This is a genomic window from Rhodocyclus gracilis (assembly GCF_009617575.1).
Classification (GTDB): Bacteria; Pseudomonadota; Gammaproteobacteria; order Burkholderiales; family Rhodocyclaceae; genus Rhodocyclus; species Rhodocyclus gracilis.
The window spans coordinates 1-56,155 of sequence record NZ_WIXJ01000009.1 but is presented as its reverse complement, the minus strand read 5'-3'; the positions used below and the strand labels follow the sequence as shown (position 1 = coordinate 56,155).

The window sequence follows — 56,155 nt, the reverse complement described above, 5'->3', positions numbered from 1 at the left end:
GATGTCGCCGGTGGCGTAGCGGAAGGCCGGCGCCGCCTGATAGTCAAGCGCGGTATGCAAGGCCTCGCCGACGGCGCCGTCGGTGAGCGGGATCGGCTCCTTGCTTACCGGATCGACCAGGTCGTAGCGGAAGCAGCTGTCGTCGGTCAGATAGTGCATGCCGTGGTAGTCGGTGCTGGTGCAGGAGACCAGCGCGTTGTGCCAGGCACCGCCCATCATGTCGAAAACCTCGGCGCCGAAATGCTCACGTACCCGTTGGCGGAAGGCCGGTAGGCCGGCGCCCGGTTCGCCAGCGCAGAGAATGCGGCGGATACCGAGCGCCCCGACCGGCTTGCCGATCTCGCCGGGTGCCCGGTCGATCAACTGGTTGATCATCGATGGCGTGGCGAACAGCGTCGTCGGCCTGGTGAAATCGATGTAGTTCAGAATCTTCGGTACGCCGGCTTCGGCACCCAGCGCCACCGGGCGGGCGCCGTAGGCTTCCAGCGCCTGCACGTAGGTGACGCCAGCCAGCCACAGCGACAGGCCGAAAGCGTGGAAAGTGGTTTCTCCCGGCCGGATGCCGGCTTCCTTGAACAGGCGGCCCAAGGTCTGATGGGAAATCTCCAGATCGCGCTTGGTGAAGGCGTAGAAGGTCGGCCTGCCGGTCGTCCCGGAAGTCCCGGCCAGATGCACGACGCTTTCCAGCGGTGCCGTCAGGTGCAGGCCGAAGGGGTGGTTGTAGCGGGCCAGCGAATCTTCCTGCGATTGCCGATGGCTGGCCTTGTCCATGAAGGCGGGCAGCCGGCGGAAATCGTCAATGCTGCGGATGTCGTCCGGCGAGTTGACGCCGGCGGCGAGGAAGCGCGGGCGGAAGTAGTCTTCGTTGGACCACAGGTAGCGGATCTGTTCCTTCAGTTTTCGGAACCGGTGTTCGCCAAGCTGTGCCTGGTATTCGGCCGGGTCACGGGTGGCGATGGCGTAAGGATTGTGCGGGTTGATGCTCATGGTTCCATTCGTTCTCAGGGTTCGTTAGGAATCAGTTTTCCTGGAAGGCGACATCGCGGGTCTTGCGCACGGTGGGGAGTACCAGGACGACTATCAGCAGCGCGGCCAGTGAGAGCAGGGCGGCACTCAACGGGCGGGTCAGGAATACCGTCGCGTCCCCCCGCGCAAGCAGCATGGCGCGGCGCAAGTTCTCTTCCATCAGCGGGCCGAGTACGAAGCCGAGCAGTAGGGGCGCCGGTTCGCAGTCGAGCTTGATGAATAGGTAGCCGAGGACACCAAAACCGACGGCGAAGGCGACTTCCAGCGCGCTCTGATTGACGCTGTAGATGCCGACGCAGCAGAACAGCAGGATGGCCGGATAGAGCAGACGGTAGGGAACTTTGAGCAGGCGCACCCAGAGGCCGATCAGCGGCAGGTTGAGTAGTACCAGCAGCGCGTTGCCGATCCACATGCTGGCGATCAGCCCCCAGAACAGTTCCGGGCGCTCGGTCATGACCTGAGGACCGGGAACGATGCCGTGAATCATCATTGCTCCAACCATCAAGGCCATCACCGCGTTGGGCGGTATGCCGAGTGTCAGCAGCGGAATGAAGGATGTCTGGGCTCCGGCATTGTTAGCCGACTCCGGTGCGGCAACCCCTTCAATGGCGCCTTTACCAAAGCGAGAGGGATCGTCAGCCAGTTTCTTTTCAAGTGAATAGGCGGCAAAGGAACTCAACACAGCCCCACCACCCGGCAGTACGCCGAGAAGTGAGCCGAGGAAAGTGCCGCGCAGGACCGGTTTCCAGCTGCGCCGGAAATCTTCGCGTCCGGGTAGCAACTTGCCTACGTGACTGGTGAAAACCTGGCGGGTCTCGTGTTTCTCGAGGTTGTGGACGATTTCGGCGATTCCGAAAAGTCCCATGGAGACAACAACGAAGCCGAAGCCGTCAGAGAGTTCGGGAATGCCGAAGCTGAAGCGCTCTACGCCGGAGTTCACATCGGTTCCGACGAGTCCAAGCAACAAGCCAAGGGTGGTCATGGCGATGGCCTTGATCAGCGAGCCTTTCGCCAGCACGATGGCTGCGATGAGGCCGAGGATCATCAGCGAGAAGTACTCGGCTGGACCGAATTTAAGTGCCAGCTCGGAGAGGGGGGCTGCGAGCACGGCGATGACCAAGGTGGCGACCGTCCCGGCAAAGAAGGAGCCAAGGGCAGCGATGCCCAGGGCGGCGCCGGCGCGACCCCGGCGGGCCATGGCGTAACCGTCGATGCAGGTGATGACCGACGACGATTCTCCCGGCAGATTGACGAGAATTGCGGACGTTGATCCGCCGTACTGGGCTCCGTAGTAGATACCGGCCAGCATGATCAGTGCGCTGAGCGGTGGCAGGCCGTAAGTGGCCGGTAGCAGCATGGCAATGGTGGCAACGGGACCAATGCCGGGCAGTACGCCGATCAGCGTGCCAAGGGTGACGCCAACCAGACAATAGCCAAGGTTGCCCAGGCTAGCAGCGGCTTCGAATCCTTGCGTCAGTTGTGCAAGCAGTTCGGTCATGCCGGGAAGACTTGTAAGGGCAGACCGAGGCCATAGGCGAACACCAGCACGGCGAAGGTGGCCAGGCCGCCGCTAAGAAGACCAAGTTCCTTCCAGTTGAAGGCGCGGTAGGCAATACCACTGAATATAACCAGTCCAAGGGTGGCAACGATCAGCCCGGCTGTTTGCAGTGCGAAGGCAAATGTCAGCAGGCTGAAACCGATTAGCCCGAGTGAGCGCAGGCAGGGCTTCTCGATCAGACGGGATTCGTCGGAGAGAAGATCGGGGCGGGTATTCCGGAGCACCAGCAACAGACCGAGGGCAGCCAGCAGCAGACCGAGGGCAAGCGGGAAATATCCTGGCCCCATGCGCATCGCATTGCCAAGCTTGTAGGCAGTGGATCCCCAAGCTGTGAGGCTACCGAGAACGAAGAAGAATAGGCCGGCGGCGATGTCGCGGTGGCCGATCAGACGGAGTTTCATTTGCGAGTTCCCTGACTGGAGACGAAAAACAGACCGATCGTCTACAAAGGGCTAAAAAAAAACGCAGTACTCGCAACCGTCCTTCATATGACCGCTTCGAGCGCTGCCGGACCAAGACTTCCGGCAGATTATCGGCAGGCGCTTTGCGGCGAAGAACGACTTAGAACTTCAAAGCTTACTAGTATTGCTTCTATGTCCTTATGCACCTTCAGCGCGGGTCTGACGGGGAAGTCCGCCGAAGAAGCCGGAGGCGAAGGTACGTAGCGGCGCGACGTTGCCGATCAGCTTCGCACGCAGTACTGCCCCCTCCCAGCCGATCCAGAAAAAAGCGGCAAGCTGGCAGCAGTCGGCTGCGGCATCTAGGCTTCCTTCCTGCTGAGCTTCTCTCAGGCAGGCGGCGAGCCGGCGTTGCCAAGCGACAAAGGTGGCTTCGAGTTTGTCGCGGAACGCTTCCGGCAAACAGTTCATTTCCTGGCCGAGATTGCCGATCAGGCAGCCGCGCTGGAAATGGTAGCGTTCCATGCCGCGCTCGGCGTCGGCGATGAAATTGGCGATGCGTTGCAGGGGAGGTTCCTTGTCGTTACCAAAAAGGCGATCAAGCTTGTGCGCGAAATACTCGGCATAGCTGTCGATGACCGCGCAGCCAAAGGCTTCCTTGCTGTCGAAGTAGTGATAGAAGGAACCCTTGGGTACGTTCAGTCGACCGAGGATGTCGCCGATGCTGGTCGCAGCGAAACTCTTTTCGGTAAGGATCTCGACTCCGCAACGGATCAGGGCGTTACGCGTGTCCAAGCCGTCCTGGTGTAGTCGCGGAGGGCGCCCTGGACCGGTGCGCTCGCTGGTCATGATGGTCAATTTGACGAAGAGTTGATAACGGATAGTTGGCGCAGGAGTCGAAGCGAAATGCTAAAGCGCATACCCAATGCGGGGAAAAGAATCATTCCGTCTGAGCTAATATCAGCGAACTAAGCGCAATTCGGTCATGTTGATCGGGCAATACGGTCAAAGTTTAGCAACGGCATCCGTCCGGATTCCGAGTTGGGGCTGCGGACCGGATCGCTGGTTTCGCTGACCGACAGCGCGTCGATCAGCTAGATGGTCGATAACAAAAAATCGGCATCGGCCTGCTGCTTCCGGCGATAGTAGATGTTCGAACATCTGCTCTGTCCGGAAGAGGCTGCTCTCAGAAGCTTATTCGTTCGAACGATTTGCAGTGCATGCTATATGCAGCAACGAGAAAACGAATTGAAACCAAGCAGCGAAGGATCCATGCGACGCGAGAGCGTGAGCGAGCAGGGGGCGTGAGCGGTTCGTGTCCACGCGCAATTTGCATCGGCACTTGTGACAATTGGCGGACATAAACTGGCGCATCGTGGCGACATATGTCACAAATCGATTTGTAAAACACGCAATATATACAGTTGGTTATGACTGTGTCGGCTGCGGGCGCTCTGTTCGCACCGATCTTTGACGGTTAGTACCAATGCCGAAATTCGCCCTCCGAAGGCAGGGGTCACTGGTTCGAATCCAGTCGGGCGCGCCAGCCGAATACAAAAAAGGGCACTTCTTCTGAAGTGCCCTTTTCATTTTTGTGGCGGCCCTAGTCAGCGCGGAATGCGATCACTAGCCCACTGCCTTTACGGCGATACGATCTAGGTGAAGTAGCGGCATTCTGTCTGATTCGGATTCGACGCCTCGAACTGCGTCGCTAGTTTCCGTTATCGACAGTGGGTCAATAAGCCAAATCGTCGAAAGCGAGAAATTTTCGTTTCTTTGCTGTTTTTGACGATAGTAATGCTCATAAACCGGTCCGGATATGACTGCCTTGTAGGGTTTGCAAAAAATTTGGAAAGAGCGGCCATCTGCTGCGAGCAACGCGGCGGTAATGGGTTGATCGAACCAGATAGAGCGGACCAAATGCGCATTGGCCTGCGAGTGTTCGAAAGCTTCGGGATAGACGAGGCGGCCATCGTCGTCGACGTGCAGGCCGGGCGCGAAGATCACGTAGGGTGATCCGTCCTCGGCCAGCAGCGCCAGTGTCTTGACGCTGTCGGCGCGGTTCAGGAGTTCGCGGATTTCCGCGGCGAGCGTGTACTTGGACATGGGCGTTTCCTAGATTCTCGACAGGTCGGTATCGGGGTGGTTGCCGCAGATGCGGTAGTTGTCCATGTCGACGAGCAGGCCGTAGTAGCGACGGATGCTGTCGAGCCCCTTTGCCAGCCGGACGAAGTACTCGAGCGAGGGCGCCTGCTGCTTGTGGAAAACGGAACCGGTGATCGGCACCCAGACGCAATAGACGGTGCTCACCCCCTTGCTGGCGAGGTCCTCGGCCTCTTCGAGCGTCGCGCGCAAGCCGTCTTCTTCAGTGGCAAAGCCATGCGGCCTGGCTGTTTCGACGCCGCCGACGATGCCGGTATTCACGTAGCCGCGGCCAAAGATGCCGACGGCGTCGACCAGCCGGCGCTTCCACTCGCGGTAGCCGGGGCGGACTGCCTTGCCGGGGCAGATCCAGTTGAACTTCTCCTCGTCGAGCACTTCGATGTCGGAGGTATAGGTCAGCAGGCCGGTCTGCTCGTGGATGCGCTGCAACTGCTCGAGACTGAAGGCCGAGGCGACCAGCTGGCTCGGGAAGCGCCGTGTCGTGAAGTTCTCGCCGATTGCCTGCAGGGTTTCGATGTAGATGTCGACTTCTTCGGCAAACAGTTCGCCTTCTCCGAGGATCGAGCCACAGGTCAGGCCGACAGTCAGGAAGCGGCCGGGCTGGCGGATCGCTTCGCGCACGGTCTCATAGGCATCGCGCGGATCGAGACGCAGCGGCTTGTTGTTCAGGCGCCGTTCCTTGTTGTAGTGCGCCGCGATGTTGCAGTACTTGCAGCCCTTGCCATCGTCCCAATAGTGGCAGTAGGCGTAGGGGTTGATGTCGATGCGCTGCGGCCGCGGCGTTGCCACTTGCCACATCGGCTTTCCCGACGAGGTGAACCGATCGTGGAAATCCGGCTTCAGCCAGTATTCGACTTCCTCGAGAACCTCGCCATGGTCGGTCAGCACCAGCCGGCCGTCGATGAAGTCGACGACGTAGGGGTCGATCGCGTTCGGACGCGGCCCCGACAGGATCGAGGTGCCGTCGCGCAGCAGCAGCGAGATCGGGACAAGCGACTCCTTTTCGCCGATCGAGTGAAAGATGCTGCGCGCCTGCAGCATGTGGCGGGCCGGATCGGCCTGCGTCAAGGCGGCCTCGGTGTAGGTCACGCCACGCCGCTGGACGTCGATCTTGAGGATGATGAAGTGCGGAACCTCGGGATACTTGGCGACCACTTCCCGGTAGGAAAGCGGGCGCAGACTGCTCTCGCTGAGCGCATGCATTGCGGTAATCCTTCTGTTAACGGGTCAGTGCCCGGTCGATGTCGGCGACCAGATCGTCGAAATGTTCAAGGCCGGCGAACAGGCGTAGCGTGGCGCCATCCGACAGAGCGTTTTCCGGCTCGACCGTGTCGATCTGCGTCCTGCCGTCGTCGGGATTGACGACACTCCCGACCAGTTCGAGCCCGGCCAGCAGCCGGGCCGCTGCGTCGCCGCCGCCGCGCAGCACGAAGCGCAGTTCGGAGCCGAAGCCGTTCGGCAGATAACGCCGTGCCAGCGCATGCTGCGGATGTTCGGGCAGGCCGGGGTAGACCACGGCGGACACCTCGGGACGCGCGCGCAACCAATGCGCCAGCGCCAGCGCGTTGTCGGCGTGTCGCTGCGCGCGCAGCGACAGCGTTTCGAGGCCAATCACGAACTGGAAGGCACTCAGCGGCGAAAGGCTGGGGCCGATGTCGCGCGCGCCTTCGACCCGGCTGCGGATGGCGAAGGCGACGTTGCCGGTCGGGCTGCCGGGACCGAAGCGTTCCCAGAAGCGCAGGCCGTGATAGCCGGCCGACGGCTGCGTGAACTCGGCAAAGCGGCCGCTGGACCAATCGAAACGACCGCCGTCGATGATCACGCCGCCGGCAGGCGCGCCGTGGCCGCCAATCAGCCGGTTCGTTGCCGCGATGACGACGTCGGCGCCATGCGCCAGCGGCTGCGCCAGATAGCCGCCACCGCCGGCCGTGTTGTCGACCAGCAAGGGCAGGCCGGCGGCGTGCGCCACCTCGGCAATACCCGCGAAATCGGGCACGCGCAATCCTGCGCCGGCAAGCGTTTCGACGTAGACGGCGCGCGTGCGCGGACCGATCGCCGGCGCGAAGGCGCCGGCAACGCCATCGTCGACGAAGCGGGCATGGATGCCGAAATTGCGCTCGAAAGCGAGCAACTGGTGACGCGTCTCGCTGCCGATACTGTTCGAGACGACGATATCGTCGCCGTGCGTGAGCAAGGTGTTGAAGGCGAGAAAGCGCGCCGCGGCGTGCGTGCCGACAGCCACCGCGGCCACGCCACCTTCGAGCGCGGCGATACGCCGTTCGAAGACGTCCGAGGTCGGGTTGAAGATGCGCGTGTAGACGTTGCCCTCTTCCTCAAGCGCAAACAGCCGGGCTGCGTGCGCTGAGTCATTGAAGGTGAAGGAGCTCGTCTGATAGATCGGCAGCGCGCGGGCATTGGTCACGGGCGCGGGCGTCTGTCCCGCGTGCACCTGCAGCGTTTCGAAGCGATGGTCTGGCCGGAAGTTTGCTGCGGCATCAGGCATGTTCCGCTCCCTTGCCGGCAACGGTATCGGCGACGCCGGCGTAGTAGCGGCGCGCGACTTCCGGATGCGAGCGAAGCTGGCTCTTGAGCAGGTTGAGTCCGACCTGTTCGAGCAGCGGGTTGTCAGGATCGTGGGCGGAGGGCCGCGCCGCCGCTTGCAGAGCCGCCGGCAGCGCGATCGGCCGGACGCGCGCGTCGAGATGCGGATTGAGGAAGTAAGCGATCGACAGGCGGTCGTTCTGCCCGGCGGGAGTCACCACGCGGTGCACGTTGGCATGCAGGTAGCCGCCGCTGGCCAGTTCGAGCATCTCGCCGATGTTGACCACCAGCGTGCCGGCGCGCGGCGGCACCGCGATCCAGCCTTCGCCATCCTGGACCTCCAGGCCGCTTTGTTCATGCTGGAGGACGAAGGTCAGCAGGCCGGTGTCCTTGTGCGCACCGACGCCCTGTGTGCTGTCGGCGAAATCACTGCCTGGATAGCGAATCAGCTTGAGCAATAGCGTTGGCGTTTCGCCGATCAGTGGCGTGAATACTTCGGCATCCTGACCAAGGGCGGTGGCGAGCGCACGTAGCAGCCGCGAGGCCGCTTCAGTCAGTTGTGCTTGCAGTTCGAGAACAACGGGCTTCAGTGCCGGAATATCTGCTGGCCATTGGTTAGGCCCTTCAAGAAGTGCCCATGGAGGAGCATCTGCCGAGGCTGTGCGGACGGGGCGTTCGGCACCGAAATCGAGCTGTTCGCGCCAGTCGCGGGCGCCGCGCGTCAACTCGGAGCCTGTCCGCGTATAGCCGCGGAAATGCGGCGAATGCCAATTTTCGATTTCCCTTTTCACTGCGTCGGGCCGGTCAAAGAACTCACGACTGACGCGAAATGCCCCAGCAATTAACGACTCAGGAATTCCATGTCCAGAGAGGTAAAAAAAGCCATGCGAGTGGGCAGCTTCACGCAGCCGGAAAATGTTGTCCTGATGCGAACCCGTAGAGGCATCAAAGTCGTGCAGAGCAAAAGTAGGGAGTGCCATGTATTCGTCGTTGATTGCCTGTTCCAAGCCTTTTTCGGCAGGTGGGCTAGCCGTGTGCTGGCAGGGGGGAAGGTGCAGTTGGGAGTGCGAATATAAGGCCACTACTGCTTCGCGCTAATCAATATTGCTAATAAGTAGCGAAGCTCGATTTGAACAAGCTAATAAGCATTTAAGGCATGTCCCGGGCCGGCTTCTATTTACGTCCTTGGCATGTGTTGTTTTTGCTACGAGCTTATTCATTAGATCTGATATGCATCCAATGACAAGTTTGTTCATTTCTATTTGTTTCACCTCTTAAATGCGCGGGCTATTCATTCAGTGACCTCGACAATTGATCGGGTCGTGGTGATTGATCGGTTGGACGTGGATAATCGACAGGGGTGAAAAAAATGAAACGGGTACTGATTGGAGCCTCGATTGGTGTCATCGGGGTCTCGAGTGTCGCTCCAGCGGCTGAGACACGCGCGGTAACGGAAGCGACGACTCTGGAGAAGGTTGTTGTTACTGCGCAGAAGCGTGAAGAGTCTGCTCAGGATGTTGGTGTTGCCATCTCGGTGCTGTCAGGTGACGAACTCCAAGCGCGTGGCGTCACTAACATCAACCAACTGCAGAACGAGGTGCCAAGCCTCGAAATCGAGCCGGCTTTTGGTAGTGGCCAGTCTCAGTTCCGGATTCGCGGCATAGGCTTTCAGGACTACGGCCCCAATAATTCTTCAGCTGTTGGGGTGTACGTCGACGAAGTTTCTTATGGATTTCCCGTTCAGACGCAGGGGCTGTTGTTCGATCTGGATCGTGTCGAAGTTCTTCGTGGACCACAAGGTACTCTTTACGGGAAGAACACGACCGGTGGCGCGATAAATTTCCAGACGCGCAAGCCAACAAAAGAGTTTGAAGGCGACGTGTCAATAGGCTATTCGTCTTATGATACGAAGACTATCCAAGGATTTTTGTCCGGCCCAATTAGTGAATCTTTGAGGGGCCGGTTCTCATATGCTACCGAGCAGGGTGGCGCTTGGCAGCACAACCGAGAGACCGGCGAAAAGCTCGGCGCCAAGGATATTTCCGCCTTTCGCGGGCAGCTTGAGCTTGATGCAACTCGCGATCTGAAAATAGCGCTTACCGCTAGCTATGGCCAAGATAAATCGGACGCGCAAGGTTTGTATCTTTTTACCGCACGTCCACACTATGGTTACGCAGCTGACACGGATCTGACCGCAACGGGCTGGGGCCGAACCGCTGCATTCTCGCGCATGATTGGCGTTTCCCAGAATCAGAAGCCGACTAAAGATAATGATTCGACCAACGTCGCACTGACAGTTAACTGGGATCTCGATACGGTCAAGCTAACAAGCATTACCAGTGCGCAGAATTTTCATCGCCGCGAACTCTCTGACTGGGATGGCACTTCTGTCAATAACGCTGACGTCTACTGGAAAGACGATGCCAATATTTTCTCCCAGGAAGTGCGACTGGCATCGAATAAAACGACCGATCTAAATTGGGTTGTCGGCGCCTACTATTCCAGCGAAAAACTCAACGAGGATTGGTATACCGATTTTACCCGCGACTACGGTGTGATTACGCGCACCAAGTACAAGCAGGACGGCGAGACTCAGGCGCTTTTCGGTCAGCTGGATTACAAGCTCGCGCAGAACTGGAAGGGCATTATTGGTGTACGCCAGGAGCATGAAAAGCGCACGATTAGCGATTTCAGTACGACAACGACGCCTGTGCAGGCGTGGGCGAACGTAGCTGGCGCGAGTTCTTCTCTCTCGACGGATGGTACATCCGGAAAGCTCGGTATTGAATATCAGCTCGACAAAAACGCCTTGCTCTATGGGTCAGTCAGTCGTGGTATCAAGTCGGGTGGTATTACGGCGCATAACACCTTCAATACCTACGCACTTACTCCGTTTGAACCAGAAACACTGGTGGCTTACGAGACGGGGTTCAAGGCAGATCTGGCAGGTAATCTGCGTCTGAATGCTTCAGTCTTTCACTATGACTATCACAACCAGCAGTTCCAGGACATAACACAAAGTCCGTCTGGGGCGCTGATAGGTAAAATAGTTAATATAAATAGCTCGGCAGTGGACGGCGGTGAGATTGAACTGAACTGGATTCCGCTATCAGGTCTCACCATCACTCAGTCACTCGGCTACAAGCACGCCACATTCCGTGACTTCAAGTCGCTTCAATTAGGTGACCTTTCGGGCAAAGACCAGTTCATGCCGAAATTGAGCTATGGCGGCAGCGTAGCTTATGCGTGGGGGGCTGCTGGCTATCGCTTTAAGCTCGCTGGTGACTACAGTTATCACGATACCTACAAGTCGTGGCTCAACATCGTGAATCCAGATGGCGGCAACGTGTACGACATCAAGTCCTACTGGCTTGCCAATGCTCGCTTCGAGGTCAGTCAGGTGGGCGCACCGTGGCAAGTCAGCTTTTGGGTGCGCAACTTGTTCAACGAGAAGTATGACCTGACGCGTAATTTCTTCGGCAATCGCCCGGGTGGTACGTCTGATGACTTGAACGTTGCCTTGGCCGGTCAGCCGCGGACCGTCGGCGCTGTTCTGAACTACGCCTTTTGATAGCAGTGATGTGCCGGGACGCCTCAAAGGGGCGCCTCGGCGCCGCCCTTTGGGATAACTTTTCGCTCACTGTGTTTTATAAGCCGCATATTGCTCGGCTCCTGTCCGGGCTCGCGATTGCCACGTGGTGTTGCTGGGTGAACGCGGCCACCCTACGCGTCGGCATGCAACTCGAGCCGCCGCAGCTCGATCCGACCAGCGCCGCCGCCGCACCGATCAACGAGCTGTGCTACGGCAACCTGTACGAAGGCTTGCTGCGCCTTGCCGCCGACGGCACTCCCGAGCCGCGACTCGCCGAGTCGTGGAAGATTTCGGCTGACGGACTCGACTACACCTTTCAGCTGCGCGCCGGCGTGCGTTTCCACGACGGTACGCCTTTCGACGCCGAGGTCGCGCGCTTTGCACTGGAGCGCGCCCGCGCTGCCGACTCGCTCAACCCGCAGCGTTCTTTGCTGGCGGCGGTCGCCTCGGTCGACGTGCTGGCACCGCTGCGCTTGCGCATCCACCTGCAGCGGCGCGACGGCAACCTGCTGCAGTCGCTGGCCAGCGGCGCGCTGGTGATGGTGGCGCCGGCCAGCGCCACCGGCAATCGGGCACACCCGATCGGAACCGGTCCGTTCCGCTTCGCCGACTGGCGTCGCGGCGACTCGGTCACGCTATTGCGCAACGACGATTACTGGGGTGGGCAGCCGCCGCTCGAACGCGTGGTCTATCGCTTCATTCAGGATCCGGCCGCCGCCTACGCGGCCCTGATGGCTGGCGATCTCGATGTCTTTCCCAATTATCCGGCGCCGGAAAACCTCGCCCAGTTCAAGGCAGACCGCCGCTTCGTCGTCGAAACCGCGAGTACCGAAGGCGAGACCGTGCTCGCCTTCAACCACCGGCGGCCGGCGCTCGCCGACCTGCGCGTGCGGCGGGCAATTTCCTACGCGCTCGACCGTCAGGCAATCATCGACGGGGCAATGTTCGGCTACGGCACACCGATCGGCAGTCACTTCTCGCCGGCCAACCGCGCCTGGGTCGACCTCGCCGGCGTTTATCCGCACCGGCCCGAACGCGCACGCGAGCTGTTGCGCGAGGCCGGCGCCGAAGGACTGTCACTGACCCTGAAACTGCCACCGACCGCCTACGCCCGGCGCAGCGGCGAAATCGTCGCCGCGCAGCTGGCGCAGGTCGGCATCCAGACGCGTATCGAGAACCTCGAATGGGCGCAGTGGATGGACCAGGTTTTCGTGCGCCACGATTTCGACCTGTCGATCGTCGTCCATGCCGAGCCGCTGGATTACACGATCTACGGGCGCGACGACTACTACTTCGGGTACCGCAGCGACGACTACAAACGCAAGCTGGCCTCGCTTGCCGATACCGTCGATGCGCAGGAACGCCTTGGCATCCTGCGAGAATTGCAGCAGATTCTGGCCCGCGACGCGGCCAACGGCTTTCTCTTTCAATACCCCTTGCTGCAGGTCCGCGACCGGCGCGTCGAAGGACTGCCGGTGGGCAGCGTCAGCGGATCGACCGAGCTCGGCGCCGTGCGCATCGTCGATGCGCCTCACGGCGATGGCACGGCTGAGGACGCCGGCAGCGGCTTGACGTCAGCGCTGAGCAGCCTGGGCTTGCTCGGCATCGCGGCGGCGGCGCTTGCCGCTGGCCTGTCGGCATGGCGACGCCTCGGTGCACTCTGGCTGCTGCAGCGCCTCGGCGCGCTGCTGGTGACCTTGTTCGTCGCCAGCGTTCTGGTATTTGTGCTCGTTCAGGTAGCGCCGGGCGATCCGGCGCTGAGCATCATGGGCGTTAATGCCGACCCCGCGGCAGTCGATGCCCTGCGCCGCCAGCTCGGGCTCGATCAGAGCGCCGTCGCACGCTATGGCCAGTGGATTGGTGGTCTGCTGCACGGCGACGCCGGACAGAGCTACATCTATCAGGTTCCGGTGGCCACCCTGATCGCCGACCGCATTCAGGTATCGCTGCCACTGGCCGTGCTCGCCTTGCTCGGCTCGACCGCGCTGGCACTGCCAGCGGGCATCGCCGGCGCCTACTATCGCGGCCGCTGGCCCGACCGCGTACTGGCTGCGCTCACCCAGTGCGGCATCGCGATTCCGAACTTCTGGCTGGGAATGCTGCTGGCGCTGGTATTCGCGATCGGGCTGCGCTGGCTGCCCGCCGGCGGCTTCGCCGGCTGGGAACACGGCTTCGGCACGGCACTGACTTCGCTGCTCCTGCCGGCGCTGGCGCTGGCGTTGCCGCAGGCGGCCATTCTCGCCAGCGTGCTGCGCACGGCGCTGATCGAAACCAGCGCCGAGGACTACCTGCGTACGGCACGGGCCAAAGGCCTGGGCGCCTTTGCCGCGCTCTGCCGCCACTCCCTGCCGAACGCGGCGATCGAGGTACTGACCATTCTCGGCCTGCAGTTTTCCTTCCTGCTCGCCGGTGCGGTGGTCATCGAAAACGTCTTTTTCCTGCCCGGAATCGGTCGCCTGGTGCTGCAGGCGGTTGCCCAACGCGACCTGATCCTCGTGCAGAACGTGGTGCTGCTGCTGGTGCTGATCGTGGTAACGGTGTCCTTCCTCGTCGATCTGGCCTACCACATCGTCGATCCGCGTCTCGGCACCGGGGCAAGGCGATGACAAGGCTCTCTCCCGCCCTGGCGCTAGGCGGACTGACGAGCGGGGTCTTCGTCGCGCTGGCGTTGCTCTCGCTGCTGTGGACGCCGTACGACCCGACGCAGCTGTCGATCATCGGGCGCCTGCAGCCGATCGGCGTCAACCACTGGCTGGGCACTGATCAGCTCGGCCGCGATGTGCTCTCGATGCTGATGCGCGGTGCCTCCACCTCGCTCGGTGTCGCCGTCGCGGCAGTCGTGCTTGGCGCCGTACCCGGCATTGCGCTCGGGCTCTTCGCCGCCGCGCGGCGCGGATGGATCGACGAGATCGTCATGCGCGGCAACGATGTGGTGTTTGCCTTCCCGGCACTGCTGGTGGCCATCCTGCTGACGACGGCTTTCGGCCCCGGCGCGCTCAACGCCATCCTCGCCATCGGCCTGTTCAACATACCGGTCTTCGCCCGCGTGACGCGCGCCGGTGCGCTGCGTCTGTGGCCGCGCGAATACATCCTTGCTGCGCGTGTCGCCGGCAAGGATTCGCTGCGGATTTCGCTCGAACACATCCTGCCGAACCTCGGCGGTGCGCTGATGGTGCAGGCAACAACGCAATTCGCACTGGCCATCGTCGCCGAGAGCGCGCTGGCTTATCTGGGACTGGGAACGCAGGCGCCGCTGCCGAGCTGGGGACGCATGCTCGCCGACGCGCAGACGCTGACGGCGCTGGCGCCCGGTCTGGCGATCTACCCCGGTCTGGCGGTCGTGCTCTCGGTGCTCGGCCTCAACTGGCTCGGCAACGGCCTGCGCGATCTGCTCGATCCGCGTCTGGCGAAAGGGGTCTGAGCATGGCACTGCTGAACATTTCCGGTCTGCATCTTGAAGTTGATGGCAGGAAACTGCTGTCCGGGATCGAGCTATCGCTGCGCGCCGGAGAGGTGCTTGGCCTCGTCGGCGAATCCGGTTCGGGCAAGTCGATGACGGCGATCTCGGTGCTCGGCCTGCTGCCGCCGGGCGCCCAGCGCAGCGGCACGATCGATCTGGCCGGGCGCGATCTTCTCAAGCGCAGCGAACGCGAGCTGTGCGCGATCCGCGGCAGTGAAATCGGTATGGTCTTTCAGGAGCCGATGACCGCGCTCAATCCGCTGCTGCGCATCGACGAGCAGGTCGCCGAAGTGGTGCGCACGCACCGGCGCGTCAGCCGCCGCGAAGCGCTGACGCTGGCGCACGCGACGCTCGAGCGCGTCGGCCTGCCCGCCAGCCGCGTCGGTCATGACCGTTATCCGCATACGCTGTCGGGCGGTCAGCGGCAGCGCGTGGCGATCGCCATGGCGATCGTCCTGAAGCCGAAGCTGTTGATCGCCGACGAGCCGACCACCGCGCTCGACGTCAGCACGCAGGCGCGCATTCTCGAATTGCTGCGCGAACTGGTGCGCGAGAACGCTTGCGGCCTGCTGCTGGTCAGCCACGATCTCGGCGTGATCGCGGAAATCGCCGACGAGGTGGCGGTCATGGAACGCGGCCGCATCGTCGAGCACGGAACGGTCGCCCAGGTGCTGCGTCATCCGCAGCACCCTTATACGCAAGCGCTGCTCGCCAACTCCCGCCCGCAGCCTGTGCCGGCACCTTCCGCCGCAGGCACAGGCGCGCCGCTGCTGGAAGTGGACCGCGTGGTCTGCGAATATCCGGCGCACGAACGGACGCTGTTCCGGCCGCCGCCCGCCGTGCGGGCAGTCGACGGCGTCTCGCTGCGCATCGATCCCGGCGAGCGTGTCGGCCTGGTCGGCGAATCGGGTTGCGGGAAATCGACCTTGCTGCGCGCAATTCTCGGACTGGAAACACTACGCGGCGGCACCATCCGCGTTGCCGGCGAAGGCTATGCCGGTGGCGATACGGCCAGCCTGCAGAAGATTCGCCGGCAGATCCAGATCGTCTTCCAGGACCCGCACGGTAGCCTCAACCCCCGCTGGCGTGTTGCCGACGTGGTCGGTGAGCCATTCCATCTCTGGCGCGGTGCCGGTGCGCCCGCAGCCGACGAGCGCCGCCGTCGTATCGCCAGCGTGCTCGAACGTGTCGGACTCAGCGCCGCCGACGGCGAGCGCTTTCCGCACGAATTCTCTGGAGGCCAGCGCCAGCGCATCGCGATCGCGCGCGCGCTGGTCTGCGAACCGCGTCTGCTGGTGCTCGATGAAGCCGTCTCGGCGCTCGACGTCTCGATCCGGGCGCAGATTCTCGAACTGCTGGGCACGCTGTCGCGCGAACTCGGTCTCGCTTACCTGTTCGTCTCGCACGACATCCAGGTCGTTCGCGCCGTCACTGATCGGCTTTACGTCATGCAGCGCGGCCGGGTGGTCGAGTCCGGGCACAGCGCCGAGGTGCTGGCGCATCCACGGCACGACTATACGGCGAGCCTCGTTGCCGCGTCGCCGGACCTCGACCTCGCGCTGGCACGGCGCTTTCCGCAATCCGCGAAGATACCCGTCGCGGTGGCGAGCTGAGCCGGCAACGGCCAGCCCGCCACCGCGACCCGTTCAGATGGCGTGGCGAGCGAGGAAATCGGCAACGTCGCCGGCGGAACGTTCGGGAATCTCACGCTGCGGCAGATGCCCGACGTCGGGATAGATGATCAGTTCCGAGGCGGCAATGGCGGCGTGGAATCGTTGCGAATCCGCCGCCGGAATCAACGGATCGTCGGCGCCGTGCAGGATCAGCGTCGGCACGCGGATCGCCACCAGACGCTCGGCGCTCGCCTGCTGCAGGCTGGGCAGCACGGCCGACATCAGGATACGACGATGGCCCGGCAGCAGCTGATATTCGGCCCAGCGGTCGATGACCGCGTCGGTGATCAGCGCGGCATCGTGCACCTGCGCGCGCAGCCCCTGCGCGATCAGCGGCCGGTTATCGATGCGCATCAGCACCTCCCGCCCGAGCGGATGCTGCAGGATGCGGAAGGCCAGCGAGGGCTTCGCGCGCTCGCCCTGCGGCGGCCAGCCGGCGGCAGCGGCGAGTATCAGGGCCGAAACGCGTTGCGGATTCGCCAGCGCGACACGCCAGGCGACGCCGCCGCCCATCGAATTGCCGGCGACGGCAAAGCGCTCGAGGTGCAGCGCATCGGCGAAGGCGGCGACGAGTTCGGCGCAGCGGACGGCGTCGAGCGTGAAGTCCGCCGGTGCGTCGCTGAGGCCGTGGCCGGGCAGGTCGAGACTGAGTACGCGGTAACGCCCGGCGAGGCGCGCCGCCCAGCCCTCCCAGGTGGCGTAAGAGTCGCCGTAGCCGTGCAGCAGGATCAACGCCGGTGCATCCGGCTTGCCCTGATCGCGGTAATGCAGGCGGATTTCTCCGGGCAGGTCGAGAAAGTGGTCGTCGGCGCCCGAGTACTTGGCAAGAATCGGTTCGCGCGGCACATCAGGCGCACGCAGCCAGAGGAAGGTGGCCGCCGCCCCGATAAGGAGCAAGGTTATGAGCGAGGCGAACAAGTACGCAATTTTCAGCAAAGGATTCTCCAAGAACACCGAATGGGTGTGGTGGCAGCACTGTCCCCCCACGGTGGCATGCCCAAATGGCGACACGTGATTGCCGCAATGTCGATTGCTCGATGTCTCGGTCGAGATATGGCTTCGACGGCAAGCAGGCTGTTTGCGGGCATCACGGTGACGTAATTGCACGTTAAGCCGTGGGAGTTCAAAGCGCGCTTGAAGACCGCGTAACGGCTACTCGCCCTATGCGTGTTAAGCGAAGTTAGGGTGATTTGTTGCCGCGTTGGCCTTGAGGTGGCCCATTTTCAGCGATCCAGGTGGTCCGCAGAAATGACGTTTTTGTTCGATTCTTATGCCGCGCAGTGCGTGAGCTTAGCCGGATATGCCTTGTCGCTGATTCAGTAATGCTTGTGGTTATCGATCTAACCAACGAAGAAAAAGTTTGTTATTCGAAATAAGGCAATCGTCGATACATTGGCCTCGCCATCGGTGAATTTTCGCCGAGGTTCTGGTGCCACATCGCCGCTGGTCGTGGGGCGTCGTGGCTTTGTGGCAAGGTGAATAGGTAGATCAACGATGTCCGATGAGTTAACACTCTCTTCGTTGTCGCATGGGCTTGGGAAAGCTTCGGAGCACGAATCCGGCGGCTTTCTACATCGACACGCGGGGCTTTTGATCACCCTCGCGGTGCACGGTGGGCTGATCTGGGGGCTATTACAGTTCGAAGGCGTTAGACAGACGCTCAGCGAAGCAGCGCCGCTGATGGTGAGCCTGATCACCCCGCAAAAAGTGGATGAGCCACCAAAGCCCCTACCGCAAGCGGTGCCTCAACCAGCACGTCGGCCCACTACTGCGCCTTTGCTGGCGACGGCTTCGCCGACGACAGCTGCTAACGCCCCCGCCCCAACTTCTGCTTCGCCCGCAGTGGTCGAGACTGCCACTTCGACCGAGGCACCGCTTGAATCGCCGAATTTTACGGCGGCCTATCTGCATAATCCGCCTCCGCCATATCCGAGCGCCTCGAAACGCTTTCGTGAGGAAGGTACTGTTCAGCTACGAGTTCAAGTGAGCGAATCCGGGGCCGCGACCGCGGTGGAGGTGCACCGCAGCAGTGGCTTCCCCCGACTCGATCAGGCTGCGCAAGTGGCAGTCGGTGCTTGGAGATTTACTCCGGCGAAGCGGGGGGACGTCCGCGTTACGGCGTGGGTCATCGTCCCGATCACATTTAACTTGGAGAACTGAACCATGGAACCGGCACAAAACGCGCTCGGCTTTGCCGACTTCCTCGCCCAATCGGACAGCGTCGGCAAGGCCGCCTTGCTGATCCTGCTCGTCATGTCCATCGCAACCTGGTACCTGATCATCAACAAAACGCTGCAGCTCCTTCGCGACCGTCGCTCGTCGAGTGCTTTCCTTCGCGAATTCTGGAATTCGTCCACTGTGAGCGTGCTCAACTCTCAAGTGCTCGCCCAGGCCAAGGAGAATCCCTTCTCCCGATTGGCACGGCAAGCGGTCGTTGCCGTTCGCCACCACGAACGACACAACGGCGGGCGGGCGGGTGCAGGCGCTGAAGCCTCGGAATTCCTGACCCGCTCAATCCGGCAGGCACTCGAAGAAGAAACCGCGCGGGTCGAATCCGGACTGACGGTTCTCGCCTCGGTCGGCAGTACCGCGCCCTTTGTCGGCCTGTTCGGCACCGTGTGGGGCATCTACCACGCGCTGCTCAACATCGGCATCAGCGGCCAGGGCACGCTCGACAAGGTGGCCGGCCCGGTCGGCGAGGCGCTGATCATGACCGCCTTCGGTCTGGCCGTGGCGATTCCGGCGGTGCTGGCCTACAACGCCTTCACGCGCGGCAACCGCGTGCTGGTCGCGAAGCTGGATTCTTTCGCCCACGACCTCTTTTCCTTCCTGACGACAGGCGCACAGGTGAACGATCCGGCACGGGGGGGCGAATTCCGTCAGCAGACCCTGGCGACGGCGGGAGCAGTCTGATGGCGTTCGGTGGCTTCAACAAAGACGGGGCGAAGGCACCGCTGGCGGAAATCAACATGGTGCCGCTGATCGACGTGATGCTCGTGCTGCTCGTCGTCTTCATCATCACGGCGCCTTTGCTGACGCATGCGGTGAAGATCGATCTGCCGAAAGCCAGCAGTCACCCGAATCAGACAAAATCAGACAACGTGCAAATCGCAATTCGAGCGGATGGTCAGTATTACTGGAGTGGCGAGGCGGTAGATCGGGAAGAACTGCATCGCCGCATTCTTGATGCCGCCACACTCTCGCCCCAGCCGGAAATTCACTTGCGCGCAGATCGAACCGCCCAGTATCAGTTGATCGCTGAGGTCATGGCGGATGCTTCAAAGGCTGGGTTAGTCAGGATAGGGTTTGTCTCCGATCCAAACCCGGTTCGCTAGAAATGTTTCCTGGCGTGTTTGACCACATTTTCTAGCGGATCGAAATCTCTACCCGGCGATTCCTGGGTTCGTAGGTATTGTCGGGGGTCGGGATCAGCAGATTGCGTTCGCCGTGTGATTCGATGCTGAGCGCGTGTACCTTCAGCCCCCGATCCTTCAGGAGTTTGGCGACGGTCGTGGCGCGGCGGAGGGAGAGTTCTTCGTTGCCGTCGGCGCGGCCGCTGGTGTCGGTGTGGCCGATGACGGAGACGTCAACGGCGGGACGGTCAGCGGCTTCGGCGATGATCTTCGGGATCAGTGCCGCCGATTCGGCGGTCAGGCGGGCGCCGTTATCAAAGTAGAGAAGGTAACGGGTCGGCATCTTCGGGCGCGCGGCGATGGCGTCGCCGAAGTCCTTGTGGATTTTCTCCGGGCTGACCGGCGCGGCGGCGGCCGATCCGTCGAGCGGCGCGCCGTACCGCGCGGTGCTGATCAGCTGTTCGCCGCGCGCGCCTTTGACGATGACTTTGCCGGTCGTGCCGTCCGGGCTTTCGAGGAGGACGACGTACGATTTCGGGGCGCAGCCGGCGAGGATGGCGGCGAGGGCGCCCGCCAGCAGGAGTTCGCCGGCGCGGTGGCGAGCGGAGGTGCGCGAAGGAGGCGTCATGACGTGGCGCATGGCTTATTCCTCCACCTTGACGAGAAACTGCGTGCCGCGCACGCCGATGGTGCCGGTGGGTGTGGTCACCGTGACGGCTTCCGGCTGCAGCTTGGCGATGACGCCGGAGACGTAGTTCAGGCTGCCGCGCGTCAGCTTGCTCGCCAGCTTGAGCTTGCCCTGCGCCGGGGCGTAGAGGTAGTCGTCGACGGCGAATTCGGTGTCGGCGCCGAAGGACATCACCGTCTCGTCCTTGAAGGTGACGCCCATGCTGCTGTGCGCGCCGGTGCGCAGCACGCTGCCCAGCAGGACCGGCGTGCCGACATCGGCTTTTTGCCTGACCCCCTTGGTCGTGACGGAGGCTTCGCCGGTGAGATTCTTGACGTAGCCGATGGCGTTTTCGTCGCCCCAGCAGAGGCTCGCGCCGATGAGGGCGAGCACCATCAATACGCTGCGCATCATGTGTCCTTTGTCGTGAAAGCGTGAGCCGGGGCCGGGCGGGTCAGGCGCGGCCGAGATAAGCCTCGACATCCACCGTGTCGAGTTGTTCGGGTTGCAGGAAGCGTTCGCCGTAACGCTGGAAGATCCCAGTGCGCAGGAAAAGCTCGAAGAGCGCCGGGTCGATGTGTTGCTGGTCCTTGAGGCGGGCGAGGATCTTCACGGCTTCCGACAGCGTCTTGGCTTTTTTGTACGGCCGGTCAGAGGCGGTGAGGGCTTCGAAGATATCGGCAATCGCCATGATGCGCGCCGGGATCGACAGCTCGGCGTGCGTCAGCTGGCGTGGGTAGCCGTTGCCGACCAACGTCTCGTGGTGGGTGCCGGCGTATTCGGGCACGCGCTTGAGCTGCTTCGGGAAGGGCAGCTGGTCGAGCATGCGGATCGTCTGGATGATGTGCTCGTTGATCTTGAAGCGTTCTTCCTCGGTCAGCGTGCCGCGCGTGATGCACAGGTTGTAGAGCTCGCCGAAGTTGTAGAGGTATGGTGGGACATCGACGCGGAAACCGTGCCCCGAGGTGAGCGAATTCGAGGCGTCGCGCGGGATGCAATGCCAGGGCTGGTCGGCGATCAGCCGTTCGGTGGCGGGCAGCGGGGTGGCCGGGAAGTGCTCGATCCGCACCAGTTCGCCATGCGAGAGGCCGAGACGGTCGTCGAAGTGCCGCACCCAGGTCTGCGAGGCGATCTGTTGCAGGCGCGCGATGTTCTCCGGCGCCATCGTTTCGCTGCCGATGTTGCATTCGGCGACGAAGGCAAAGTCTTCGCGCAACTGATGCTGGCGCTCCGCGCAGAGCGCGGCGGCGTCGGCGGCGGGCACGCCGGCGGCAATCGCTTCGAAGCGGGCGATCTCGGCATCGCGGAAGAGGATTTCGAAGCGCGCGCGCAGTTCGTGGATGCGGTTGTAGATCGTCTCGAGCTTGGTGGCCTTGTCGACGACGTATTCCGGCGTGGTGACCTTGCCGCAGTCGTGCAGCCAGGCGCCAATGCGGAATTCGCGCCATTCGTCCTCGCTCTGGAAGCGGAAGTCGGCCAGCGGTCCGTCGCTCACCTTGCCGGCCTCTTCGGCGAGCATCACTGCCAGTTCGGGCACGCGCTCGCAGTGGCCGCCGGTGTACGGGCTCTTGGCGTCGATGGCGCCGGCGATGATCATGATCATCGAGTCCATCAGGTTTTTCTGCGCCTCGAGCAGGTGGTGGTTTTCCAGCGTCACCGCCGACTGCGCTGCCAGTGCTTCGATGAAGCTCACCAGTTCGGTCGAGAAGGGGATGACTTCGCCGGTTTCCGGGTCGAGCGCGTTCATCAACTGCATGACGCCGATCACTTCGCCGGCACGCGGCGACAGCGGCACGGTCAGCATCGAAATGACGCGAAAGCCCGACTCCTCCGAAAAGCGTCGCGTGCCGGAAAGGTCGAAACGCTCCTCGGTGTAGACATCGTCGATGACCACCGTCTTGTTGTTGAGCGCGACGTAGCTCGCCACGTAGCCATTCATTGGCGCGCCGGTCGCTGCGTCGTGCAGGGGCAGTTCGTGTTCGGGCAGGGGGTCGGAGTGCGTGCGCAAGGCAAAGCGCAGCGTGTCGTGCTCGGTCATCAGGTACAGCGTGCCGGCAACGCAATTGGCGATGTCGCGGCCCCCGTGCAGGATGTGGCCGAGCAGTGTGTCGCGGTCCTGTTCGCGCGACAGCCGCAGGCCGTTGGCGACCAGCCGGGCGAGTTTTTCACGGGCCAGATTGAGTTCGGTCGTGCGTTCGCGGATCGACTGCTGCATCACCTGCTGCGCGTCGCTCAGGGCGTTGACCTCGTAGAGGATCGAGTCCGGATGCGCCAGCGACGTCGAAAAATCGAGCTGCTTGAGGCGCTCCGAATTGCGCGCCAGCGCCACCAGCGCGCCGCCGACCTGCCGCGAGCCGAGCAACGATAGCGGTACCAGGATCAGCAGGGTCAGCGCGGAGACGAGCAGCACGTCGTGCCGGGCGCGCGCGATCGGGGTGTTGAAGTCGCTGACGGGGGCGAGGGCGACGACGCTGAAGGTGCTGCCGGTGATCGGCGTCGTCGTTTGCACGGTAGCGATGTAGTCCTCTTCGGCGCCGGCGGTGCCAAGGCGCACGACCTGTGCGCCCTCGCCCGGCAGGAGCGGCGCGAGTTCGCGCAGCAAGGGCTCCTCGACCGCATTAAGAGGGCTCATGGCGGCGACGCGGGCCCTGGCGAAGCGTTCGCCATGCCCGCTGAAGGCGAGCACGCGTCCGCGCGGGTCGAGCATGAGAATGGCCGCGTTCGGACTCAAGGACAGCCCGGCGAGAAAATCGCCAAGCGAGCCAAGATCGATGTCGGTGGCCACGACGCCAATGCCGCCCGGCAGCGGCGCCGAGACGGTGACGCCGAAGACCTCGCTCGACTCGAAAATATAGGGCGCAGTGAGCGACGGGCGGCCATTCATCATGGCGCCGGCAAACCAGGGGCGCGACGAGGGCAGATAGCTCGCCGGCGCGTTGCGCGTGGCGATCACCTTCCGCCCGGCGTCGAGAAACTGCCAGCGCTCGATGCGCTCGCCGCGCACGCGTTCGATGTGGCGGACGGCAAACTGCGTCGTCGCCGGCGCTTTTAGCGCGCTGACGATGCGGGGAATGCCGTGCACGCCGATGACTTGCAGGAAATCGTCGTCGCCAAGCGCGAAGAAATGGCCGTACAGCCGGTCGTCGCCGGCCAGTGAAGCGATGAAGGTCGGCAGCAGATCGCGGGTATTCAGTTTGCCGTCGCGGGCGAAGAGGCTGACAGTGCTGTTCGCCTCGATGTTGACGAAGCGGCTGACGCCGCTGATCCGACCGGAGATTTCGGCGGCGGCGTGCTGCGCGACCTGGCGGAAATGCTCCTTGGCGTTGTCTTCGGCCATCGTCGCGAATTTGCCGAGTACCGTCGCCAGAAACGCTGCCGTCAGCAGCAGGACGAAGAGGGCCATCGTCGCCAGTACCATCGACTGGAAGCGGAATTCGATTCGTCTTGCCACGGTGGGGCTCCCTCCGCCGAGCGTGTCGCGGAATCTGCGGGGAATCGTTGGGGTGTCAGAGTACCGGCATTGCCGTACCCGCATGCGTTTTGTATGCTGCGGCGGACGGTATCAACAAGTGGGCAGTGAAGCAAGAAGCATAAAATGCCGCGAAATGCCGGATAGGTGGGCCATCCTCGCCAGATTGGCACGGATTGGCGGGCGAGTCGGCGTACGGGGCTACATGTATCTCGACGCAAGCTCGCCGTGCCGTCTTTCTTGGCCCGTGCGCTGTTGCCACCGTTCCCCTCTGCCGCTCGCCGGGAGCCTTGCCTGAATGACAAAAAAGAACGCGCTGGCGCACGCCGGGATTTTTCTGCCCGCGCTCGTCGTGCTGGCCGGTTTGCTGGTGCTGCTGGGCGATCCCTTGCCCGTGCAGGTGCTGCGCAACGGCATGTTCGACCAGTACCAGCGTTGGCAGCCGCGCGTGTATTCCCCGCAGCCGGTGCGCATCGTCGATATCGACGAAGAGAGTCTGGCGCGCCTCGGTCAGTGGCCATGGCCGCGAACACGACTGGCCGAGCTGGTGGATCGGCTGAACGCCGCAGGGGCGGCCGCCATCGGGTTTGACGTCGTCTTTGCCGAGCCGGACCGCAGTTCGCCGAAAACTGCCGCGCAATTCTGGCCCCTGTCGGACGACATGCGCCGCGCTCTGGCCGGTTTGCCCGATCACGACGCGGTATTCGCGCAGCACATTGCCGGCGCGCCCGTGGTCGTTGGCTTTACGCTGGAGGGCGCCTCTGCCGCTGCCTCCGCCTTGCCCGCTCGCGCTCTGGCGGGCAATGGCGCGCCGCGTGCGCCGGCACGTCCTTTTCGTTATATCGAGGCGGGCGAGGCGCCGGCGCAGCGCGTGCCGATCTTTGCTTCGGCGATCACTTCCTTGCCGCAAATCGAGGCGGCGGCGAGCGGCAATGGCGCGCTCTCCTTCGTGCCCGACAGCGACGGCGTGGTCAGGCGGGTGCCACTGGTGCTGCGTCTTGGCGCTGCGTCGGCAGCGGGGTTGCGTTCGGTGTCGGAACCCGCGTCGGAACCCGTACCCAGATCGGCTTCGGACGCGGCACCGACGCCCGTGTCGACGCTGGTGAGCGAAATGCTGCGTGTCGGGCAGGGCGCGCGCAACATCGTCCTCACCGCAGCGCCGGGGGCGGCGGGCGAACTGGCCGAATTGCGCATTGGCGCGCTGACGGTACCGACGACGCCGGCCGGCGAATTCTGGCTGCATTACACGCCGCCCGTCGCCGATCGCTATGTGCCGGCGTGGAAGGTGCTGGCCGGCGCGGTGCCCGCCGAGGCGCTGGCGGGGCAACTGGTGCTCGTCGGCGCGTCGGCGCAGGGCTTGATGGATTTGCGCTTCAACGCCCTGGGGCGCGTCATTCCCGGCGTCGAGGCGCACGCGCAGGCGCTGGAGCAGATTCTTTCCGGCGAAACGCTGCGGCGCCCCTCCTGGGCGACGGGGCTGGCGGCGCTTCTCATCGTTGTCGGTGGGCTGGGGATCGGCATGCTCGCGGTACGTGTGCGCGCACTCATCGCCGCGTCGGCGGCGCTGCTGGCGCTGGCGCTGATACTGGGCGGCGGCTGGTGGGCGTTTGCAGTCGGCGGGCTGCTGCTCGATACCTTGACGCCGGCGCTAGTGTTGATCGTCTCCTTTGTCGTCGGCAGCCTCTTCCATCATCTGCTGAGCGAACGCGAGCAGCGCTGGATGCGCGAGGCGTTTTCGCGCTATGTCTCGCCGAATCGGGTCAGGCATCTGCTCGAGCACCCGGAGGCGATGGCGCTGGGCGGGCGTCGCCAGTCATGCAGTTTCGTCTTCACCGACCTGGCCGGGTTTACTGCCTTGATGGAAGGCATTGATCCGGCCGTGGCGGTGTCGCTACTCAACGACTATCTCGAAGGACTGATCGGCATCGCCTTTCGCTACGAGGGAACGCTCGACCGCATTGTCGGCGACGCCGTGGCGATCATGTTCTCGGCGCCGGTGCCGCAGGCCGATCACGCGGCGCGCGCGCTTGCCTGCGCACTGGAGATGGATGCCTTTGCCAGCCGCTACGCCGCGACGGTGCAGGCGCGCGGTATCGACTTCGGGCAGACGCGCATCGGCGTGCACACCGGCGAGGTGATCGTCGGCAATTTCGGCGGCAAGACGATGTTCGATTACCGTGCACTGGGCGACACGGTGAACACCGCCGCGCGTCTGGAAAGCCTCAATCGTCATCTCGGCACGCGCCTGTGCATCTCCGCCGCGACGCTGTCCGGGTGCCCGCCCGAGACGGCGGTGCGCCCCGTCGGCCGCTTGCTGCTCAAAGGCAAGACGCAGGCCTTGCAGGTCTTCGAGCCGCTAGGTTCGCCGCCGGATGCGCGCTATGCGCCGCTGGCGGCGTATGCGGCGGCCTACGCTCACTTGTCGGACGATGCCCCGGCGGCCACATCGGCTGCGCTCGCGGCCTTCCGCGACCTGCTCGCCGCCTACCCGGACGATCCGCTGCTGCGCCTGCATGGCCGGCGCTTGCAGGAGGGGGAACGCGGCGACCTGATCGTCATGCAGGAAAAATAAGGCCGGCCTAGCGGTAGCCGTAGCGCGCCTTCACCCGGTACGAGCCGCCGATGACGAGGTATTCGCACTCGCTGTTGAGCACGTGTTGGCTGAGCAGGCCGGGGAAGAACAGCAGTTTGACGGCGGGGACGTCGGCTTCGATCATCCAGTCGCCGAACTCTTCGGCGCGCTCGGGCGAGCGGCTGAAGGAGACGAGATTGTTGAGGCGCATGACGCAAGGCGCGCAATGCGCGTCGCGCGCCCGGCCGGCGATCAGCTGCTCCTGACAATGGTTGGTGCCGCGCCAGAGGCGCACGAAGATCGGGCCGGGCGCGCGAAAGTGGCGAATGCTCCACTGGCAGTATTCGTAGAGCAGATCGAGTTGCAGGTTGATGCAGTTGTTGTGAAAGCGGCTGCCCATCTTTTCTTCGATGTAATCGACCCATACCGGCGAGGGAAAGCGACCGAGCACACCACGGTGATAGACCGGCGTCAGGCCGAAGCGGCTTTCGATCCAGCCTTTGAGCACGGCGCCCGGCGCACTGTTCGAGTCAAAGCCCCAGGCGCGCAGCAGGTCGATGTAGCTCGTCGCAAAGCGGAAGGGACCGTTCGACGGCGCACCTTGCGCGCCATCGAGCCCGAACACCATCGCCATGTAGTGCTCGAAGACGTCGGCCGCGGCTGCCTGCGACGGACAGCTGTCGAGCAGCCGGAACAGGCCGCGATGCGCTTCGCGCGTGCCGTGGATCGAGAGATGGCGGGGATGGGCGTTGAAGGCGGTCGAGGCGAGCAGTCGGGTCGGTACACCGACGAAGTTGGTGCTGTACCAGCGCTCCGGGTTGTCTTCGTCGGGCAGTTCGGCTTCGGTCGTGGCGGGCGCGTCGGCGCTCATCGGCGGCTTCGGGGGAGGAGAGTGCGTGAGTGTGTTGAATGCGTGGCGGGCGGCGTCAGCGCGTCAAGGGGCGACGAGGCTTGCCGCCGTGCTCTCCGCATGCCGGGCAAGCGTGCGGGAGGGTTCAGTGATCGAGCGCCGGCAGGACGCGTACGGCCTTGCCCAGTGCGTGCATCAGCCGGCGTCGCAGGAGGCCGAGCGTTTCTCCAGCTTGCAGGCATCCCCGGCATTGACCGCCGAGGCGGACGATGACGGTATCGCCGCTGGCCGAGACCAGTTCCAGGGTGCCGCCGTCGGCTTCGACGCCGGGGCGCAGCGTGGCGAGAATGCTCTCTATGGTCGGCTGATCGGCGGCGGTGATCGCTTCGGCGCGGATTTCGGCGTGCGACATCATGGCTGCTTCCTTCCAGTGGGGTGCGGGCGGGCGCGAGCCGACCGGTCGTTCAGGCAAAACCGTGCTTTTTGCCTTTCAGGGAATCGATATCGATGCGCAGAACTGCCGTCGCGCGGAAATTCTCCTCCGGATACTCGAAATGCTGCTCGGTAAAGCGGGCCACGATGGCGTCGAGCGCGCGCTTTTTCTCGGCTTCGTCGCGTACCCGTTCGATGTGGCCGACGCCGATCACTGTCTTGTGCCGCGCCTCGAAGTCGCAGGCCATCTGGCTTTCGATCACGCCGTGGCCGGTGCTGACTTCAAAGCACACCTTGTTGTTGCGCTTGATGATGTCGATCTTCGACCCGCTCCGCGCCGAGTGGAAGTAGAGCGCCGTGCCGTCGTAGCTGAAAAAAACCGGCACGAGGAAGGGCGTGTCGCCGTCGACCAAGGCAATGCGCATGACTTTTTCGCTGCGCAGGATGGCGTCGATTTCCGCCCGGTCGGTGATTTCCCGGTCGCTGCGGCGCATGACGCCGTGGGGGTGAGTGGCTGCCTGCATTACGGTTCCTTGTGGTGTGTCGTGGGGCGAGGGCAGTCGTCGCGGCTTTCAGCAGTGACAGCCCTGATCGATCTGGAATAGTGACTTGAAAGGACTCTCTTTGGGAACCGGGTAGTCCTCCTGCTTCGCCTCCGTCTGCGCCAGTTCGGCGAGGCAGGCGGCCGGCAGCGCGTGGGCGCGGGCGCCACGGAGCAGATGCTCGATATAGCCGCGACTTGGCAGTTGCACCTGTCCGAGCACATTGCGCATGTACATCAGCGCCTCGTACGTCTGGCCGTTTGCGTCAATCGCCTCGGCCGGCGAATGAAAGTAGGCGCCGGTGCCGTCGATGCGCACGCGATGCGCGAAGTCGAGGCGCGCTTCGTCGTCGGCGCTCAGCGCGTAGACGACGCCCCACAGCGTGCCTCCCTTGCGGAGGACGGGCGTTGCTTCGCCGCCATCCCACTTCTTGCTGTGGCCGTAAAAGCCGAGCGCATAGCCCGGCAGGTGGGCGACCGCGAGCGGCTTTGCCTGCGGGCAGCAGGCCAGCAGGGTGGCAGGCAGGAGATGCTCGTCATAGATGAAGTGGAGGCGCGGGCTGTCGGGCTGGGCAGGCATGGTCGGTGTCCTTCGCGGCTTACGGGCGCGGCAGGTGAATGGTGCTGTCGATGAGGGCGGGCGTGCCTTGGCGTGCGCGTTCGCGTGGACATTCGCGGTGCGGCAGGGCGGGCGCCGCGCCGGGCAGGCGCTGTGGTCGCGTCGGCGCGTGCGGCGAATAGACGGTGACGCGCAGGCCGTGCCCGGTCGAGTCGATGTCCTCGCTGGTGACGCGCATGTCGAGACGCTCAAGCTCCCAGGACATCCACTTCGGAACGTGATCGCAGACGATTTCCAGGGTGTTGAAGCCCCCGCGTTCGAGGAAGGGGATGAGGATCTGCCGCGAGGTCGCCTGCGAGGCGTCCTTGAGCGCTTCGCCAAGGTCGATCCAGAACCGGCCTTCCTGCGGCGCGCCGATGCGTAGCGGTGCTGGCGTGGCGCGGGCGTTGACGGTGACGAGTGCGAATTTTTTGTTCGCCGCCGCCGCGTGCAGTTTCCGCGCGACGGCGTCGAGCTGGGCGAGCAACGGCCCTTCGGAGGTCCAGGTCTGCACGCCGAATTCTTCTTGCAGGATCGAACAGCAGACACCACGGGCGTCGCCGGAGAGGAAGTTCGTACAGTCGTCGAGTTCGCTCGCCGCCGCGTGCAAGGCGGCTTTCAGTTCGGCGAGACGTCCGTGCAGGTCGACGTGCAAGGCGATTTCCTTGCGCAGTTGCCAGCCGCCGGGGGCGGCAGGGGGGGGCGCCGCGTCGTCTGTGGCGGGCTGATCTGTACGCTCGTAGAGGCAGAGGCGTCCGGGGTCGTGCAGACGTGCCACGGCGCCGCTGTCATCGACGTAGGCCGCAATTTTCATTGTCATCGTGCGTTCTCCCTCGCGACCGGGGCGGGCGGCTGGCCGGGCATCCCGTCGGGGAATGTCCGGCCCGCTGCGCTACCCCGGCGCTCTTACCAGACGTTGAGCAACCACTCCTTGTTCTTCTTGTATTCCATGTCGGTGAACAAGGCGTTGGCCATCTGCTCCGCCAGCCAGGTCGCGCCCTTGTAGCCGACTACCGGGTAGCGGTAGTGGCCGGCACGGTCGTAGACCGGGAAGCCGACGCGGACCATCGGAATGGCATAGTCGATGGCGACAAAGCGGCCCTTGGAGTGGCCGAGGATCAGGTCGAGCTCGAGGCCCTTGTTCTTGATCCGGTCTTCCAGCTCCCAGAAGTCGGCATTGGTGATGACTTCCATCTCGAAATCGACGTTTTCCTGCAGGGCTAGCAGGCGCGGGTCGGTCTTGTAGTTCGGGTTGTCATCGCCGAGCAGCAGCAGTACCGGCTTCATTTCCAGATCGAGGCAGTACTCGGCCAGCCCGATCACCAGATCCGGGTTGCCATAGATGGCGACCTTCTTGTCGGCGAGGAACATGTGCGTCAGATCGGTCAGCGCATCCATGGCGATGCCGCGTTCGCGCACCAGCGATGGCGGAATCTGCTTGCCGGTCATCGACTTCAGATTCTGCAGGAAGGTGTCGGTGTTGCGGATGCCGATCGGTGTCGGGCCGATGATCGCCGGCACGTCCCAGCGCTTTTCGAGGAACTTGGCCGCCTTGCCTCCTTCGTAGCGGTTCAGCGCGATGGTGCCCTGCGCGTCGGCGGTGGCGGTCAGATCCTCGATCGTCGTGCCGCCGTGCGAGATTTCGCTGCCGTCAGGCATCAGCGGCGAATCGAAGCTTTCGATCTCGAACAGCACGTTGGCTTCGACGTCCATCTCGGCCAGCAGGTGCTTCAGTTCGGTGACGTCGCCCGGATTGACCCAGCCGGTGATCAGGTTGATCTTCAGGCTCGGCTTGTCCTTCTTGGAGAAGTATTTGACGAAGTCGTGCACCGCGACGTCGTAGCCCGAAACCATGCTGCCGACGAAGCTCGGCGTGTGAATCGGGATCAGATGCACTTCGCGGTCGGCGTACTTCTCCTTGAGCAGGCCTTCGTTGAGCTTGCGCACCACGCCATCGACGTCGTCGCCGATGATTTCGGTCGAGCAGGTGGTGATGATCGGGATGATCTTGACGTTCGGATAGCGCGACAGCAGCACGTCGACGCCTTCCTCGACGCGGCCACAGGCACCGAACACCGCGCCGTCTTCATGCACCGACGAGGAGGCGAGTTCGAAGCTCTCCTTGAAGTGTTGCGAGAAGATCAGGCGCACGAACATCACGCAGCCCTGGCCGCCGTGCACGATGCCGATGCAGTCCTTGACGCCGATGCTGACGAACTGGGCGCCCGCCGGCTGGCAGGTGAAGATCGGGTTGACGGTACCAGCGCGGGCTTTTTCCTTGATTTCGCAGGTCATGGCGATCTCCTTAATAGTTCTGGACGGTCAGTTCGAGGTTGAGGGAGCCGTCGATGGTCAGCCAGTCCATGCGTGCGTGCAGGGTATGCATGAGCGACTTGATCTCGTCCGCGGGCAGGGTGGTGATCCACGGAAAGAGCTCCCGGTAGGCGCGATCAAGGCAGACCGCGTCGACCCAGTAGCACTTCTCCAGCGGTGTCGGGTTGTCGACCGGCTCGCCGCAGAGCAGCTGGGCGGTCTTGCCGAGGATGCCGGCGTTCTGCTTGCGCCGGTCCCAGCCCCGCGAATTGAACTGCCACAGGCAGTGCTTCATGATGTAGTTCTCCAGCTGGCCGACCCGTTCCTGGGTGAGGGGATCGTGCTCGGCCAGCGGATTGCTGGTGTAGATCGGCTGGTACTTCCGCTCGGAAGTCTTGGCCTGTTTGGCAGTAGCGCTCATGCTTGAACTCCTTGCTCGACGACTGCGATGATTTCTTCGGCGTCGCCAGCGCGCGGGAAGTCCGGATAGGTCTTCGTGCGCAGGTGGCTGACCGAATCGAACTTGCCGGTGTAGGGCGACAGCACCGTCGAGCCGGTGATCTCGACCGGCAGATCCTTGTCGGAGAGCATGCGGCGCGTGACGAAGCCACGGTCGGTCGGGATTTCGTCCTTGCTGATGTCGACCATCGCCAGCTGGTGGATCGGCGAGTAGACGGCGTTGTAGATGTCGCGGGCGAAGCGCACCCAGCCTTCGAAACCCTTGTACGGGCCGTTGTGGTAGGCGTGCGCGTTGAGGTAGGGAACGCCGACCTTCTTCGCCATTTCGCCCGGCCGCTTGCCGGTGAAAATGACGTCGGGCTTGAGCATGTCGAGCGCTTCGAGGCCTTCCAGCTCGTTCGGGTCGTCGATTGCCAGTGCGCCTTCGCCGCAGCGCGAGATGCCCTTTTCCATGTCGCCCTGGTGGCCGAACTTGGTGTAGACCGAAACGACCTTGACGCCCATTTCTTCCTGGATCGCGTGTGCCCAGTGCCAGAGCTTGGAGCCGCCCGGCCACAGGCAGACCTTCTTGCCTTGCAGGCGCGCCTTGTACCAGTCGAGCTCGGGCTGCCAGCGCGCCGTTTCCTCGGCGATGATCGCTTCGGCACGGTCTTCGATGCCGAAGAAGAGGCCGATCTTGCGCAGCGAGTCGGCGAGCGGCTTGAAGCCGAAACCGTCGATGTCGAGACGCGGGATGCCGTAGCGCTCGCGCAGTTCGTCGCAGATGTACTCGGCCGAACGCGCGCATTCGAGCACGTTGAGATGGGCGCGGTGCATGGTGCGCAGATCGTCGTAGGAGCCGTTGCCGGTGAAGGTCGACAGCACCTGGATGCCCATGCGCTTGAAGTAGTCGGTCATCACCTCCTGGTCGCCCTGGATGTTGTATTCGCCGACGTAGTTGATGACGTAGTCGCTGGTGATCTTCGGTTCGAGCGTGCCGACCTTCTGGTTGATCCAGGCGATGTTGATCTTGTGGTGGCCGCCCGACTGGCTGGGGCCGGCAAAACCGGGCGAGTTGCAGACGAAGATGTCGACGTCGGGCATTTCTGCCATCACCTCGTCGGCGATGGCGTTGATGTCGTCGCCGATCAGCGCCGTCGCGCAGGTCTGGTAGATCGTCATGCGCTTGATCTTCGGGAAGGCCTTGAAGGCTTCGAGGATGTTCTGCTTGAGCAGCTTCTCGGCGCCGAAGACGATGTGCTTTTCCTTCACGTCGGTGGCGAAGGTGTACTTCAGCTGGTAGTTGTCGTTGTCGCTGATGTAGCGCTTGGTCTGCCAGGTGTCGTAGGTGCAGCCGACCGGGCCGTGGCTGATGTGGATGACGTCCTTCATCGGCGTGCCGATGACGTGCTTGGCGCCGCAGTAGGCGCAGCCGCGCTCGGAAATCGATCCCGGAATCGTGTTGAGGTAGCCCTTGGGCAGACAGGAGGTCAAATCCTCGCCCTTGCCTTTAATCACCGCGTGCTCTTTGCGCTCGGGGATTACCTTGCTGCATTCGAATTCATGATGAGGCATGATTCAATCTCCTTTGCCGGTGGTGGTTGGGCCCGTCATTTCCGCGCGGGAAAGACGGGCTCCATGCGCGAGGTCGTGATTGATCCGGCTCGCCTCAATCCGCCAGACCGTATTTGATGACCATGGCTTCCAGCTGGTCCATGGTGAGGGGTTTCGGAATGACGAAATCCTCGTTTTCGATGATTTTCCGGCCCAGCTCGCGATACTCGAAGGCCTGGTTTTCTTCCGGATTAAATTCCGTCACCGTCTTTTTATTGAATTCGGCTTTCTGAACGACGTTATCGCGCGGCACGAAGTGAATCATCTTGGTGCCGATGGCGGCCGTGAATTCTTCAAGGAATTCCCTTTCACCATCGACCTTGCGGCTATTGCAGATAATGCCGCCGAGACGCACGCCGCTTTGCTTGGCGTATTTCACCAAACCCTTGCAGATATTATTGGCGGCGTAAATCGCCATCATTTCGCCGGAGGCGACGATGTACACTTCCTGCGCCTTGCCATCGCGGATCGGCATGGCGAAACCGCCACACACGACGTCGCCGAGTACGTCGAAGAAAACGAAGTCGAGGTCGTCGGTGTAGGCGCCGCTTTCCTCCATCAGATCAATGGCGGTGATGACGCCACGACCGGCGCAACCGACGCCGGGTTCCGGGCCGCCGGATTCGACGCACTGGATGTCCTTGAAGCCCTTGCGGATCACCATTTCGTTGGTGACCTTCTCGGCGCCGTGGTCGCGCAGCACGTCCATCAGGGTTTGTTGCGGCATGCCGCCGAGAATCAGCCGGGTCGAGTCGGCTTTCGGGTCGCAGCCGTGGATGAATACTTTTTTGTTATGGAAATAAGCGAGCGCGGCGGCCGTGTTTTGCGTCGTCGTCGATTTTCCGATACCACCCTTGCCGTAAATTGCCACCTTGCGAGTCATGGTTATTTCTCCTGGAATCGTTGATGAATCGGGGACAGCTCTCGTCGTGCGATCGATCATTTCCCGACAGGCGGGCGACATCCGGAATAGGGGCTCCGTGTATCGCTGATCGTCTGACTACGCCAGCACCAGAGTCTGGGCCGTGCACGCAGCAGTAATGCAGGGAGCGTGCCAAGATCGTAAAACCCTTGCGCCATGTGGTTTCGGCGTTGTCGAGATCAGGGACGATTTCCCCGGTCAGCGCAGGTATTTCCAAGGATTTGGCGGTGCCAGCAAAAGCGGGGTTGGCGGCGCGGTGTGGGGGCGGGCGATGGATTTTTTCGCTTTATTTCGCCCGCGTGATTTCCCGTTTCGTACGAAATGGAAAGAAGTCGCCGGCTTTATTCGTAAATGAACGAAATCGCTGGTCGCCGCGCTGGGACGTCGAGGGCGGAGGCGCCCCGCAGAGGGGCAGCGAGGGCGGGCTTGCGCTGAAGGGGGCGGGCGGCCATTGCGGTTGCTGCGGGCGAGACGGTGACCTGCCGGCGCGCAGCCGTACTGCACGGGCGGTTGAATTTCAGCCAGCAAGGCGTGACACTGGCGGCTTGGCACGCTCTCTGGCCGCCCCTTACGCCACGTTCACCCGATGCGCTCTCCCGATTCCGCCGCTGCCTTCTCCCGCGTTGCTTCGCGCGCGCCCTTCGCGCTCCTATGGCGCGCCGTCGGCACACCGGCCCGGGCGCGGCGGGGGCGGGGTCGTCACCCACTGAGCGCGCCGATGCATACGCCGATGCACGCAGCGATGAAAGGGGCGCTCTGACGATGTGGAAGCCGATGATCGCCATTTCCCTCGGTGCGATGCTCGGCGCCTTGCTGCGCTGGGGCCTGGGGAGCAAGCTCAATGAGCTGTTTCCGTCCCTGCCGCCGGGGACGCTCGCCGCCAACCTCATTGGTGGCTACATCGTCGGGCTTGCCGTCGCCGGCTTCGCGCAGGCCCCCGGCCTTGCCCTCGAATGGCGGCTTTTCATCATCACCGGCTTCTGCGGCGGTCTGACGACCTTTTCGACGTTTTCCGCCGAAGTGGTGAGCCTCTTGCAACAGGGCCGCCTGAGCATGGCGATCGCCGCCATCGCCGTGCACGTCGGTGGTTCCTTGCTGGCGACGCTGGCCGGGCTGGCGTCCTGGCAGCTTGTGCAGGCGCGCTGAGCTGGCCCTTGGTGTCGCCCTGGTCCGGCGTTTGGCACGGCGCGGCGCGCTAAGGCGCACTAAGGTGTTGCAGCGCGTACCGCGCGTGCGCCAAGAACGACACCCGCGAGAAGCAGCGCAATCCCCAGCAGCGTGATCGGTGCCGGCGCTTCGCCCCGCCAGATGAAGGCATAGGCGAGCGCCGAGACGGTCTCGAAGACGATGAACTGGCCGGACAGCGCCGTCGGCAGCAGCTGGCTGGCGCGGTTCCAGAGCAGGGTGCCGAGCCACGAGGCGAGGAGACCGATCAGCAGCATGAGCGCCATGAATTTGCCCGGCGTCGGCCCGAGCGGCCAGGCAAACGGGGCGCTTGCAGCCGTCTCCGCTGTCGGCAGCGCCGGCCAGACGCTCATGGCGGCAAAGAGCAGCAGCGCCAGCGGCAGCGTCGCCAGCCCTTGCGCCGTCGCCCAGGCGCCTGAGGCGAGCTGTGGACGCGCCTGCAACCAGCGGGCGTTGCGCAGCGGGTACCAGGTCCAGCAGAGCACGGCGCCGACGGCGAGGAGGGCACCGAGCCGCAGATCGTCGGCACTGCGCGTGCTGTCCGTCGCTGCCAGACGCGCCAGCTCTTCCCGGTTGACCAGCACGATGCCCGCAGCGATGACGAGCAGCGACGGCACCAGCCGCCGCCAGGCGAGTGCGCGCTCGCTGTAGTTGGCGGCGATGGCAATGACGATGGGCAGGGTGCCGATGATGACCGTCGGCAGCGGTGCGTCGGCGCGCTGGATCGCCGAGGCGAGCAGGGCGTAGTAGGCGAGGTTGCCAACGGCGGCAAGCTCCAGCGCACGCCACCAGTCGGCCCGGCCGAGCTGGCGCAGTTGCGCGCGGCCATGCAGCGCCAGGGGCAGGGCGATGAGGCCGAAGGCGACGTAACGACCGACCGCGAGCAATACGGGCGGGTAGTCGATGAGCACGAGCGGAATCACGAACACCAGCCCCCAGGCGAGTCCGGCGCCAAGCGCGCAGGCAACGCCCAGAAGGGTGGGATGGTTTTTCACTGGCGATATCCGGGGGAATGCGGGAAGGGTGACTGGCGGTTGCGCGCATGATCGTCGCCTGCCGCCGCTACGGCAAGTACGGGCGCGGGGCCGGCGCTTGCTAGAATCGGCGGCTTCCCGACCGCCCATGCGCCCGCCATGAAAATCCTGCACACCGCCGACTGGCACCTCGGCCGCTATCTGCACGGTCTGTCGCTGCTCGACGATCAGGCGTATCTGCTGACACAACTGGTGGCGCTGGCGCGCGATGAAGCGGTCGATCTCGTGGTCATCGCCGGTGACGTCTACGACCGCGCGCAGCCGCCGGCGGAGGCCGTGTCCTTGCTCGACGAGGTGTTGGCGCAGCTGGTAATGGCAGCCGGCATTCCGGTCGTCGTCATCGCCGGCAACCATGACAGCGCCGAGCGCATCGGCTTCGTCGGCCGCATCTGCCGCGAGCGTGGGCTCCTCCTGCGCGGCACGCTCGATGACCTGTCGCCCCTGCGCCTGCGCGATGCGCATGGCGAGGTCGAAATCTGGCCTGTTCCCTACGTTGAGCCGGTATTTGCCCGTGCGCTCGCCGCGGCCGACGCCGATCCGGTGCGCATCGACGACCATGCGGCGGCGCTCGCTCTGGTGCTGGCGCGCGTGCGTACGCAGATGTCGTCTGCCGCGCGCTCGGTGCTCGTCGCCCACGCCTTCGTTGCCGGTGCCAGCGAATCGGAGTCGGAGCGCGCGCTGGCCGTCGGCGGTTCCGGGGCGGTGGGGGCCGATCTCTTCGCCGGTTTTGACTACGTTGCCCTTGGCCATCTGCATCGGCCGCAGTCGGCCGGCGCGCCGCAGCTGCGCTATGCCGGTTCGCTGCTCAAGTATTCGTTTGCCGAGGCGGCACAGGAAAAGAGTGTCTCCATCGTCGATCTGCCCGCCGACGGCGTGCCGCAGGTGCGGATGGTAGCGCTGACGCCCCGGCACGATCTGCGCATCGTGCGCGGTCGCTTCGCCGATCTGTTGCAGCACCCCGATCCGCGCGGCGCGCGCGACGACTATCTGTGCATCGAGCTTGACGATGCCGAGCCGGTGCTCGACCCGATGGCGCGGCTGCGCACCGTCTATCCGAATCTGCTGGAGCTGCGTTTCGCGAGCCTCGGCAGCGGCGAGGGCGCCGCCCGGGTGGCTGGCGATCATCGCCGACAGCGCCCTGAAGACCTCTTCGCCGCCTTCTACCGCGACGTGTTTGCAACAGAGCTCGGCGATCCGGCGCGTGCGGTGTTTGCCGACGCGCTGCGCAAGGTGGAGGCGCCATGAAGCCGCTACGCCTCGAGCTGTGCGCGTTTGGCCCCTTCGCCGGCGGGCAGACCATTGATTTTGGCGAACTGGGCGCGCAGACGTTTTTCCTCATTCACGGGCCGACCGGCGCGGGCAAGACCAGCATCCTCGATGGCATCGCCTTCGCGCTCTACGGCGACAGTTCGGGCGGCGAACGCGAGGGCCGGCAGTTACGCAGCCACCACGCTGCCGCCGGCACGCTCACCGAAGTCAGCCTCGATTTCGCGCTCGGCGAGCAGCACTATCGTGTGCATCGCGTTCCCGAGCAGATGCGTCCGGCCAAACGCGGTGGCGGCGAAACCCGGCAAAGTCCGCAGGCCGCGCTGTGGCGCCTCGATAGCGGGAACGCCGATGCCGATGGGCCGCCCGCCCTCGTGCCGCTGGCGGCTGGCTGGAGCGATGTCACGCGGGCGGTGAGCGACTTGCTGGGCTTCGACAGCCGCCAGTTCCGCCAGGTCATCCTCTTGCCGCAGGGGCGCTTTCGCGAATTCCTCACGGCGTCGACCAGCGAACGTGAAAAGATCCTGCAAACCCTTTTTGGCACCGAGTTGTACCGCCGCGTCGAAGAGTCGCTGAAGGAATCGGCACGCACCCTGGAACGCGATGCCGAGACGGTGCGCGCCCGCCGGCAGGCGCTGCTTGAACAGAGCGGTGCGGCCGACGAGGTGGCGCTGGCGGCGCAGGTGCAGGCACACGAGGCCGCATTGACCGCCGCGCGGCAGGCCGAGCAGGCGGCGACGCGCACCGCGCAGCACGCCGAACAAGCGCTGACCGAGGCACGGCAGGTCGCCGAGCGTTTTGCCGAATTCGATGCGGCGCAGGCGGCAGTCAAGGAATTGCAGGCGGCGCAGCCGAGCTGGGCCGCGCGTCGCGCCGAGTGGCAGGCTGCCAGTCGTGCCGCCGCCTTGCGGCCACTTGCCCATGCCGCGCGCGAAGCGCAGCGCCAACGCGATGAAGACGCCGCCCGCCTGCGCGCCGCGCAGGAAGCGCTGACGAGCGCGCAGACGCGTCATGCGACAGCGACGGCCGCTCTGGCCGCCGAAGAGGCAAAAGCGCCGCAGCGCCGCACGCTGACTGCCGACGCGCTCGAGCTCGATGCGCTGGCGGCGCGCATCAGTGCGCTCGCCCAACTGCGCGAGGAGCTTCAGCAGGCCGAGGCCACTCTGCGTCAGCGTAGTGCCGAGCGCACGCGCCAGGAGCAGGCGACGCAGGCGTGTCGCGCCGCGCAGACCGCCGCCGAGCAGACGCTGGCCGCGACACGGCTGGCCGCAGCGCGCCTGACCGGTGCGGTGGCCGAAGAAGCACAGGCGCGCAACCTCGTCCGGCAGCACAGCGAACTCGCCCAGCACCTCGCGGCACAGGTCGGCGTGCAGGCAACGCTGCACGCGGTGCAGCAGGCCGCGCAGGCGGCCGAGGTGGCGCTGGTACGTGCGCGGCAGCAGCGCGAGCACACGGCGGCGGGCTGGCTGGCGAGTCAGGCCGAACGTCTCGCGCACACCTTGCGCGACGGCGACGCCTGCCCGGTCTGTGGCGCACGGGAGCATCCGGCGCCGGCGCGCCATGCCAGTGCCGACGTGGCAGCAGTAGTGCACGACGCCGATCTGCAAGCCGCCGAACGCGCGCAGAGCGAGGCCGAGCGCGTCGCGGCGCTGGCCCGGCAGCAGGCGTTTGCCGCGCAGCAGGCCCACGATCTCGGGCGCGCGCGCACGGCAGACCTCGAACGCGCCTTGGGCGAGGCACGCAATACGCCGCTCGCCGAGTTGCAGGCTTACTTGCAGGCTAGCGAAGGCGCACTGGCCGGCGCACGGGCCGCAAAGGCAGCCTTGCCCGCGCACGAAGCGGCGCTGACGGACGCGGCGAATGCACTGGCCGCTGCCGAGAGCCTCCGGCAGCGCGCCGAGGCCGAGGCGCAGGAAGCGCAGGCACGGCACGCGCAGCGTGCCGGCCAGTATCAGGAGCGTCTGGCCGGCATTCCGCCAGCCTTCGCCCACCTGACGACGCCGCCGGCGGTCGATGCTGCCCGTCAGGCCGCGCGGGCCGAGCTGGCGCGCCTCGACGCCGCACAGGCCGCCGCTGTCGCCGCCCTGCGGCAGGCGGGCGAAGCACAGGCCAGCGCGCAGACGCGCGTCGCCGAAGGCACGCAGGCGCTGACCCGGCAGACGCAGACAGCGGCACGCGCCGAGGCCGACTGGCGGGCAGCCCTTGGCAGCGCCGGTTTTGCCGATGATTGCGCCTGGCAGGCGGCGCAACGTGAGGCGGCGCAGTGCGCCGCGCTCGAACGCGCTTTGGCGGCTCACGATGGCGCCGTGGCGGCGGCTGGTGAACGATTGGCCCGTGCCAGCGGCACCGTGGCCGGGCAGACGCGTCCGCCGCTTACCGAAGTGCAGTCGGCACACGAGGCGGCGCGGCGCGCCCAGCTCGTTGCTGCGCGCGCCGCGCAGGAGGCGCAGGCGACGCTCGCCGCCAGTCAGCGTCTGGCGACGGCGGTCAGCGCGCTGAGTCGCGAACACGGCGCGCTGGAGGCGCATTACGGAGTGCTGCGGCACGTCGCCGATGCAGCCTCCGGCAACAATCCGCAACGCCTGTCGCTGCAACGCTACGTGCTGGCGACCCTGCTAGAACGGGTGCTGGTGGCGACGACGCAGCGCCTGTCGGTGATGAGCCGGGGGCGTTACGAAATGCGGCGGCGCGAGGTGGCGCACGACCAGCGCGCGGCGGCCGGGCTTGATCTCGATGTGTTCGACCACCATACCGGCAGCACGCGGCCGGTGGCGACCTTGTCCGGCGGCGAGTCATTCCTCGCCTCGCTGGCGCTGGCATTGGGCTTGTCGGACGTGGTGCAGGCAGCGGCGGGCGGTATCCGCCTCGACGCCATCTTTGTGGACGAAGGCTTCGGCACGCTCGATCCGGAGGCGCTCGACGCCGCCATCAGCGCGCTGAAAGACCTGCAGCAGTCCGGGCGCATGGTCGGCATCATTTCGCACGTCGCCGAACTCAAGGAGTGGATGCCGGCGCGCCTCGAAGTGCAGCGCGGCGTGCGCGGCAGCGTCGCGCGTTTTTCGCTCTGAGCGGGGACGCCGCGTTTGGCGTCTGCGCGGCGAAGTGCCGAAGTAGCGGAATGACGGTGTGCCGCTGCGGCAGAAAGCGCGCCGCCGGCCTGCGCTCAGCGCGGTGTGTCGGTGCCTTTGGCGGGGGAGGGCGCGCTCGTGTCGGCGTTGTCTTGTGCGCCCTTGAGCGCGGCGGTGTCGCCGCTCTGGTGCGTGTAGCTCAGCTGGCGCAGGTCGAAGCCCTGCGCACGGGCGGCCGCTTCGGCGGCGGCAAGCTGTTCCGCCGGCAGCGTCGGCGTGCGCGAGAGAATCCACAGGTAGCGGCGATTCGGGTTGCCGACGACGGCCCAGCGGTAGTCGTCGGCGAGGCCGATGACCCAGTAATCGGCGCGGAACGGCCAGAAAAACTGCACTTTCAGACGCGCATTCGCCGAGCCTTCGACCGCCCAGGCACGTCCGACGATCTGGCTGAAGCCCTCCTCGGTGCGGCAGCGGTTGGTCACCGAGATGTCGCCGTCCGCACGCTGGCCGTACTCGGCGGTGGTGTCACCGATGCAGATGCGTTGGAAGAACAGCGGGAAGCGGGCGATTTCGTACCATTTGCCGAGATAGCGCGCGAGGTCGACCGCCGGCACGGCCTGTACCGGGGCGGGCGTTTCGTCATCGGCGCGCGCGGCGGCGGGTGTGAGGCAGAGCAGCACGCCGGCAAGGATGATCGCCTGCCGGCAGAGGGGACCAGGATTCATGATAGGGGCGGACTCGTCAGGGCGATGGTGTTGGGAAGGTTGCGAGGCGGGGTTCAGGGAGTGATCGGGCTGCAGGCGGCGCAGGGTCCGCCAGTCTGTGGCGATACGTGGCAGTGTGCGGCAGTGTCTGGCAACGGGGCTGCCTTGGGCGGCTCGGCCATTGCGGCGCGTCGAGGCGGCGCGCCGCGTTTGGCGAGTGTGCCAGAGTTGGCGCGGACATGGGCGGCGATGCCGCAGTGATGTCTCGGCGCGGGGCGCCTCTGGCGGCGAGAGCGCGGTGGCGGGCCGGCCTGCCGCGATCCGCGCCGCGTTTTCTTCGCCAATGGCATCGCGTAGCATTGTCGGTCAGCGTGTGCCGGCCATCGCTGGCCTTGGCAAACTCACGCTTCTTCGACACGCAAGGATGCCGACGCATGAATCGCACGGAGCGCTTCTACAAGATCGATCAGTTGATCAACGAACGGCGGCTGGTCAGCTTCGGCCAGCTACAGGAGGCGCTTGAGGTATCGCGCGCGACCTTGAAGCGCGATCTTGAATACATGCGCAATCGCCTCAATGCGCCGATTGTCTGGGATCGCGAGGCCGGCGGTTACCGCTTCGAGACCCTGTCGGCGAGCGTCGGCGGCCAGTACGAACTGCCGGGTCTGTGGTTCTCGTCGCAGGAAATCCACGCCTTGCTGACCATGCAGCATCTGCTGGCCAACCTCGATCAGGGCGGCATGCTGGCGCCGCATGTGCAGCCGCTGATGGCGCGCCTGAATGGCCTGCTCGGCACCGCCGATAACGCCGCCGAAGAAATCCGGCAGCGCGTGCTCATCGTCGGCATCGGCAAGCGGGCGATGAAACTGACGCATTTCGAAAAGGTCGGTTCCGCCTTGCTGCGGCGCAAGCGCCTGCACATTCACTACTACGCACGCGGCAAGGCCGAACTATCGGTGCGCGAGGTATCGCCGCAGCGCATCGTGCACTACCGCGAAAACTGGTACCTCGACGCCTGGTGCCACCTGCGGCGCGAGCTGCGCAACTTCGCCATCGACTCGATCCAGCGCGCCGAGGTGATCGAGAAGCCGGCGCGCGAGGTCTCCAACCGTACCGTCGACGCGGTGCTTGGCCCCGGCTACGGCATTTTCGGCGGGCGCGCGCTGCACTGGGCGACGTTGCGCTTTTCGCCGACGCGGGCACGCTGGGTTGCGGCCGAGTTCTGGCATCCGAAGCAGAAAGGACGTTTCGCCGAGGACGGCAGCTATCTGCTGGAAATCCCCTACGCCGATCCGCGCGAGCTGGTGATGGACATCCTCAAATACGGGCCGGAATGCGAGGTGATGGCCCCCGAATCCTTACGCGAGACGGTTGCGCTGGCGCTCAATGCCGCCCTGGCCCACTACAGCGGAGCGCCCGTCGCCTGAGGCTGGCGGCCCGCTGCCGTCGGCGGCCAGCGCCTAACGCCAGAGGCTGAGTGGTGGTGTGGCGACGACGGCGCCGAGAATGTCGCTGCGCGAGACAAAGCCGACCAGCACGCCGCTGTCGCTGACAACTGGCACACCGTCGACGTCGTCGTCGAGCATGACCTGGGCGATGCGCCGCAGGTCCGTGCCCGGATCGGCGCAGACGACCGGCGAGGTCATCAGATCGCGTACCCGCCGGCCGATGACGTCGCGAATGCGCCCGCCCTCGATGTTGAGCGCGGTGAGCAGATTGCGTTCGCTGACGATGCCGATGAGCAGACCGTCGCCGCCCAGCACCGGCGCCTGGCGGATGGCGTTGCCGAGCAGCACCTGATAGGCGCGCTCGGCCGGATCGTCGCCGGTGACGCTGATGACCCGGCGTTCCATGACCTGCCAGGCGCGGTAGAGCGGCCCGCGTTCGGGGTCGGCATGCGTCATCGACTGGTAGGCAAGTACCGCGTCGTTACCGGCGCCGCTGCGCGCTGCCGCGCCACTGCCTAGCGTGGCATCGACGTAGGTGGCGAAGGTGCTGCCATCCTCGGCCTTGCTGCCACTACCGGCTTTGCCGCGCACGGCGCGCACGCGCCGCGCTTCATTGACCGCTGGCAGCTGTCCGAGCTCTTCGAGCGTGCCGCGAAACTCCGGGCCGCTCAGACCGTAGATCGAAAACATCGCTTCCTCCCTGGGGCATGTCGTGTCCTGAGGGTGCTGCGTCGCGTGCTCATCGGCGGCCGTCGCAAACGTCGCTCAGTCGACGTGGTGAGTCGCGTCGCTGCTGCCGAACAGGGTGCGTGCGGCACTTGCCGAGAGTATCAGCGACAGGCGCATGGTAGCGCGCGTGGCGCCGACGAAGAGGCGGCGTACGGCTTTCTCGTCGAGGGTGGCGAAGTCGATTTCGGTGAAGATCACGCACGGCGCGGCGCGTCCCTTGAAGCGGTGCACCGAGTCGATGAGGACGTCGCCGTCGGTCGTCTCCTGACTGCCGAAGAGGTCGTAACGCCCGGTCGGCGCGCGTAGCGGGTAGGGGCCGAGTTTTTCGTAGGGCGTCAGCTGGGAGTGTTCGCGGCCGCGATAGGTGAGCAGGGCGATGTGGGGGCGGCGAAAGCCGGCGCCGATGGCGCGGGTGATGGCCGCAGTGCTTTTGGCGACGAGGTCGGCGGTATCGCCGTCGGCGTAGGTGCTGATATCGACCTCGCCGCCGTCGATCGGGCTGCCGGCTTCGGCCGGCGGATCGAGGGCGAGCAGGCGGTTGAGCAGGTCGACGACGCGGTGCGGGCTGCGATAGTTGGTGCGCGCGCGCAGCGTCACCCAGCCCGGCAGATCGACGGGCGGGCGACCGTAAAGATTTTGCATGGGGTCTTCGAGCCACCAGGCGCGCCCCTCGGGGCGCAGCAGGCGCAGCAGATTGGCGGCCCAGGCGGGGGCGAAGTCCTGCCCTTCGTCGACGATGAGTGCGTCGAACTGCCAGGTGGCATCCGGAGTGAAGTGGTCGAGCAAGCCTTCGAGACGGGCGAAGGCGCCGGGGCGGGAGAAGTCGACGGGCTGGCCGAGCGTGCGGCTGACGCGGTCGGCGAGCTGGTGATAGGTGGCGACTTCGCCGCCCCCTGGCACGATCACGGCGATGTGGTCGGCTAGCGGGCGGTTGTAGCAGACGTAGAGCGGCCGCCGCCCAGCTGCCAGCGCTTCGCGGAAAACCGCCATCGCCAGCTGCGTCTTGCCGGTGCCGGCGGAGGCGACGACGCGCAACCGGAACGGCGTGCAGTCGATCTGCCGCGCCCAGTGTGCAAGGCCACCGGAAAGTCGCGTGTACAAGGACTCGGCCTCGCCGACGATGGCGTTGACCTCGGGAACGAGTTCGAGAATGTCGCCAAGAAAGCGCAACACTTTCGGCCGCAGGGGCTGCACCTCGCCGCTGGCCGGCAAAAGCTGGCGGATGAGGGGGAGAAGCTCGTCGCGTCGCCGCGCGTCGACGATGCGCGCCGGATCGATGCCGGCCGATCCCGGCTCGCGCACCGTGTAGTCGGGGCAGTAGAGCAGGGCTTCGATACGCGGCGGTTCGCCGCCACAAAACTGGTGCAGGCGCGCGTACAGGGCGTCGGTATTGCGCGCCATCTGCACGGCGACATTCTTCTCGCTGCTCGGGTAACGCTTGCAAAGGCCGTTCGGCGTTTCGCTGAGAAAGCCGCTTTTTTGCTCGATGAGCAGCACCGTGCCGGTCGGCCCGACGATGGCGAAATCGATTTCGCCGTAGAGCGTGAACTGGCGCGGTACGACGCGTGTCCAGTGCACGCCGTGAAAGACGGCATAGCGGTCGTCCAGCCCTTCGGCCAGCAGGGTCAGCGTTTGCAGTTCGCGCTCGGCGGCGCCGGTGGCGCGCATCTCGCGCCAGCCATCGGGAAAAACTTTCGCCATCAGGTGCTCGCGGTAAGAGAAAAGAGGAAAATGCCGGATGGATGACGGCGCGCGCCAGTCCCGCATCGCCCACGTTGCCATCATAGCCAAGCCCAGCTCTCCGGGCGAGGCGGTGCACAGCCGTTTGTCGTGGCGCAGGCTCGAGTGGTGAGCCCATCACCCGGCAAGATGGTGAGCATTCCCTCTCTGGAGCCTGCCATGTCACACGCAATTTATCCGCTGTCTCTCCCGTCGCGTTCGCCCTTTGTCCGCCCGACGCCGGCCGGTGTGCTGTGGCGCAATGAGCGCTTGCCCGTCGCTGCGCGCGCCTTGCCTCGCCCTTCGCGGGTGGGCGGCGTCAGCGGGGATCGCTGGGTGGCCGTCTGCTCGCTGCTCGTGCTGCTGCTCGTCGTCATCGACGGTGGCTTGCGATGAGCCGCAAACCGGCTGCCGCTTCGCCCGCGTTGGCGCGGAGTCTCGCGGCGGTGTCGCGTGCGCTGGAAGGACTGGCGGTGGGTGATGCGCTGGGTGCGGACTTCGAATTTCGTCGTGAGGTGTGCGGCGACGATCTGCAACAGGCGGTGGCGTCCGCCACGCTGTCGGTTACGGACGACACGCAGATGACGCTCTTTCTCGCCGAAGCGCTGCTCGGCGCCCCGGCCCGGCGCGTGCAGTCGGCCATCGAAATTGCCCTCTTGCGCTGGTATCGCGGGCAGATCGGCCTGGCGCCGCAACAGCGGCGTGGGCTGACGCGTTTCGCGGTGCTCACTCAGCGGCGGGCGCCGGCGATGACGTGCATGGCCTCGTTGCATCATCGCCACCTCGGACGTCGGCGGCCAGCCAACGCATCGCGAGGCACTGGCTCGTTGATGCGCTGCATGCCCCTGTTGCTGCTCCACGAGCCGACCTTCTGCGCGCAGCCGGCGATGTCGCTGGTGGCATCGGTGGCGCGCATTACGCACGATCATCCACTGGCGGCCGAGGCCGATTGTTTTTACACCGCGCTCGTGCATGCGCTGGCGCAGGCGAATGCGGGACGGGAGGGCGCAGCGTCCGAGATTGTGCCGTCACCGGCAGAAGCGCTGCCGCGCATGGCCAGGCGCGTCGCTGGCGAATTGCTCGCCGCCAAGGTCATTTCACCGGAACTGCGGCAATGGATCGAGCACGGCCTGTCCATCGACGAACCGCGTCGGCTCGGCGGCGGCTGGGTGGCCGAGGAGGCACTGGCGATTGCCTTGTCGGCCGCACGTCAGGCGCGCGGCGATTTCATGCGCGGGATGGCGATTGCCGTCTGTCATCCGGGAGACAGCGACACGACGGCCGCCCTCGCCGGCGCCCTGCTCGCCGTGCAGGGCGCTTGTCCCGAGGCGAGTCTGGTCGCGCGACTCGATGCCTTGCCGGCGATCCGCTATGTCCAGCAGTTGCTGGCGCTGTGGCCGGCGCGTCCGTCACGCAGGAGTGAGTCGGCGTAAACCCTGCCAACGCTGGGCTGGCGCGGCTTAACATCGCTTTCTGCGGGGCTTGCGTGGTGAAGGGCGTTCCCGGCGTGGTTTACCGCACATTTCCTGCTCTCTGGCCGCCGCCGGACTGTCGGTCGGGGTGGCTTTCATAACCCTCTGATCGTTATGGTTTTTTGCGTTCCGATTCGGCGTTCGCGGTGGCCTGTGCCGAGTTGACAGGCAGTCGTCGCGGAGTAAACTTGCGCGCTCGACAAGGCGCCACCCCAGTAATCGGCTGTCTTTCGCGCGTTACCGTGGCTTGCGTCCTTCACCCGCCGAGAGGCCAGCGTCGGCGCAGCTTGTCTGAATAAGGTTTTGAGTGGAGAAGCTTGAGATGACGCAGGGCCAGGAAAAAACCGTGCAGCTCGTGAAAAAAGACGCCCCGAAAAGCACGGACAATGACGCCGCCGGCGCCGCCGACAAGCGGCAGACGCAGATCATCGCGATCTACGGCAAGGGCGGCATCGGCAAGAGCTTCACGCTCTCCAACCTCTCCTACATGCTGGCGCAGCAAGGCAAGCGCGTGCTGCTGATCGGCTGTGACCCGAAGAGCGACACCACCTCGCTGCTGTTCGAAGGCCGTAGCGTGCCGACGATCATCGAAACCTCGGCGCGCAAAAAGGCGGCCGGCGAGGAAGTGACGATCGGCGACGTCTGCTTCAAGCGCCACGGCGTCTACGCCATGGAACTGGGCGGGCCGGAAGTCGGTCGTGGCTGCGGCGGACGCGGCATCATCCATGGCTTCGAACTGCTCGAAAAGCTCGGCTTCCATGAATGGGACTTCGACTACGTCCTGCTCGACTTCCTTGGCGACGTGGTCTGTGGCGGTTTCGGCCTGCCGATCGCCCGCGACATGTGCCAGAAGGTGATCGTCGTCGGTTCCAACGACCTGCAGTCGCTCTACGTTGCCAACAACGTCTGCTCGGCGGTCGACTACTTCCGCAAACTCGGCGGTAACGTCGGCGTCGCCGGCATCGTCATCAACAAGGACGACCACACCGGCGAGGCGCAGGCGTTTGCCGCGGCGGCCGGCATCCCGATCCTCGCTGCGATTCCCGCCGACGAGGACATCCGGCGCAAGAGCGCCGGCTACGAGATCATCGCCAAGCCGGATGGCCCCTACGGCCCGCTGTTCGCCGCGCTGGCGCAGCAGGTCGCCGACGCGCCGCCGGTGCGTCCGACGCCGCTCTCGCAGGAAGGCCTGCTCGGTCTTTTCTCGGGCGACGCCGTCGGTCGCGACATCGTTCTCGACCCGGCGACCGCCGCTGATATGCGGGGCGGCAAGCTGGTCGTCCAGCCCTCGCTCGAAGTCGTCTACGAAAGCGAATGACCATGAATGCGCCCACGACGGCCGGCGGCAACGACGCCGCGGCCTGCCACGGCGAACGCGCCGACGAATTGCGCGCTGCGGCGCAGGCGGCGGGCAACGCGCCGCTGCTGTCCAAGCTGGCGACCGACTATCCACGCGGTCCGCACGACCAGCCGCAGACCATGTGCCCGGCCTTCGGCTCGCTGCGCGTCGGTCTGCGCATGCGGCGTACGGCGACCATCCTCTGCGGGTCGGCGTGCTGCGTCTACGGCCTGTCCTTCACCTCGCACTTCTACGGCGCGCGGCGGACGGTCGGCTACGTGCCGTTCAGCTCGGAGACGCTGGTTACCGGCAAGCTGTTCGAGGACATCCGCGAGGCGGTGTACCAGCTCGCCAACCCGGCCGAACACGACGCCATCGTCGTCATCAACCTGTGCGTGCCGACCGCCTCCGGCGTGCCGCTCGACCTGCTGCCGAAGGAAATCGAGGGCGTGCGCATCATCGGCATCGATGTTCCTGGCTTCGGCGTGCCGACGCATGCCGAAGCGAAGGACGTGCTCACCGCCGCCATGCTGCGCTATGCGCGCAACGAGATCGAAGCCGGTCCGGTGGCGCGGCCGCGCGGCGCGCTGCCCGAAGGGCCGAAGATCGCGCTGCTTGGCGAGATGTTCCCGGCCGACCCGGTCGTTGCCGGCCGCCTGCTGGCGCCGATGGGCCTCGGTGTGGCGCCGCAGCTGCCCTGCCGCGAGTGGCGCGACCTGTACGCGGCGCTCGACTCCGACGTCGCCTGTGCCGTGCATCCGTTCTACACCGCCAGCGTGCGCGAGTTTCGCGCCGCCGGTCGTCCGGTCGTCGGTTCCGGCCCGGTCGGCTACGAAGGCACGGCCGCCTGGCTGGAAGCCGTCGGCGCCGCTGCCGGCGTCACTGCCGCGCAGATCGATGCCGCCAAGGCCGCCGCGCTGCCGGCGATCCGCGCCGCGCTCGACGCCAACCCGATCAAGGCGCGCGTCACCGTTTCCGGTTACGAAGGCTCCGAACTGCTCGTTGCCCGCCTGCTCGTCGAGGCCGGCGCCGACGTGCCCTACGTCGGCACGGCGACGCCGCGCACCGAGTGGAACGAGGCCGACCGCGACTGGCTCGCCGCACGCGGCGTGCATGTGCAGTTCCGCGCTGCGCTCGAACAGGACGTCGCCGCGATGCGCGAAGTCAAACCCGACCTCGCCCTCGGCACCACGCCGCTGGTGCAGGCGGCCAAGGAAATCGGCATTCCCGCGCTCTACTTCACCAACATGGTGTCGGCGCGGCCGCTGTTCGGCGCCGCCGGCGTTTCGGCGCTGGCCGGCATCGTCGCCGCGCAGACGCGCGACCCGTCGCGCTTCGCGCGCATGGTCGACTTCTTTGCGCCGCTCGCCGCCAAGCCGAAAGCGGTTCCCGTTGCCACTCCGACCAAAGTTGTCCGCGGCGATCTCGCCGACGCCATAGGAAACTGATCCGATGCTCGTCCTCGACCACGACCGCGCTGGCGGCTACTGGGGTGCTGTTTACGTCTTCTCGGCGGTGAAGGGGCTGCGCGTCGTCATTGACGGCCCGGTCGGCTGCGAGAACCTGCCGGTCACCGCCGTGCTGCACTACACCGACGCGCTGCCGCCGCACGAACTGCCGATCGTCGCCACCGGCCTGTCGGAAGAAGAGCTGACGATGACCGGCACCGAAGGCGCGATGCGCCGTGCTGCGCTGACGCAGGATCAATCGCAACCGGCGGTCGTCGTCACCGGCTCGATCGCCGAGATGATCGGCGGCGGCGTCACGCCCGAGGGCGCCGGCCTGCTGCGTTTCCTGCCGCGCACCATCGACGAGGACCAGTGGCAGAGCGCCGACCGCGCGATGACCTGGCTGTGGAAGGAGTTCGGCAGCAAGAAGTCGGTTGGCCGCAAGAAGATGGCGGCGATGGGCGAGGGCGGTCGCAAGCCGCGCGTGAACATCATCGGCCCGTCCTACGGCGTCTTCAACATGCCGTCCGACCTCGCCGAGATCCGCCGCCTGGTTGAAGGTATTGGCTGCGAGATCAACCTCGTTTTCCCGCTCGGCACCGACATCGCCGACGTGCCGAAGCTCGCCGACGCCGACGTCAATATCTGCATGTACCGCGAGTTCGGCCGCAAGCTGTGCGAAGCGCTCGGCAAGCCTTACCTGATGGCGCCGATCGGCGTGTTCTCGACCACTGCTTTCCTGGAAAAGCTCGGCGAGGTGGCCGGCGTTGACCCGCAGCCCTTCATCGAACAGGAAAAGCACACGACGCTGAAGCCCCTGTGGGATCTGTGGCGTAGCGTGACGCAGGACTTCTTCGCCAGTGCGCCCTTTGCCATCGTTGCCAGCGAAACCTACGAGCGCGGTGTGCGCCGCTTCTTCGAGAGCGAACTCGGCATTCCCTGCGCCTTCTCGTTTACGCGCAAGCCCGGCAACAAGATGGACAACGCCGCCGTGCGCGCGGCGATCAAGACGACGCCGCCGCTGGCGCTGTTCGGCTCGTACAACGAACGCATGTACAACGCCGAAGCCGGCGGCCGCGCCATCTACATCCCGGCATCCTTCCCCGGCGCCATCATCCGCCGCGCCATCGGCACGCCGTTCATGGGCTACTCGGGCGCCACCTATCTGGTGCAGGAGTACTGCAACGCCTTGTTTGACGCGTTGTTCAACATCCTGCCGCTGGGTACCGACCTCGACAAGGTCGATGCGACGCCGTCGAAGCGTGCGCAGGCGGCCTTGCCGTGGGATGAAGACGCCGAGGCGGCACTCGCCGATGCGGTCGAGCGTCAGCCTTTCCTCGTACGCATCTCGACGGCCAAGCGTTTGCGCGACCGCGCCGAGCGCGAGGCACGGCAGGCCGGTGAGGAGCGCGTCACGCTGGCGCGCTTCGCGCAGGTCGCCGAGTCTTTCTCGGCGCAGACGGCCTGAGTGATCGTCGCGTCGATGGCAATGATCGCTTAGTGCAGCGCTGAGTCAACAAACCAACGTGTCCGAGACCCTTCCCATGGAAAACCCCCGGCAGCATCCGGCCGACGACTTCGACGATCCTCTGTCGGGCCTGTCGGACGACGAGGCGCGTGCCTTCAATTCCGCGCTGTTGCGCGGCTTCCGCGATTTCACCTTGCTCGCGCTGATCGCGCACGCCCTGCTCTGGGCGTGGCGTCCGTGGCTGCAATAAGGAGGCCGATCATGTGGCGAGCCTGGAAAATCATCGATCCGCGTACCGTTCTGTTGTCGCTGATCGTTTTTCTCAGCGGGATGGCGTTCTTCCTGCACTTCCTCGCGTTTAACGCCGACCGCTTCTATTGGCTGAAAGACGTCGTTCACGATGCTTCGCACAGCACGCAGACGGCGGCTGCGACCGCAGTTCCAGCGCCTGCGCCGGCCGCGTCGCACGACTGATTCCCGCAGGGTGGAGAGGCCCCCAACCTCTCGATCGCCCTCTCGCTCCTGTGGGCGCGGCTGGCGCTTCAGTCGTTGGGGAATGCCTGTTTGATGGTCAGCCCCGAGACGACGATGGCTTCGTGCAGATTGCCGCCGCCCGTCAGCGTGTCGACGATGAAACGGGCGAGGTCGACGCGGCTGATCGTCCGTTTGCGCCGCTCGCCGGTGGCACTGGCGAGCCAGCGTCCGGTAAAGGCGCCATCGGTCAGGCCGACCGGCCGCACCAGCGTCCAGTCGAGATCACTGGCGCGGACGATGCGTTCCTGACGTTCCTTGTCGGCGAGTTGCGCGTCGAGTTGCATGGCGACGTGCCATGCCCTGAACGCTGGCGACAGCTTGCGGCGCGTGTCCGCCATGCCGTAGGCGGTGACGCAGATCAGCCGCTTCACTCCGGCGTCCTGCATGGCGTCGACGATATTGGCCGTACCGGCTTCGCAGATATTGCGCGCCGTGCTCCGCTTCATGCCGAGTCGCACGAGTACCGGATTGGACGAATCGCCGAGGCAGACGATCACGGCATCCTGACCGGCGACGGCCGGTGCAACGTCAGTCGGATTGAGCGCGTCGCCCCTGATCTTGGCGAAATCGTGACCAGGCCATTCGGGAAGCTTCGCCGGATCGCGGGCGAACGCCGTGACCTGATAACCCTCAGCCAGCAGGGTCAGAAGCACCGCGCGCCCGGTGCGGCCGTTCGCGCCAAAAACAACTACCTTCACAGCGGGACTCCTGGTGTCGGGCTATCGCAGTGCTCGGTTTAGCCGGCCCGCGTCGCCAGTGGTAATTTTATCGTCGCGGAATGTAGCACAAGGGCGCCGACACCGGCGACGGCCTTGCTTGCCAGTGCTGGTGGGCGTCGGTATGCTCCGCGCCTTTCAGACCTCGCGGTGACGCCATGTACGCCTTCTTCAAAACCCTGCACATTCTGGGTCTTGTATTGATGCTCGGAAATGTCACGGTGACCGCGCTCTGGAAGGTGTTTGCCGACCGCTCGTGCAAGACGCAGATCATGTCGTTCTCGCAGTGGCTGGTCACCGTTACCGACTTCTCCTTCACCTTGCCGGGCGGTTTTCTGATGGTCATTGGCGGGCTCGGTGCGGCTTACTTCGGCGGCTGGTCGTTGACGACGCCCTGGCTGCTCGTCGGCCAGATCATGATGGGCATTGCCGGCGGCGTCTGGCTCGGCATTCTGGTGCCGATCCAGATCAAGCAGGCGGGCTGGGCGCGTGACTTCGCCATCACCGGCGAAGTGCCGGCCGCGTATCGCAAGGCCAGCGCCACCTGGCTCGTGTGGGGGCTCTTGTCGACGGTGCCGCTCGGCATCGGTATGTGGGTGATGGTGGCTAAACCCCAGCTTTGGTAAGACGCTCCGGAAGCGGCGCGCACCCGAGGCCTGAGTCGGCAAAAATTGGCAAATTGGCAGGGGGCGGACATTTAGCTGCCTGGTGTTTTCAACCGGTGTCTTTTCCCCCGGCCCCTTTTTCGATGCGGAGATGACTGCATGCGAGTGGTAGACGTTCTTCCGTCCGCAGCCGAATCGGCGGACGGTGCTCGTGACGCGGAAGCGAAGCAGTCCGCGCCGGCGCCGGCCGATGGCGGCGATCACGGGCCGGCAGCGGGTTGCGAGCCAGGCTGCGGGCCGCGCTTTGACGCACCGGTTTCGCCCGGCGGCTATCTGTGGTGGTACGTCGACGCGTTCAGCGACGACGGGCGGCACGGTATTACGCTGATTGCGCAGGTCGGCAGCTGCTTTTCTCCCTATTACGCGAGCGCCCGCCGGCGCCGTAACAGTGATCCTCTGAACCACAACTCCCTGAACGTCGCCCTCTACGGCGAGGTTAAGCGCTGGGCCATGACCGAGCGCGGGCGTTCGGCCTTGCATCGGCAGCCAGACCGGCTGGAAATCGGGCCGAGTTCGTTGTCATGGGACGGCCACTGTCTGAGCATCCGCATCGACGAAATTGCCGTACCGCTGCCGCGCCGCATTCGCGGCACCGTCAAACTGTATCCGCGCACGGTCGCGGGGCAGCCGTATTTCCTTGATGGCACCGGCCGTCACCGCTGGGCGCCGATTGCGCCGGGCGCGCGTGTCGAGGTCGCGCTTGATCGCCCCTCCCTGCATTGGTCGGGCCACGGCTATCTCGATTCCAACTGGGGCAGCGAGCCGCTCGAGAAGGCGTTCCGTTACTGGGAATGGTCGCGCGCCGAACTGAAGGACGGCGGCACGGCGGTTCTCTACGATGCGACGCGGCGCGACGGGCAGCGCACCGAACTCGGTCTGCACTTCGATCCCTCCGGTCGCGTTGAACAGATCGAGGTGCCTCCGCACGCGAGCCTGCCGACGACGGCGTGGCGCATGCGGCGAGGTACGCGGGTCGACGCGCAGAAATCGGCGCGCGTCACCGCGACGCTCGAAAACACGCCGTTCTACACGCGTTCCGTGCTGGCGACGCACATGCTCGGCGAACCGGTAACGGCGATGCACGAAAGCGTCTGCCTCGACCGCTTCGATTCGCGCTGGGTGCAGGTGCTGCTGCCCTTCCGCATTCCGCGCGTTCCGGGTAGCTAAGGTCTGCCGCCGCGCGGCCGGTTTCTTGCCGCTCGCTAGGGGAGGCGCTGGACGATGTGCTCCGAGACCGTCCATAGCCGGCGGGCGAGGGCTTCGTCGTTCGCCCGCTTGCTGGCGCGGGCCAACCGGCAATCAGCCAGATACTGCCCGGCCAGCGCCGTTGCCTGCGGGTGTACGGCAGCGAAGACGGTTGTCGCTGCCCCTTGACCGACATTGCGTAGGAAGAGCGATCCCGCCACCTGCGTAAACCACGCCGCCGAACGCCCCATGTGCCTTGCCAGCTGCGTTCGCGTTGCGCCGGGATGCACCGCATAGGCGGTCCTTGCCGTGCCCGTGAAGCGGCGTTGCAGTTCTTTCGCGAACAGCAGGTTGGCGAGTTTCGACTGTCCGTAGTGCCGCCATGGGCTGTACGCGCGCTCGCCGCTGAGTTCCTCGAACTGGATGCCCTCGCGCGGGGCCATGGCGTGCGCCGAACTGCTCAGCATGACGACACGGCCGTCATCGGTCAGTTGGTCGAGCAATCCGGTCACCAGCATGAAATGGCCGACGTGGTTGGTAAAGAACTGCAACTCGTAGCCGTACGCCTGCTGCAGTGTGGGCAGGGCCATGATGCCGGCGTTGCCGATGATTGCATCCAGGCGGAACCCGGCGGCCCTGATCTGGCTGATGCAGGCGCGTATCGAGTCGGCGTCGGCGAGATCGCAGGCATAGCCATTGGCTTCGCCGCGAAGGCTGTCCATCGCGTGTTTGGCAGCGTCTTGCGTGCGTCCGGTGCCGAGTACGTGCGCGCCGCGCAGGGCCAGCGCCCGGCAGGTTTCCAGACCAAGCCCGGTCGTGCTGCCGGTGACGAGAATCGTCTTGCCGCGCAGCGACAGCCCTGCGGTGACGTCGTCAGCCGTCGTGCGGCGCCCGAAGCCGGTCTCGGTCGTGTGTCCCAATTCGGTGGGTGACGCCATGAAACTGCTCCCGTGAGGCAGATAAAAGAGTCATCGGCGGCAGGCGCGGTAGCGCCGACGCCCCAATGGCGTGGGCCCCTGAGCGTTGTCGTCACGCGCCTCGCGACCCGATGCCATCGTACTCCGCCGGCAAACTCTGTTACACGGGAGTCACGCCTTGTCAGCCCCGGCTACACGCCTTTTTCCGCCCACGGGCTCTCGTGCGGCGTCTTGCGAAAAGCCTGCAGAGCCCGGTTTTGCTGGCTTTGCGCCCCCTTGGCCGGGGCCTTCGGCGGAGTTGACATTTGACGGTGGCAGAGTAGACTGGCCGCGCTGATGTTACACAAACACCACAAACCGTAGAAACCGGCGTGAAATTTGTAGTTACCGGGTATTTACGGAAAACAGTTCAAAAAAGACGTTCGCTCGTCAGGCTGGCAGTTCTTGGCAAGGCAGCGGGTTTCGGGCTTATCCGCCAAAGTTTTCGGCGGCAAACTCCGGAATTTTCCTTAAATGGTTTTACGTGGCGAATCGGGTCACGGAAATCCCTGCCGCGCGGGATGTGCGCGGTAACGGCCGCAAGGCCCATCAGGAGGTTAAACAACTATGGCTGAAGATAGGAAGTCCCTGTCCGGGCTGACGGAACAGGAAGCCCAGGAGTTCGGTACCCTGTACACCCAGGGCGTCGCTTTCGTTGCGGTAGTCGCGATCGTTGCACACGCGCTGGTGTGGGCGTGGCGTCCGTGGCTTCAATAACGTTCACGTTCTGACGTCTGTCTAAAAGGAGTTACACATGTCTGCACCCGCTCAATGGAAACTTTGGTTGGTTCTGGATCCGCGCACGGTCATGATCGGCACGGCCGTTTGGCTGGGCGTTCTCGCGCTGCTGATCCACTTCCTCCTGCTCGGTACCGAACGCTTCAACTGGATCGATACGAACAAGAAGGCCGTCGTTGTTTCGCAAACCGCGACGACGCCGGCTCCAGTTACGGCAGCCGCGAAGTAAGAGTCGTTTGCCGAAGGAATCGGGCGGGGGCGGGCGTGGTTGGCCTGCGCCCGTTCGTTTCCGGGGGACGCT

Annotated in this window: 51 protein-coding genes (1 of these 51 cut by a window edge); 24 read left to right on the top strand and 27 right to left on the bottom strand. The window is 64.8% G+C overall.

Features of this window, described 5'->3' with window-relative positions; genetic code table 11:
* From GHK24_RS11405 to GHK24_RS11370, 8 genes are all read right to left on the bottom strand, one after another.
* Positions 1-987 carry the 5' portion of a phenylacetate--CoA ligase family protein gene (locus GHK24_RS11405; protein WP_153473012.1) on the bottom strand. 393 nt of this gene lie to the left of the window's left edge, so only the first 987 of its 1,380 coding nucleotides appear in the window; it begins with the start codon at positions 985-987; its stop codon lies beyond the left edge, outside the window.
* 31 nt (positions 988-1,018) lie between these two features.
* Positions 1,019-2,524 (bottom strand): tripartite tricarboxylate transporter permease, encoded by a 1,506-nt coding sequence (locus tag GHK24_RS11400; RefSeq protein ID WP_153473011.1) that lies wholly within the window; start codon positions 2,522-2,524, stop codon positions 1,019-1,021.
* Positions 2,521-2,985 carry a tripartite tricarboxylate transporter TctB family protein gene (locus GHK24_RS11395; RefSeq protein ID WP_153473010.1) on the bottom strand — a complete coding sequence of 155 codons (465 nt, stop codon included), beginning with the start codon at positions 2,983-2,985 and terminating at the stop codon, positions 2,521-2,523. Before GHK24_RS11395 ends, GHK24_RS11400 begins: the two co-directional genes overlap by 4 nt.
* Before the next feature lie 198 nt (positions 2,986-3,183).
* A complete protein-coding gene (gene acuR, locus GHK24_RS11390; RefSeq protein WP_153473009.1) occupies positions 3,184-3,831 on the bottom strand; it encodes an acrylate utilization transcriptional regulator AcuR in 648 nt (215 codons plus the stop codon).
* 777 nt (positions 3,832-4,608) lie between these two features.
* On the bottom strand, positions 4,609-5,088 hold the full coding sequence (locus tag GHK24_RS11385; protein ID WP_153473008.1) for a pyridoxamine 5'-phosphate oxidase family protein: 480 nt from the start codon (positions 5,086-5,088) through the stop codon (positions 4,609-4,611).
* A gap of 9 nt (positions 5,089-5,097) precedes the next feature.
* Positions 5,098-6,348: a radical SAM protein gene (locus GHK24_RS11380; protein WP_153473007.1), complete on the bottom strand. Its 1,251-nt coding sequence runs from the start codon at positions 6,346-6,348 to the stop codon at positions 5,098-5,100.
* Between the two features lie 16 nt (positions 6,349-6,364).
* Positions 6,365-7,648 carry an O-acetylhomoserine aminocarboxypropyltransferase/cysteine synthase family protein gene (locus GHK24_RS11375; protein ID WP_153473006.1) on the bottom strand — a complete coding sequence of 428 codons (1,284 nt, stop codon included), beginning with the start codon at positions 7,646-7,648 and terminating at the stop codon, positions 6,365-6,367.
* Complete coding sequence (locus tag GHK24_RS11370; RefSeq protein WP_153473005.1) at positions 7,641-8,666, bottom strand: isopenicillin N synthase family dioxygenase; 1,026 nt, start codon at positions 8,664-8,666, stop codon at positions 7,641-7,643. Before GHK24_RS11370 ends, GHK24_RS11375 begins: the two co-directional genes overlap by 8 nt.
* A 389-nt stretch (positions 8,667-9,055) precedes the next feature.
* Between GHK24_RS11370 and GHK24_RS11365 the strand changes: the two genes are divergently transcribed.
* From GHK24_RS11365 to GHK24_RS11350, 4 genes are all read left to right on the top strand, one after another.
* Entirely contained in the window at positions 9,056-11,257 is a 2,202-nt protein-coding gene (locus GHK24_RS11365; protein WP_153473004.1) for a TonB-dependent receptor, read from the top strand.
* Between the two features lie 137 nt (positions 11,258-11,394).
* Positions 11,395-13,884, top strand: coding sequence for an ABC transporter substrate-binding protein (locus tag GHK24_RS11360; RefSeq protein ID WP_194286419.1), 2,490 nt, complete (start codon positions 11,395-11,397; stop codon positions 13,882-13,884).
* Entirely contained in the window at positions 13,881-14,699 is an 819-nt protein-coding gene (locus GHK24_RS11355) for an ABC transporter permease (protein ID WP_153473002.1), read from the top strand. The genes GHK24_RS11360 and GHK24_RS11355 overlap by 4 nt, the downstream gene beginning before the upstream one ends.
* Positions 14,700-14,701: 2 nt before the next feature.
* On the top strand, positions 14,702-16,351 hold the full coding sequence (locus GHK24_RS11350) for an ABC transporter ATP-binding protein (RefSeq protein WP_153473001.1): 1,650 nt from the start codon (positions 14,702-14,704) through the stop codon (positions 16,349-16,351).
* Between the two features lie 33 nt (positions 16,352-16,384).
* Here the strand turns inward: GHK24_RS11350 and GHK24_RS11345 are convergent, their stop codons facing one another.
* Positions 16,385-17,347 carry an alpha/beta fold hydrolase gene (locus GHK24_RS11345; RefSeq protein ID WP_153473000.1) on the bottom strand — a complete coding sequence of 321 codons (963 nt, stop codon included), beginning with the start codon at positions 17,345-17,347 and terminating at the stop codon, positions 16,385-16,387.
* A gap of 558 nt (positions 17,348-17,905) precedes the next feature.
* On the opposite strand from GHK24_RS11345, the gene GHK24_RS13995 reads away from it, so the two are divergent.
* The 3 genes from GHK24_RS13995 to GHK24_RS11330 are packed head-to-tail and all read left to right on the top strand — an operon-like array spanning position 17,906 to position 19,746.
* Complete coding sequence (locus GHK24_RS13995; protein ID WP_153472999.1) at positions 17,906-18,571, top strand: energy transducer TonB; 666 nt, start codon at positions 17,906-17,908, stop codon at positions 18,569-18,571.
* Positions 18,572-18,574: 3 nt separating this feature from the next.
* Positions 18,575-19,324: a MotA/TolQ/ExbB proton channel family protein gene (locus GHK24_RS11335; protein ID WP_153472998.1), complete on the top strand. Its 750-nt coding sequence runs from the start codon at positions 18,575-18,577 to the stop codon at positions 19,322-19,324.
* A complete protein-coding gene (locus GHK24_RS11330; RefSeq protein WP_153472997.1) occupies positions 19,324-19,746 on the top strand; it encodes an ExbD/TolR family protein in 423 nt (140 codons plus the stop codon). Before GHK24_RS11335 ends, GHK24_RS11330 begins: the two co-directional genes overlap by 1 nt.
* Positions 19,747-19,777: 31 nt before the next feature.
* Here GHK24_RS11330 and GHK24_RS11325 read toward each other — a convergent pair whose 3' ends face one another.
* The 3 genes from GHK24_RS11325 to GHK24_RS13920 are packed head-to-tail and all read right to left on the bottom strand — an operon-like array spanning position 19,778 to position 23,882.
* Positions 19,778-20,404, bottom strand: coding sequence for an OmpA family protein (locus tag GHK24_RS11325; protein ID WP_228384673.1), 627 nt, complete (start codon positions 20,402-20,404; stop codon positions 19,778-19,780).
* Between the two features lie 3 nt (positions 20,405-20,407).
* Positions 20,408-20,845, bottom strand: a complete 438-nt coding sequence (locus tag GHK24_RS11320) for a FecR family protein (protein WP_153472996.1) — start codon at positions 20,843-20,845, stop codon at positions 20,408-20,410.
* Positions 20,846-20,885: 40 nt separating this feature from the next.
* Positions 20,886-23,882: an HD domain-containing phosphohydrolase gene (locus GHK24_RS13920; RefSeq protein ID WP_340666177.1), complete on the bottom strand. Its 2,997-nt coding sequence runs from the start codon at positions 23,880-23,882 to the stop codon at positions 20,886-20,888.
* Positions 23,883-24,198: 316 nt separating this feature from the next.
* Here GHK24_RS13920 and GHK24_RS11310 point away from each other — a divergent pair, with 316 nt between their 5' ends.
* Positions 24,199-26,472, top strand: a complete 2,274-nt coding sequence (locus tag GHK24_RS11310; RefSeq protein ID WP_153472995.1) for a CHASE2 domain-containing protein — start codon at positions 24,199-24,201, stop codon at positions 26,470-26,472.
* Positions 26,473-26,479: 7 nt separating this feature from the next.
* Here the strand turns inward: GHK24_RS11310 and GHK24_RS11305 are convergent, their stop codons facing one another.
* The 9 genes from GHK24_RS11305 to nifH all read right to left on the bottom strand — a co-directional run bounded on the left by GHK24_RS11305 (position 26,480) and on the right by nifH (position 34,141).
* A complete protein-coding gene (locus GHK24_RS11305; RefSeq protein ID WP_153472994.1) occupies positions 26,480-27,343 on the bottom strand; it encodes an NAD(+)--dinitrogen-reductase ADP-D-ribosyltransferase in 864 nt (287 codons plus the stop codon).
* Between the two features lie 124 nt (positions 27,344-27,467).
* On the bottom strand, positions 27,468-27,737 hold the full coding sequence (locus GHK24_RS11300) for a NifU family protein (RefSeq protein WP_153472993.1): 270 nt from the start codon (positions 27,735-27,737) through the stop codon (positions 27,468-27,470).
* Between the two features lie 49 nt (positions 27,738-27,786).
* Positions 27,787-28,278 carry a pyridoxamine 5'-phosphate oxidase family protein gene (locus GHK24_RS11295; protein ID WP_153472992.1) on the bottom strand — a complete coding sequence of 164 codons (492 nt, stop codon included), beginning with the start codon at positions 28,276-28,278 and terminating at the stop codon, positions 27,787-27,789.
* 48 nt (positions 28,279-28,326) lie between these two features.
* Positions 28,327-28,875 carry a gamma-glutamylcyclotransferase family protein gene (locus tag GHK24_RS11290; protein ID WP_153472991.1) on the bottom strand — a complete coding sequence of 183 codons (549 nt, stop codon included), beginning with the start codon at positions 28,873-28,875 and terminating at the stop codon, positions 28,327-28,329.
* Between the two features lie 19 nt (positions 28,876-28,894).
* Positions 28,895-29,713: a Fe-only nitrogenase accessory protein AnfO gene (gene anfO, locus GHK24_RS11285; RefSeq protein ID WP_153472990.1), complete on the bottom strand. Its 819-nt coding sequence runs from the start codon at positions 29,711-29,713 to the stop codon at positions 28,895-28,897.
* An 86-nt stretch (positions 29,714-29,799) separates the two neighbouring features.
* Positions 29,800-31,188 carry a Fe-only nitrogenase subunit beta gene (gene anfK, locus GHK24_RS11280; RefSeq protein ID WP_153472989.1) on the bottom strand — a complete coding sequence of 463 codons (1,389 nt, stop codon included), beginning with the start codon at positions 31,186-31,188 and terminating at the stop codon, positions 29,800-29,802.
* A gap of 10 nt (positions 31,189-31,198) precedes the next feature.
* Complete coding sequence (gene anfG, locus GHK24_RS11275; RefSeq protein WP_153472988.1) at positions 31,199-31,627, bottom strand: Fe-only nitrogenase subunit delta; 429 nt, start codon at positions 31,625-31,627, stop codon at positions 31,199-31,201.
* A complete protein-coding gene (gene anfD, locus GHK24_RS11270; RefSeq protein ID WP_153472987.1) occupies positions 31,624-33,219 on the bottom strand; it encodes a nitrogenase iron-iron protein, alpha chain in 1,596 nt (531 codons plus the stop codon). Before anfD ends, anfG begins: the two co-directional genes overlap by 4 nt.
* A gap of 94 nt (positions 33,220-33,313) precedes the next feature.
* Positions 33,314-34,141, bottom strand: coding sequence for a nitrogenase iron protein (nifH, locus tag GHK24_RS11265; RefSeq protein WP_153472986.1), 828 nt, complete (start codon positions 34,139-34,141; stop codon positions 33,314-33,316).
* A 142-nt stretch (positions 34,142-34,283) separates the two neighbouring features.
* On the opposite strand from nifH, the gene GHK24_RS11260 reads away from it, so the two are divergent.
* A complete protein-coding gene (locus tag GHK24_RS11260; protein WP_153472985.1) occupies positions 34,284-34,535 on the top strand; it encodes a hypothetical protein in 252 nt (83 codons plus the stop codon).
* Positions 34,536-34,954: 419 nt separating this feature from the next.
* The gene (gene crcB, locus GHK24_RS11255; RefSeq protein ID WP_242569205.1) at positions 34,955-35,326 is read left to right on the top strand and encodes a fluoride efflux transporter CrcB; all 372 of its coding nucleotides are present in this window, start codon (positions 34,955-34,957) and stop codon (positions 35,324-35,326) included.
* A 59-nt stretch (positions 35,327-35,385) separates the two neighbouring features.
* On the opposite strand, the gene GHK24_RS11250 is transcribed toward crcB, so the two are convergent.
* Positions 35,386-36,360 carry a DMT family transporter gene (locus GHK24_RS11250; protein WP_340666176.1) on the bottom strand — a complete coding sequence of 325 codons (975 nt, stop codon included), beginning with the start codon at positions 36,358-36,360 and terminating at the stop codon, positions 35,386-35,388.
* Positions 36,361-36,498: 138 nt separating this feature from the next.
* On the opposite strand from GHK24_RS11250, the gene GHK24_RS11245 reads away from it, so the two are divergent.
* A complete protein-coding gene (locus GHK24_RS11245; protein WP_153472982.1) occupies positions 36,499-37,644 on the top strand; it encodes an exonuclease SbcCD subunit D in 1,146 nt (381 codons plus the stop codon).
* Positions 37,641-40,733 carry an AAA family ATPase gene (locus tag GHK24_RS11240; protein WP_153472981.1) on the top strand — a complete coding sequence of 1,031 codons (3,093 nt, stop codon included), beginning with the start codon at positions 37,641-37,643 and terminating at the stop codon, positions 40,731-40,733. Before GHK24_RS11245 ends, GHK24_RS11240 begins: the two co-directional genes overlap by 4 nt.
* 95 nt (positions 40,734-40,828) lie before the next feature.
* Here the strand turns inward: GHK24_RS11240 and GHK24_RS11235 are convergent, their stop codons facing one another.
* The gene (locus GHK24_RS11235; protein ID WP_153472980.1) at positions 40,829-41,458 is read right to left on the bottom strand and encodes a lipocalin family protein; all 630 of its coding nucleotides are present in this window, start codon (positions 41,456-41,458) and stop codon (positions 40,829-40,831) included.
* Positions 41,459-41,871: 413 nt separating this feature from the next.
* On the opposite strand from GHK24_RS11235, the gene GHK24_RS11230 reads away from it, so the two are divergent.
* Positions 41,872-42,864: a helix-turn-helix transcriptional regulator gene (locus GHK24_RS11230; protein ID WP_153472979.1), complete on the top strand. Its 993-nt coding sequence runs from the start codon at positions 41,872-41,874 to the stop codon at positions 42,862-42,864.
* A 33-nt stretch (positions 42,865-42,897) separates the two neighbouring features.
* Here GHK24_RS11230 and GHK24_RS11225 read toward each other — a convergent pair whose 3' ends face one another.
* Positions 42,898-43,575: a CBS domain-containing protein gene (locus GHK24_RS11225; protein WP_153472978.1), complete on the bottom strand. Its 678-nt coding sequence runs from the start codon at positions 43,573-43,575 to the stop codon at positions 42,898-42,900.
* Between the two features lie 75 nt (positions 43,576-43,650).
* The gene (locus GHK24_RS11220) at positions 43,651-45,315 is read right to left on the bottom strand and encodes an ATP-binding domain-containing protein (protein WP_153472977.1); all 1,665 of its coding nucleotides are present in this window, start codon (positions 45,313-45,315) and stop codon (positions 43,651-43,653) included.
* A gap of 198 nt (positions 45,316-45,513) precedes the next feature.
* Between GHK24_RS11220 and GHK24_RS11215 the strand changes: the two genes are divergently transcribed.
* The 7 genes from GHK24_RS11215 to pufA (GHK24_RS11185) all read left to right on the top strand — a co-directional run bounded on the left by GHK24_RS11215 (position 45,514) and on the right by pufA (GHK24_RS11185) (position 51,534).
* On the top strand, positions 45,514-45,729 hold the full coding sequence (locus GHK24_RS11215) for a hypothetical protein (RefSeq protein ID WP_153472976.1): 216 nt from the start codon (positions 45,514-45,516) through the stop codon (positions 45,727-45,729).
* Complete coding sequence (locus tag GHK24_RS11210; RefSeq protein ID WP_153472975.1) at positions 45,726-46,766, top strand: ADP-ribosylglycohydrolase family protein; 1,041 nt, start codon at positions 45,726-45,728, stop codon at positions 46,764-46,766. The genes GHK24_RS11215 and GHK24_RS11210 overlap by 4 nt, the downstream gene beginning before the upstream one ends.
* Before the next feature lie 385 nt (positions 46,767-47,151).
* A complete protein-coding gene (locus tag GHK24_RS11205; protein WP_209022701.1) occupies positions 47,152-48,123 on the top strand; it encodes a chlorophyllide a reductase iron protein subunit X in 972 nt (323 codons plus the stop codon).
* 2 nt (positions 48,124-48,125) lie between these two features.
* Positions 48,126-49,592: a chlorophyllide a reductase subunit Y gene (bchY, locus tag GHK24_RS11200; protein ID WP_228384672.1), complete on the top strand. Its 1,467-nt coding sequence runs from the start codon at positions 48,126-48,128 to the stop codon at positions 49,590-49,592.
* 4 nt (positions 49,593-49,596) lie between these two features.
* A complete protein-coding gene (gene bchZ / locus GHK24_RS11195; protein WP_153472972.1) occupies positions 49,597-51,060 on the top strand; it encodes a chlorophyllide a reductase subunit Z in 1,464 nt (487 codons plus the stop codon).
* Positions 51,061-51,118: 58 nt separating this feature from the next.
* Positions 51,119-51,310 (top strand): light-harvesting protein, encoded by a 192-nt coding sequence (locus tag GHK24_RS11190; protein ID WP_209022699.1) that lies wholly within the window; start codon positions 51,119-51,121, stop codon positions 51,308-51,310.
* Between the two features lie 11 nt (positions 51,311-51,321).
* On the top strand, positions 51,322-51,534 hold the full coding sequence (gene pufA / locus GHK24_RS11185) for a light-harvesting antenna LH1, alpha subunit (protein ID WP_153472971.1): 213 nt from the start codon (positions 51,322-51,324) through the stop codon (positions 51,532-51,534).
* A 68-nt stretch (positions 51,535-51,602) separates the two neighbouring features.
* Here the strand turns inward: pufA (GHK24_RS11185) and GHK24_RS11180 are convergent, their stop codons facing one another.
* Positions 51,603-52,292 (bottom strand): NAD(P)-dependent oxidoreductase, encoded by a 690-nt coding sequence (locus tag GHK24_RS11180; protein WP_340666175.1) that lies wholly within the window; start codon positions 52,290-52,292, stop codon positions 51,603-51,605.
* A 176-nt stretch (positions 52,293-52,468) separates the two neighbouring features.
* Here GHK24_RS11180 and GHK24_RS11175 point away from each other — a divergent pair, with 176 nt between their 5' ends.
* Together GHK24_RS11175 and GHK24_RS11170 are read left to right on the top strand one after the other, a co-directional pair.
* Positions 52,469-52,936, top strand: a complete 468-nt coding sequence (locus GHK24_RS11175; RefSeq protein WP_153472970.1) for a DUF2269 family protein — start codon at positions 52,469-52,471, stop codon at positions 52,934-52,936.
* Between the two features lie 138 nt (positions 52,937-53,074).
* On the top strand, positions 53,075-54,142 hold the full coding sequence (locus tag GHK24_RS11170) for a carotenoid 1,2-hydratase (RefSeq protein WP_228384671.1): 1,068 nt from the start codon (positions 53,075-53,077) through the stop codon (positions 54,140-54,142).
* Between the two features lie 35 nt (positions 54,143-54,177).
* Here the strand turns inward: GHK24_RS11170 and GHK24_RS11165 are convergent, their stop codons facing one another.
* Entirely contained in the window at positions 54,178-55,098 is a 921-nt protein-coding gene (locus tag GHK24_RS11165; protein ID WP_153472969.1) for an SDR family oxidoreductase, read from the bottom strand.
* 585 nt (positions 55,099-55,683) lie between these two features.
* Between GHK24_RS11165 and pufB the strand changes: the two genes are divergently transcribed.
* Both pufB and pufA (GHK24_RS11155) read left to right on the top strand, forming a co-directional pair.
* The gene (gene pufB, locus GHK24_RS13990; protein WP_153472968.1) at positions 55,684-55,833 is read left to right on the top strand and encodes a light-harvesting antenna LH1, beta subunit; all 150 of its coding nucleotides are present in this window, start codon (positions 55,684-55,686) and stop codon (positions 55,831-55,833) included.
* A gap of 37 nt (positions 55,834-55,870) precedes the next feature.
* Complete coding sequence (gene pufA / locus GHK24_RS11155; protein WP_153472967.1) at positions 55,871-56,083, top strand: light-harvesting antenna LH1, alpha subunit; 213 nt, start codon at positions 55,871-55,873, stop codon at positions 56,081-56,083.
* Positions 56,084-56,155: the final 72 nt, after the last annotated feature.

What these genes read in the sequence shown, in the direction of transcription:
- GHK24_RS11305 (WP_153472994.1), bottom strand. Translation starts at nt 27,343, where the DNA reads ATGAGCGCCGACGCGCCCGCCACGACCGAAGCCGAACTGCCCGACGAA.
- GHK24_RS11295 (WP_153472992.1), bottom strand. Translation starts at nt 28,278, where the DNA reads ATGCAGGCAGCCACTCACCCCCACGGCGTCATGCGCCGCAGCGACCGG.
- GHK24_RS11355 (WP_153473002.1), top strand. Translation starts at nt 13,881, where the DNA reads ATGACAAGGCTCTCTCCCGCCCTGGCGCTAGGCGGACTGACGAGCGGG.
- anfG (WP_153472988.1), bottom strand. Translation starts at nt 31,627, where the DNA reads ATGAGCGCTACTGCCAAACAGGCCAAGACTTCCGAGCGGAAGTACCAG.
- GHK24_RS13995 (WP_153472999.1), top strand. Translation starts at nt 17,906, where the DNA reads ATGTCCGATGAGTTAACACTCTCTTCGTTGTCGCATGGGCTTGGGAAA.
- GHK24_RS11210 (WP_153472975.1), top strand. Translation starts at nt 45,726, where the DNA reads ATGAGCCGCAAACCGGCTGCCGCTTCGCCCGCGTTGGCGCGGAGTCTC.
- GHK24_RS11375 (WP_153473006.1), bottom strand. Translation starts at nt 7,648, where the DNA reads ATGCCTGATGCCGCAGCAAACTTCCGGCCAGACCATCGCTTCGAAACG.
- GHK24_RS11365 (WP_153473004.1), top strand. Translation starts at nt 9,056, where the DNA reads ATGAAACGGGTACTGATTGGAGCCTCGATTGGTGTCATCGGGGTCTCG.
- GHK24_RS11320 (WP_153472996.1), bottom strand. Translation starts at nt 20,845, where the DNA reads ATGATGCGCAGCGTATTGATGGTGCTCGCCCTCATCGGCGCGAGCCTC.
- crcB (WP_242569205.1), top strand. Translation starts at nt 34,955, where the DNA reads ATGATCGCCATTTCCCTCGGTGCGATGCTCGGCGCCTTGCTGCGCTGG.
- pufA (WP_153472967.1), top strand. Translation starts at nt 55,871, where the DNA reads ATGTCTGCACCCGCTCAATGGAAACTTTGGTTGGTTCTGGATCCGCGC.
- GHK24_RS11400 (WP_153473011.1), bottom strand. Translation starts at nt 2,524, where the DNA reads ATGACCGAACTGCTTGCACAACTGACGCAAGGATTCGAAGCCGCTGCT.
- GHK24_RS11385 (WP_153473008.1), bottom strand. Translation starts at nt 5,088, where the DNA reads ATGTCCAAGTACACGCTCGCCGCGGAAATCCGCGAACTCCTGAACCGC.
- bchZ (WP_153472972.1), top strand. Translation starts at nt 49,597, where the DNA reads ATGCTCGTCCTCGACCACGACCGCGCTGGCGGCTACTGGGGTGCTGTT.
- GHK24_RS11395 (WP_153473010.1), bottom strand. Translation starts at nt 2,985, where the DNA reads ATGAAACTCCGTCTGATCGGCCACCGCGACATCGCCGCCGGCCTATTC.
- GHK24_RS11170 (WP_228384671.1), top strand. Translation starts at nt 53,075, where the DNA reads ATGCGAGTGGTAGACGTTCTTCCGTCCGCAGCCGAATCGGCGGACGGT.
- GHK24_RS11225 (WP_153472978.1), bottom strand. Translation starts at nt 43,575, where the DNA reads ATGTTTTCGATCTACGGTCTGAGCGGCCCGGAGTTTCGCGGCACGCTC.
- pufA (WP_153472971.1), top strand. Translation starts at nt 51,322, where the DNA reads ATGTGGCGAGCCTGGAAAATCATCGATCCGCGTACCGTTCTGTTGTCG.
- GHK24_RS11310 (WP_153472995.1), top strand. Translation starts at nt 24,199, where the DNA reads ATGACAAAAAAGAACGCGCTGGCGCACGCCGGGATTTTTCTGCCCGCG.
- GHK24_RS11230 (WP_153472979.1), top strand. Translation starts at nt 41,872, where the DNA reads ATGAATCGCACGGAGCGCTTCTACAAGATCGATCAGTTGATCAACGAA.
- GHK24_RS11175 (WP_153472970.1), top strand. Translation starts at nt 52,469, where the DNA reads ATGTACGCCTTCTTCAAAACCCTGCACATTCTGGGTCTTGTATTGATG.
- bchY (WP_228384672.1), top strand. Translation starts at nt 48,126, where the DNA reads ATGAATGCGCCCACGACGGCCGGCGGCAACGACGCCGCGGCCTGCCAC.
- pufB (WP_153472968.1), top strand. Translation starts at nt 55,684, where the DNA reads ATGGCTGAAGATAGGAAGTCCCTGTCCGGGCTGACGGAACAGGAAGCC.
- GHK24_RS11290 (WP_153472991.1), bottom strand. Translation starts at nt 28,875, where the DNA reads ATGCCTGCCCAGCCCGACAGCCCGCGCCTCCACTTCATCTATGACGAG.
- GHK24_RS11335 (WP_153472998.1), top strand. Translation starts at nt 18,575, where the DNA reads ATGGAACCGGCACAAAACGCGCTCGGCTTTGCCGACTTCCTCGCCCAA.
- GHK24_RS11220 (WP_153472977.1), bottom strand. Translation starts at nt 45,315, where the DNA reads ATGGCGAAAGTTTTTCCCGATGGCTGGCGCGAGATGCGCGCCACCGGC.
- GHK24_RS11330 (WP_153472997.1), top strand. Translation starts at nt 19,324, where the DNA reads ATGGCGTTCGGTGGCTTCAACAAAGACGGGGCGAAGGCACCGCTGGCG.
- GHK24_RS11165 (WP_153472969.1), bottom strand. Translation starts at nt 55,098, where the DNA reads ATGGCGTCACCCACCGAATTGGGACACACGACCGAGACCGGCTTCGGG.
- GHK24_RS11380 (WP_153473007.1), bottom strand. Translation starts at nt 6,348, where the DNA reads ATGCATGCGCTCAGCGAGAGCAGTCTGCGCCCGCTTTCCTACCGGGAA.
- GHK24_RS11235 (WP_153472980.1), bottom strand. Translation starts at nt 41,458, where the DNA reads ATGAATCCTGGTCCCCTCTGCCGGCAGGCGATCATCCTTGCCGGCGTG.
- GHK24_RS11240 (WP_153472981.1), top strand. Translation starts at nt 37,641, where the DNA reads ATGAAGCCGCTACGCCTCGAGCTGTGCGCGTTTGGCCCCTTCGCCGGC.
- GHK24_RS11215 (WP_153472976.1), top strand. Translation starts at nt 45,514, where the DNA reads ATGTCACACGCAATTTATCCGCTGTCTCTCCCGTCGCGTTCGCCCTTT.
- GHK24_RS11370 (WP_153473005.1), bottom strand. Translation starts at nt 8,666, where the DNA reads ATGGCACTCCCTACTTTTGCTCTGCACGACTTTGATGCCTCTACGGGT.
- anfK (WP_153472989.1), bottom strand. Translation starts at nt 31,188, where the DNA reads ATGACCTGCGAAATCAAGGAAAAAGCCCGCGCTGGTACCGTCAACCCG.
- GHK24_RS11350 (WP_153473001.1), top strand. Translation starts at nt 14,702, where the DNA reads ATGGCACTGCTGAACATTTCCGGTCTGCATCTTGAAGTTGATGGCAGG.
- GHK24_RS11245 (WP_153472982.1), top strand. Translation starts at nt 36,499, where the DNA reads ATGAAAATCCTGCACACCGCCGACTGGCACCTCGGCCGCTATCTGCAC.
- GHK24_RS11300 (WP_153472993.1), bottom strand. Translation starts at nt 27,737, where the DNA reads ATGATGTCGCACGCCGAAATCCGCGCCGAAGCGATCACCGCCGCCGAT.
- anfO (WP_153472990.1), bottom strand. Translation starts at nt 29,713, where the DNA reads ATGACAATGAAAATTGCGGCCTACGTCGATGACAGCGGCGCCGTGGCA.
- GHK24_RS11325 (WP_228384673.1), bottom strand. Translation starts at nt 20,404, where the DNA reads ATGCGCCACGTCATGACGCCTCCTTCGCGCACCTCCGCTCGCCACCGC.
- anfD (WP_153472987.1), bottom strand. Translation starts at nt 33,219, where the DNA reads ATGCCTCATCATGAATTCGAATGCAGCAAGGTAATCCCCGAGCGCAAA.
- nifH (WP_153472986.1), bottom strand. Translation starts at nt 34,141, where the DNA reads ATGACTCGCAAGGTGGCAATTTACGGCAAGGGTGGTATCGGAAAATCG.
- acuR (WP_153473009.1), bottom strand. Translation starts at nt 3,831, where the DNA reads ATGACCAGCGAGCGCACCGGTCCAGGGCGCCCTCCGCGACTACACCAG.